We start from the raw sequence: 57,671 nt of genomic DNA on the forward strand, positions 1-57,671 counted from the left end.
CGATCGTCGAGATAAACGTGGAGGCCCAGGCCAGCAGGGTGGCGGCAAAGGCGGCGATCGCAATGTTCATATAGTGGTTGGAGCCCGACTCGTTGAGCACGGCTCGCAGGCGGAAGCCGAGAATGGCAGCAATCGAGGCGTAGAAGAAGGCGGGCCAGTCGCAGCCGAACTGGATGCAGAAGCCGCCGCAGGCAAAACCGGCTCCCACGGCTACCTGCCAGGGGGTGTAATTTCGTTTGCGGGTCCGGATATTCTCGAGTTCCTCTTCGTAGCGTTCGAGCGAATAGTCTTCGCGGATGGCTCGCCAGGAGAGTTTGCTGACGGCCGATATGGCGGTCATGTTGATGCCGTGCTTTTCGCAGCGCTGGATTTTGCAGTAGGAGTGCTCCTCGTCGCCGAGATTCACCATCAACATGTTATAGGTGATGTAGATGTGCAGGTTCTCTTCGGGCAGCCCCAGATAGGCAGCCGTGCGTTTCATGTTGCGCATGACGCGACTGGTGTCTGCGGCGCTCTCCATCAGCAGTTTCCCGGTACGGAGCAACAGGTCGAGCTTCCGGTGCAGCAATTTTTCGGATTGAAGTTGATTGACGGCCTCCATGGTATTCGTGTAATTATTATGTATCCGGCACACGGAACCGATGGTCGGGCGGCTCGTGCGACGGTTTGTTGCAATGTCGGGGGGAGGCGGCTCTGCCCGGAAGAGGGGTTGTCTTCCAAGAAGTCGTTTGACTTCGCGGCTCGCCGGAGTCTTCCCTTGAGGGTGGTTTGGGGTAGTATGGGGCCTGTTGCCCGGCTAATCCACGAGCCGGAGGGGCATGTCGGAAACGGCAGGTCTTCTGACTCACTCCGCTCCCCGAGGCCTTCCCGCCCGTGACGGGCAGTGGCTGCATGTTGTTTCGGAGAGTTGCTGGAGTTTCACAGCAGCGGGACTGTCCGGGATTTGCACCCGATTCCCTTTTCATCCGTCGGGGCGGATGGGCCACGCCGGAACCGAATCGGCGGCAAAGGTAACAATTAATCCGTATTTGCAATCGGACTTCGACCGTGATTTTGGCTCTGCCGGACGAAAGCAGTGCGGGCCTATTGCAACTCGCCGTCCGGGACTAAATCTCGCGGGGAAGTGTGAAAAAAAACGTCGCCGACACACCGTGTGCCGGCGACGTATAAACGCCAGTCATGCAACGCTCCGCCGGGCTCGTCTTGCCTGGACATGCGTGCAAAGGATGCTGACTATTTGATGTCGGTATAGCTGAGTACCTGCTCGTTGTTAAAACGTTGGAATTCGCTGAATTCGTCGGGAGTCAGCGCCCGCGGATAACTCATGATCATCAGCCGGTGGGGCTGTGTCGTGGGACGGAACGACGGGTGGATGTGGTCGTATTCGTAGTTGGTAATCATCCCATTGCGCATGTAGAAGTGCTCTCTGCGGCGGGAAATGTCATCGATCGGCGGGTCGATCTCCAGCAGAACGAGGTGTTGCCCGTCGCCTTGCAGGAACTTCAGGGCTTGTGATCCGTAGCCTCCGCCCCGCAGTTGGGGATCGATGGCAAAGTGCTCGCCAAAACGGAAGTTGGTGCCCGTTGCGGAGGTCCATTCCCACCACGACAGCAAACCGATCAGCCGTCCCTCATCCAGCAGGAGATTGTAGTGGAAGGCGGGATTGCTCAGCGCCCGGATGTGCTCGGCAGCGGGTCGCTGTTCGCACAGGGGGAAACTCTGCTCGTAAATTCTCCACGCAGGCTCGGCCAGCGGGTGTGTCGTGTCTTGAATACGAATCAGTTCCATAGTATCTGGGGGTATAAAAAGCGGATTCCGCATGTTGAAAGATGCGGAATCCGTTAGTCAATTCAATTGTCGGCCAGGATTATTCCGCCTTGGGGGTGAGGATGAGATTTGCCTGTCGGTCGGTCAGTTTGAAACCGTCGGCCGTTTTGGTGACCAGGTAAGCTTGCGTGGTATTCATACTGTCAGAGATGAACACACTGTCGGCCTTGGCACTCCAGGTACCTTGTACCGATTGTGATTCACCGCCCATCTCCATACTCATAATGATCGTACCGTCGTCGTTGAAGCTCACATCCATTTTCATTTGTGAGATCATCGCGGCAACCATTTGAGCGCCCATGTCAGTCGAGTCAACTTCCATTTCAACGCGACCGGAGTAGTGGCCGACCATCTCTTTCTCGAGGCCGCTTTTCCCGGAACAGGCAACCAATGCCGATACGGCCGCAACGGCCAGCAACATCTTTTTCATAATACTATCGTGTGTGTTGAGTTTGCGTGGTGACAATGCAAAGGTAAGGAAATTTTCTCCCCGACCTCAATATCTATAAAGCCGAGAGGATCTGCAGCGCAGCACGATTCCAAGGAACGGCGCATCCCAACTCGTCGGCAATCCGACAGAGCGTGCCGGCAAAGATGTCGATCTCCGTGGGGCGCCCGGCTTCGACATCCTGCTGCATGGAGCTTTTTCCTTCCGGATTCATCGATCGGATGACTTCGACCGCCCGTACGACCATCTGATCGGCTTCGGCGATTTGCAGTTCACGAGCCACGTCGGCCGCCTCCTCCATCATCCGAAGGGCCAGTGTCATGGCTGCTTCGTTCTGTTGCAGGTGTCCATAAGGGCGACGGAGCAGAGCGGTGGTCTGGTTGCATCCGATGTTGATGATGAATTTCTGCCACAGGGCCGAAATCATATCCTGAGGTATTTCATAGGGAATGCCAGCCTGTTCAAACAAGCGGACGACCCGTGTGACTGCCTCTGAGTGCTGTCGATTGTCGGCTTCGCCGAAGTAGATGCAAAACTGCCCATCGTGCGAGATGTTGTTTCCCTCGCGCATGCTGGGATGGCCGAGAAAATAGGAGTAGAGCAGGTGGCCGCGTTTCAGACGCCGGGCTATGGTTTGCTCGCTGTCAATGCCGTTCAGCAGCGAAAGTATCACCGTGTCGGGTCCGACATGTGGGGCGACAGCCCGAATGGCTTCGTCCAGTGCGGTGGCCTTGGTGGCAATCAGCACCATATCCTGAACCGTGTCCAAGGGGGTAAAAGCGAAATCGTAACGTTTCCCGTTGAGACAAATGCCGTCTCGACGTAATTTTTGTTGCCGCTCCTCGTCGGCAATTACCGTAAAACCGTCGGGCAGGCTTTGTTGCAATCGAGCGGCAAGTACGGTGCCGACCGCTCCCAGTCCGATCAGGGTTACGTGTTGAATCTCTTTCATCGCTTATGGAACATGAATGACAAAGATGGGTGATTTTACCGAAATATCCCAGCGTTTTGTTCGACTGTGGAAAGGTGTCGGTCTGCTGTAGTGATGGGGCAGAGATACACGTAGGACCTCAAAAAAAACGAGCCGGACGAATCCGCAAGGATCGTTCGGCTCGTTTGTGTCAAGGTCGGAGGGCAGCCTATCCGCTGCGAAACAGACTAACTGTTCTGAGCGTCGAGCGGTTTGCCCTGATATTCCCCCGTGAGGGTTTTCAGGAAGGCGACAATGTCGTCGCGGTCAGCCGGCGAAAGCGTCGTTCCGACTTCGTATTTGGCCATCGCATCGACCGCTTCGTCCAAAGTCTTGGCCGTACCGTCGTGCAGGTAAGGTGCCGTCAGGGCAACGTTCCGCAGACCGGGAGTTTTGAACCGGTGACGGTCACGTTCCTGTTTGGTCTCCTTGTAGCGGCCGTTGTCTTCGACGGTCAGCTCCAGTCCGCGGTCGCCAAAGTAGTCGGCTTTGAGACCCATCAACTCATACGACTGTCCGCCGAGGTTGGCACCAACGTGGCAGGTGGCGCAGTCGTTGGCTTTGAAAAGTTCGTACCCTTTGATCTCCTGTGCGGTCAGCGCGGTCGAGTCTCCTTTCAGATAGCGGTCGAAACGCGAATTGGGGGTCAGAAGCGTCTTTTCGAATTCGGCAATCGCATCGGTCAGGTTTTCGCCCGAATATCCGTCGGGATATACGGCCGTGAATTCGGCGGTCAGCTCCTTGTCTTGCGCCAGTTTGGCGATAATCTCATCCCAGGATTTGCAGGCCATTTCGACAGGGTTCATGGGCGGGCCACCGGCCTGATCAGCCAACGTGCCGGCACGTCCGTCCCAGAATTGTACGAAGTTCAGCGCGGCATTGTACACGGTCGGAGCGTTCACCCCTCCCAGCTGGCCGCCTACCCCTTCGGAGTATTGCTTGTTATCGACGCCACCGGTGGCGAGGCTGTGGCACGAGGCACAGGAGATGGTGTTGTCAGCTGAGAAACGGGTGTCGTGGAACAGTTTGCGACCCAATTCGACTTTTGCCGGGTTGACGGGCAGTGAGTCCATGATGGGTTGCACGGGTTCGAAGGCAAAAGCTGCATGAGCCAGGCGGGTAGAGTAGTTGGCGTCGCGATGCTCCTGAACCCAGGCTTTCACCATGTCGGCTTTCTTGGCGGTGATGGCCGAACCCCAGTGCATCAGCGAGAAGCGTGCCAGCGGCATGCTCTTTTTCTCAACGACGCGTTCAATCTTCGCCAGATTCACTTCGTCCACTTTGCCTCCGTTGCGGAGTGCTTCGTAGACGCCACTCAGGTCGGCATGCTTGTAACCGAGCGCAATGTCTTCGGCAATCATTCCTTTTGCAATGGGAAGTGAGGCATAGAAGGGAAGATCGGGATTTTCGCTGTGGCACATCAGACACTGGCCATCCTCAAGAATGGCGAGCACCTGCTGGTCGCGCGAAAGATCAGCCGAAGGGGCGGTATTCGAGAGGTGATAGGCCGCGCCGGCAACTACTACCACGGCACCTACGCCGATAAGAACTTTGTAAACCTTTTTCATAAGCAGTGGTCAGATAAGGGGAAAAGGTACTGTACGCCACAGAGACGTACAGTACCCGATGAGCGCTGTTTTCGATTAGTAGTTGTTCTTTTTGGGTTCGAAGAAGGCTTGCGGGTGTGCGCAGGCGGGGCAGGCCATCGGGGCTTCCTTGCCAACGTACACGTAACCGCAGTTGCGGCACTGCCATTCGATTTCGGTTTCGCGTTTGAATACCGAGCAGTCTTTTACGCGGGCCAGCAGGGTACGGTAGCGTTTTTCGTGTTCGGCTTCCACTTTGGAGATTTCGCGGAATACTTTGGCGATGGCCGGGAATCCTTCCTGGTCGGCTACGTCGGCAAAGTGGGGGTAGAGTTCAACCCACTCTTCATTTTCACCGGCGGCAGCGGCTTCGAGGTTCTGCTCGGTGGTGCCGATCACACCTGCCGGATAGGCTGCGGTGATTTCGACCATGCCGCCTTCGAGGAATTTGAAGAAGCGTTTGGCGTGCTCTTTTTCCTGTTCGGCCGTTTCCATGAAGACGCCGGCGATCTGTTCGTAGCCCTCTTTTTTAGCTACGCTTGCAAAGAAGGTGTAGCGGCTGCGAGCCTGCGATTCGCCTGCAAACGATTTGAGCAGGTTTTGTTCGGTCTGGGTTCCTTTGACGCTTTTCATCGTGTTGTGTTTTATGGGTGGTTAATTTTGTTTGAAATTTCCAATGATCTGGATGCGGATGTCGTTCACTTCAAATTTTGGGCCAGAATGTGGGTGGGTCGCGAAATAGTTGCGTACCAGTTCGGTGAGTTCCGCATCGCCGAAGTCAACAATCTCGCCGGTCTCCTCACACAGCAGGTGGTGGTGGTCGTGGACGTTGATGTCGAAATACATTTTATTGTCGCTCGTGTTAAGCTTCGAGATGACTCCCGTGCTCGAGAGCCGATCCAGTGTATTATATATGGTACCGACCGTGACGGTGGGAAACTGATCGTGCACTTTGACCGAAATCTGTTCGGCATTGGCATGTCCCAGTTCCTCGAGGGCGGTGTACACTGCAATTCGTTGCGGCGTTACCTTGATGCCGTGCGAGGTGAGTATCTCTCTGATTTCCTGATTCGATTTCCGTTGCATAACCCTTCCTTCGATTCCTTACGTGGACAAAGATAGGTATTATTATTTGATTGTAAAAATTCTAAACTAAAATTTTTCTCTTTCCCGGTTACATGTGCGTGAGAGTCTTGATTTTCTGGCCTAAAAAATCTACTTTTGTGCCGTCCGCGGGCGGAGCGTCTCCGTCGCAGCGCCTGACACAATTCGACTACAATGCAGAAAATCAAAAACATTGCGATCATCGCACACGTCGACCACGGGAAAACGACTCTGGTCGACAAAATGATTCTTCAGGCCAAGCTGGTCCGCAACCAGGAACAGTCCGACACGCTGGTGCTGGACAACAACGACCTGGAGCGTGAACGGGGAATCACCATCCTGGCCAAAAACGTATCGGTACACTATAAGGATTACAAGATCAATATTATCGACACCCCGGGCCACGCCGACTTCGGCGGTGAGGTGGAACGTGTGCTGAACATGGCCGACGGCGTGCTGTTGCTGGTGGACGCATTCGAAGGTACTATGCCCCAGACCCGTTTCGTGCTCGAAAAGGCCCTGCACATGGGGCTTAAACCGATCGTCGTAATCAATAAAGTCGACAAACAGAACTGTCGTCCCGAAGAGGTCAACGAACAGGTGTTCGACCTGATGTTCAGCCTCGACGCTACGGAAGAGCAGCTCGACTTCAAAACCATTTACGGCAGCGCCAAGAACGGTTGGATGTCGACCGACTGGAAAACGCCGACCAACGACATCATCCCCCTGCTGGACTGCATCATCGACGAGATTCCCACCGCCAAGGTTGTCGAAGGCACCCCGCAGTTGCTGGTTACCTCGCTGGAATACTCGCCCTACGTAGGCCGTATCGCCGTGGGACGCCTCAGCCGCGGCACACTGAAAGCCGGGCAGAACGTTTCGCTGGTAAAACGCGACGGTACGATCGAAAAGTCGAAAATCCGCGAATTGATGACCTTCGAAGGACTGGGCAAACAGAAAGTCGAAGAGGTTCAGTGCGGTGATATTTGCGCCATCGTCGGTATCGACGGATTCGAAATCGGGGATACGATTGCCGACTATGAAAACCCCGAACAGCTCACCCCGATCGCCATCGACGAGCCGACCATGAGCATGCTCTTCACGATCAACGACTCGCCCTTCTTCGGCCGCGACGGTAAGTACGTTACCTCGCGTCATATTAAGGAACGTCTGGATCGGGAACTCGAAAAGAACCTCGCGCTGAAGGTGAAACCCGGCGCTACGGCCGACTCGTTCCGCGTCTTCGGCCGCGGGGTGCTGCACATCAGCGTCTTGATCGAAACCATGCGTCGCGAAGGGTATGAGTTGCAGGTAGGGCAGCCCAAAGTGGTCGATAAGGTCATCAACGGCCAACGTTGCGAACCGATCGAACATTTGACGGTCGACCTGCCCGAAGAGATGGCCGGTAAGGCCATCGAAATGGCCACCCGTCGTAAAGGTGTGCTGCTGCACATCGACCACCGTGGCGACCGTGCCCACCTGGACTTCGACATTCCGGCCCGAGGTATCATCGGTCTGCGCAGTAACCTGCTCACGGCGACGGCCGGTGAAGCTGTCGTTGCCCACCGTTTCAAAGACTTCGAACCCTACCGTGGTGAAATCGAAGGCCGTTCGAACGGCTCGCTGATCGCCGCCGAAAGCGGAACCGCCTACGCCTATGCCATCAGCAAACTGCAGGACCGCGGCCGCTTCTTCATCTCGCCCGGCGACGAAGTGTATGCCGGACAGGTAATCGGCGAAAGCACCCGGTCGGAAGATATTTGCGTCAACGTCTGCAAGTCCAAGAAACTGACCAATATGCGTGCATCGGGTTCCGACGAAAAATCGGTTGTGTCGCCTCCCGTCATCTTCTCGCTCGAGGAGACGCTGGAGTACATCCAGGAGGACGAATATGCCGAAATTACGCCGCATGCCATCCGCATGCGTAAAATCCTGCTGAGCGAAACCGACCGCAAGCGGGCCGGAAAAGCCTAGTCCCGCCACACTGTTCGCGGGGGGAAGGGAGACAGCCAGAGACAGATCGATCGAATGGTCTCTCATTACGCCTGGGTACGAACAGTTGGAACCACTCATTTATTTCGAAAAAGTTTGGCGCGCCATCGACACGATGGCGCGTTTTTTGTATTATCTTCGAGTTGGAAATTATCAATCAAAACCCACCCAAGTATGGAAAAGAACATTTCAAAGAGCAACAATAGTCTTTTTTCGGGCATTGTGGCCATCGTGATCGGTATTATTCTTGTTATCTGGCCCCACAACATCCTCCAGTGGGCACTCCGATTGATCGGGATTGTCTCCATCGTGATCGGAGTCGTGCAATTTCTGGGCTTTCTGGTGCGGACACGCGGTGTCGAGAATCGTTGGAAATATCTCCCGCTGTCGGCACCCATTGCTGCCGTTTGGGGTATTCTGCTGCTGTTGAGCCCCGACCTGTGGACCAGCCTGTTTATGATCCTGTTCGGGATCCTGCTGATTTTCCTCGGCCTGACGCAGTTGATCTCCATGGTCAAGGTTCGAAAAGGTGGTATCGCCGTAAACTGGCTCTACTTCGTATTCCCCATATTGCTGATCATTGCCGGCTTTGTTACCTTCGCTCAACCCATCTATACCGCAACCTGGTTCATGATCTTTATCGGCGGTTGGATCCTGGCATACGGTATCGTCGAAGTGTTCAGCTACTTCAGCCTGCGCGGCCCCATTCATCAGTTGCAGGAATCTGAAAAACAGGACGGAAAGAAAATCGAGCAATAATGATTGTTTTACACGATTTGAAGAAGAGAAGCGCTGCTTCTCTTCTTTTTTATTTTTTTTCAAATTGACAAATTCGTACCTTGCGACAGAATTCATACACCCCAAAAACGTTACTTTAACCACCATGAAAAGACCCCTACTATTGGCAGCCGCCTTCCTGTTGCCCGCAATGGCTTCGGCGCAGCTGCACGGCACGGTTTACAACGATGCCAACCGGAACGGAGTACGCGACGCCGCGGAAAAGGGCATGGCCAACATCTCGGTCAGCGACGGCAAAACAGTCGTAAAAACCGCTGCCGACGGTTCGTTCGAGTTGCCTGCCAATCCCAAGGCACGCTTTGTGACCGTCACAACCCCTTCAGGCTTCAAACCCGGTGACGCCCACTACCTGCCCATCGAGCCCGGCACCTCGGCCTACGATTTCGGACTCGTTGCCAGCAACAACAGCGGAAGCTTTGACTTTATCCATATCACCGATACCGAGACCGCTGTTCCGAAAGAGTGGATTGACAATCTGAAAGCCTACGTTGCCGCCAATCCTACGGCTTTCATTGTACACACCGGTGACATTTGCTACACGCCCGGTCTGGAATTTCACGGCGTGAACGTCCGCACCAAACAGATGGGCGTGCCGATGTACTACACCATCGGGAACCACGACCTGGTCAAAGGCGATTACGGTGAACAATATTTCGAAAGTTTCTTCGGCCCCACCTGGTACTCCTTCGAAGTGGGGAACGTGCACTTCCTGGCTCTGCCCATGCTCGGTGGCGACTATGCCCCCTCGTACAGCAAGAAACAGGTGATGGAGTGGATCAAGAATGACTTGGCTCAGACCGATCCCGACAAGAAAGTCATCATGTTCAACCACGACCTGTGGTTCCAGGGTGATGACGTCGTACTGCGCGCCGATGGCGACAGCATCGACATGAAAAAGCACAATCTTGTTGCTTTCATTTATGGCCACTGGCACAGCCAGTTCACCAAAGAGGTGGACGGCGTGAAGACCTTCTGCGGCTCGACCCCCGACAAAGGCGGTATCGACCACTCGCCGGCCTGCTTCCGTGTTTTCAGCGTTGACGCCGAAGGAAATATTTCGGACAAGACGCTGGCCCGTTACTCCAACATTCCGGGGCTGCTCACCATGACCTTCCCGGCTCAGCATGACACGCTGTCGACTGTAAACGGTTCGCTTCCGATTCGCGTCAACGCCTACCGGACCACCTCGCCCGCTACCGCGGTCCGTGTGTCTTGGATCGACAACGGTAAAAAGGGACGTGCCGTTACGCTCGAACCGCAAACCGACTGGAGCTGGAGCGGTACGCTGGCTGTCGGCAACCGCAAGGGAGTGCAGCAGGTCATTACCGAAGCTGACTTTGCCGATGGCAGCCGCCTGATCGAACATCGTAATTTCTACCTGACCGAAACGCCTGCCACCGTCACGCTGGGCGGCGACTGGGCCAATCTGGGCGGTAATGCTCAACACAGCGGTATCGCTCAGGGTGAAGTGGCCTGGGCCCCCCGCTGCGTATGGTCGCAGAATGCCGGCGGCAACATCTTCATGGCTTCGCCCGTGGTAGGCGATGGCAAACTCTTCATTGCCACCATCGACGACGATAACCTCAAGAAATGCTGGGTGATTGCATACGATGCCGCTACCGGTAACGAACTCTGGCGCTTCAAAACCGGCAACTCGGTTAAAAACAGCCTTGTATATAACGACGGTCTGGTATATGTCTGCGATGCAGCCATGCAGGTCTATGCACTCGATGCCGCTACCGGCAAACAGCAGTGGACCCGAACGCTGAATCCCTATGTGCTGCCCGAAAACCTGCACGGTCTGGCCATCGAAAACGGCGTGCTTTATGCCGGTCAGGGTGGCTACTTCACTGCATTGAACGCCAAGGACGGCTCCGTGATCTGGAAAAACGAAGCGTGGGGCGGGGGAGAAGGTACTCAATCGACGACCACGGTTGGTGAAGACGTGGTGTTGGTTTCGGCCCACTGGAACGGACTCTTTGCCCACGATCTTCGCGACGGGAAACTGCTTTGGAAAAAACAGGATTCCAAGATTCGTTTCCGCGACGGCTCGCCGACGATCTACGACGGTATGATCTATCTGGCCAGCAGCGACGAACTGTTCCTGATCAACCCCCGATCGGGCGACGTACTGAAGAGCGTATCGCAACCCGGCGTATCGTTCAACAGTGCCTGCGCTCCGGTCGTGACCGATAAGATGGTGTACGTGGCAACGGCAGACAAAGGCGTGATTGCCTATGACCGTTTGACCTTCAAACAGGTATGGAACTACGGTACCCGTCCGGCCATTTTCTACTCCGTACCTTACTTCCAGGACTTCCAGTGCTCGGTCGAAACTTCGCCCGTGCTGATTGGCGGTACGCTGGTATTCGGAGCCTCGGACGGCTACCTGTACGGCGTCAATGCCGAAACCGGTCGTTTCCAGTGGAAACGCAACCTCGGTGCACCGATCTTCTCCTCTCCGGCCGTGAGCGGCAATGCCCTCTACGTGTCGGATTTCTCTGGCAACATCTACTGCTTTAAAATCAACTAATAAACTACGCTGATGAACAAATCCCTGTTGTTGGTTCCGATGGGCCTCACGGCCCTCGGAGCTCAGGCCAAGGCGAAACCAGCCGCCGGCTGTGACAAACCGCTGAACATTATCTACATCATGACCGACGACCACTCGTTCCAGACGATCAGTTGCTACGACGGTCGCTACAACAACACACCCAATCTGGATCGCCTGGCCCGCGAAGGGGTTCGGTTCGATAACAGCTTTGTTGCCAACTCAATTTCCGGTCCCAGCCGTGCCGTGCTCATGACCGGCAAACACAGCCACAAAAACGGTTTCATGCGCAACGACGGCAAACCGTTCGATGGATCGCAGCAAACCTTCCCGAAACTGTTCCAACAGGGCGGCTACCAAACCGCTATGATCGGGAAGTGGCACCTGATGAGTACTCCGACCGGTTTCGACCACTGGGAGATCCTGCCCGGGCAGGGATCGTACTACAATCCCGACTTCATCACCCCCGAAGGCACTCACCGCGAACACGGTTATGTTACGAATCTGATTACGGACAAGGGTATCGATTATCTGGAACACCGCGACAAATCGAAACCGTTCTGTCTGTTGCTGCACCACAAGGCCGTTCACCGGATTTGGATGTCCGACACATGCGACCTGACCGCATACGAAGACAAAACCTTCCCCGTTCCCGAAACCTTCTGGGACGACTATGCCGGTCGGCCCGCTGCCGCAGCTCAGGAGATGAGTATCGACAAGGACATGGACCTGGCCTACGACCTGAAGATGATCGACAGCTCGATCAACACCCGCCTCAAAAACGGTATCGTCAACGGCGAGCTGAAACGAATGACCTCCGAACAGCGTGCTCAATGGGATGCCGTTTACCAGCCGCTGATCGATGATTTCCTGTCGAAGAACCTCTCCGGCAAGGAACTGGCCGAATGGAAATATCAGCGTTACATGCGCGACTACCTCAAGAGTGTTAAATCGCTGGACGACAACATCGGTCGACTGATGGATTACCTCGAAAAAGAGGGGCTGCTCGAAAATACGCTGATCGTCTACACCTCGGACCAGGGCTTCTACATGGGTGAACACGGGTGGTTCGACAAACGCTTCATGTACGAAGAGTCGTTCCGCACGCCGCTGCTGATGCGTCTGCCCGACTGCTGGACGAACGTCAAACGCGACCGTGCCATCGAAGAGATGGTGCAGAATATCGACTATGCACCGACTTTCCTGGATCTGGCCGGACTGCCCATCCCGGAAGACATCCAGGGTGTGTCGCTGCTGCCGCTGCTCAAGGGCGAAAAGGTTAAGAAATGGCGCGACGCCCTCTACTATCACTATTACGAGTACCCGGGCGAACATGCCGTGCGCAAACACTATGGTATCCGGACCGATCGTTACAAACTGATCCACTTCTACGGCAATGATATTGATTCGTGGGAACTGTACGACATGAAGAACGATCCTTCCGAACTGCACAACCTCTACAACGATCCGAAGATGGCCAAAGTACAGGCCATGATGCACAAGAAACTGGACGAAGCGCGTGAATACTACGACGATCACGAAGAGTAATCATCTGTACACGCTACTATGTAAAAGCAGGGAGTTCCTTTCGGGACTCCCTGCTTTTGTTTGGTATCGCGAGAAATAAAGAATCAACTTGTTACGGAATGGTCACAATGTCCTTAATTCATGCACTGATAAAAACAGTTCGCTTTACATAAACATTATTATCTCGGTAAATCATGAAAAGACGGAGAATCGTGTGATTCAAGGATAGACAGGAAGAGATAATCAGAACGCTATTCCCACCATATCCAAGGCAGGGTAGTCTGTCTGAATACGGAAATGCAGTACACGACACCCTCTCTGCTTAGCAAAATTCGGGTGAAATCTGCGCTAAAAGCAGAATTCCCAGAAGCCGACATCGAGCCACTTGCCGAACTTGTTGCCCACTTCCGAAAAGTGCGCCACCTTGCGAAATCCGAATTTTTCATGCAGTGCCACGCTATGGGTGTTAGGCAGCGTGATGCTGGCAACAGCCACGTGGAAACCGGCGTTTCGCAGTAATCCGAGCAGTTCCTGATACAGTTGATATCCGATGCCGCGTCCCGTCCACTCCTTGTCCAGATAGATGGTCATTTCGACCGTATAGTTATATGCCGCGCGGTTTCTCCATGTGGCGGCGTAGCAGTACCCCAGCACTTTCCCGTTTTGTTCGTAGACCAGATAGGGGAAGCGTGACGAGATGCGCTCGATCCGCTGTTGCATGGTGAACAGGTCGATCGGGTTGTTTTCGAACGTGATGACGGTCTCTTTGATGTAATAGTTGTAAATCTCGCAAATGGCACCCGCATCTTCGGCGGGACGAACACGACGGATCATGACTCTGGAATGACTTACAGATTAATATGGGGTATACAATACGGCCAGGACGCGTGCCGGTGCTTCGGTTTCATTGGCAAGGAAGTGGGGCACGACCGAGTCGTAGTAGATGCTGTCGCCAGGACCGAGGCGATATACTTCGCCCCCGTAGTAGAGCGTGGCTTCGCCTTCGAGCACGAAGACAAACTCCTCGCCCGAGTGTTCCGAACGGAGTTCAGGAACGGCGGCGCCGCCACTGGGGGTGATCTCCACAACCATCGGTTCCATATGGCGGTCGGCTTTATCGGTTGCCATGGCATAGAAACTCAGGTGACCGTTTCGTCCCTCTTCGTTACCGGCAAAGGTCAGGTTCCCGGTCACATCCGAACGACGGGTCACAACCGCCGTATGATCCTGTTCCCGGCCGGCAAACAGGGCACCTACTTTGGCTCCCAGTGCCCGCGAGATACGGATCAGTACGCCCAGTGATGCATTCGTCTCGTTTTTTTCGATTTTATCCAGTTTTTCCGTGCTGATTCCCGCCCGCGCAGAGAGTTCCTCCAGCGAGATCCCGTTTTCTTCACGGAGTTGACGGATGATGCGACCGATGATTGCTAACATACGTTCTGTTTTGCTTGAACAAAGTTGGCGAAATAAAACGGGATTTACAACAGAAACGGTCTTTATCCTGCGTCGGATAAAGACCGTTTCTGTTATCGGGATCGGGAGGGAATGGGTGTTAGTGCTGCGGTTGAACGACTTTGAGCCGTTCGCCGGCAGCCTCTTTCACCATCTCTTTCCACTCTTCGCTGTAGCCCGGGAAGTCAGGCGAGGCCGGGATACCACGACCGTTGCCGTTGTCCATGAACACCCCTTCGGATACCTCTTTCTTCACGTTCCCGTCGATGTATTTCACCAGCAGGTAACGATCCAGCTCAACCCAGGTTTGGAAGAGCCGCTGGGCGGTGTTGACCGAATAGTCGGTCAGGAAGTTGACTGCCAGTTCGGGATTCTGTTTGTAGAGCATCTCGGCAGCGGCATCAACAGCAGCCTGCTCGGCAAAACAGCGGTCTTCGAAGCGGTTCATGGCCCGTTCAACGTCGGGGTGAATGATGTTGTAGCGGCTGTATGCGAAGTTGGTCACACGGTTCACCACCCAGAACATCGACGTTTCGGAATAGGTGGTCATGTTGCCGTTCCCCGATTCGTAAGCGTGCGGAATGCGGTTCGTGCAGCAGTAGATCGGAGTCAGCGGCGAACTGTCGGTATCGTCCACACCGAACCAGAGCACACCGCCTACCGGATCGGGCAGCCAACTGCGGCATTCGCCGACGTACCACCAGCCGGTCTGCTGGGTGGCAATGGCACGTTCGTTGGTAAACTCTTCATCGCCGACCTTGAAGGTCATCGGACGCCAGCGATAGGGCACTTTGAAGGGACCGGCCCCCGGATCGCAGGTCATGTCCAGTTCAGTGCCTTCGAAGTGGTTGCGCATGAATTCGGCCACATCCTTTACGGTCAGTTTCCGATTCGGGGTAACCCACAGCGGCAGACGGTTCTTGGGATTCTTACCCGTAACATGGTCCAGATATTTGTCCATCCCCTCGGTCACCTGACGGAACACGCTCCACACACGGGCTTCGCATCCGCGCATCGAACTGTAATCCATCGGATTGTACACGGCTGCAAAGTCAAAATCCTTATCGCTGCCGTTATAGAGACCCTGTTCGCGGGCAAACGAGATTACGTCCGGCGAATAGATGCAATTTTCGGGATCGTCGAGCGGGAAGGTGGTGATACGGGCCTGGTTGGCGTGAGCCGAGATAGCTCCGTCCGGAATACGGCGAGCCACCCATACGGCACCTTTGTTCGCATTTTTGCCATCGACCATTTTCACCCCTTTGCCAATGATTTCGAGCACCCACACTTCGTTCGGGTCGGCAATCGAGATCGATTCGCCCGACGAGGCATAGCCGTATTCCGCAACCAGCTCGGTCATCACTTTCAGCGCTTCACGTGCGGTTTTAGCGCGTTGCAGAGCGATGTACATCAGCGAACCGTAGTCGATAATGCCATGCGGATCGACCAGCTGCGATAGCCCGCCCCAGGTGCTTTCGCCGATGAGCAGCTGGTGCTCGTTCATATTGCCCACCACGGAGTAGGTGTGGGGTGCCTGGGGAATCTCGCCGAGCAGTTTTCCGGTGTCCCATTCGTAGACCTTCATCATCGTTCCTGCCGGATAATCGCCGGCGGGGCGGTAGTAAAGCTCGCCATAAAGGGTGTGGGAATCGGCCGAATAGCTGATCATGGTCGAACCCGTTTTCGAGGCTCCTTTCGTGACGAGAATGTTGGTACAAGCCACTGCACTCTGCTGTACCAGCAGCGCTCCGGCCAGCAAGGCCGCTAAAAGTTTTGGTTTCTTCATTTGTATGGTGTAAATTTGTTTTGTTTCGGCTGTCACACAGCCCCGCCTGAAGCGGAGAACGACAAATATAAAAATTTTTCTGAACAGAATGGGAAAGATAGCAGACAATCTGACCCGCATCCGGGAATCTCTGCCGGAACAGGTAACTTTGGTGGCCGTATCGAAGTTCCATCCGGTCGAGGTACTGAGGGAGGCCTACCAGGCCGGACAACGTATCTTCGGCGAAAGCCGCCCGCAGGAGCTGACCGCCAAATATCAGGAGTTGCCCAAAGATATCGAGTGGCACATGATCGGTCACCTGCAGACCAACAAAGTCAAATACATCGCTCCGTTCGTTGCATTGATCCATTCGGTCGATTCGCTGAAACTGGCTCAGACGATCGACAAAGAGGCCGCTAAAGTCGGACGTACGATCGATGTGCTGTTGCAGTTGCACATTGCCCAGGAGGAGACCAAATTCGGATGGGACGCCGCTGAATTGGAACATTTTTTGCAGAATGGCGAATTGACCGCCCTGGAACACATCCGCATCCGCGGACTGATGGGGATGGCCTCACTGACCGACGATATGGAACAGGTGCGAAACGAGTTCCGAACCCTGCATAACGATTTTGTAACGTTTCGGGAAAAATATCTGCCCGCCATGGACGTTCTATCGATGGGCATGTCGGGCGACTACTCGCTGGCTATCGAAGAGGGTGCCACCATGGTGCGTATCGGCAGCAGCATTTTCGGAGCCCGCGAATATTGACGAACAACGAATTTTAAACCCCACAACAAACCAAAATAACCAACTATGGACAGAATCAAAACGAAATACCTCGGACTGGAACTGAAAAGCCCCGTCATCCTGAGCAGTTCGGGTCTCACCTCGACTCTGCAACGCATTCAGGAGGCCGAAGCGGCCGGTGTCGGCGCCGTCGTGCTGAAGTCGATCTTCGAGGAGCAGATCATGAGCGAAGTGGCCCACGTGGATAGCTACAGCGACTATCCCGAGGCGGCCGATTACGTTCGCGCATACGTCAAGGACAACAGCCTCACGCAATATCTGGACCTGATTCGCGAAGCCAAACAGAAGTGCGAAATTCCGATCATCGCCAGCATCAACTGTCACCAGGCCGGCGAATGGGTCAACTACGCCCGAGTCATCGAATCGGCCGGTGCCGACGCCCTCGAGTTGAACATCTTTCTGCTGCCGACTGACAAGGAAACCTCGTCGGAAGCGATTGAACGCAAGTATTTGGAGATTATCACGCAGGTCAAAGAGGCTATTACCATTCCGCTGTCGGTCAAACTCGGAGCCGGATTCACCAATCCGCTGGCCATCGTTCGTGAAATCTACTACCGCAATGTTCCGGGCGTGGTACTCTTCAACCGCTTCTATCCGACAGACATCGATATAGAAAAACTGACGGTTCGCGCCGGCGACATCTTCAGCCAACCGTCCGAACTCTCGAACGTACTGCGCTGGACCGCACTCGTCAACGGTTCGCTGCCCCTGATCGACATTGCCGTATCGACCGGCGTACACTCCGGGGCGGATGCGGTGAAAGCTATGCTGGCCGGAGCCTCGGCCGTTGAAATCGCCAGCGTCGTGTACGAAAAAGGGTTGCCCGTGGTGGGCGAAATCAACGCCTTTGTATGCGACTGGATGCGTCGCCACGATTTCCAGACCACTTCCGACTTCATCGGGCGCATGAATGCCAAGAACATTCCCAACCCAGAACTGTACGAGCGTACTCAATTCATGAAATACTTCTCGAATCACGAGTAACTCACCACTTCTTAACATGCGTAACGCGGGATGCTGAAAACAGCACCCCGCGTTTGTTTTATGTCTGGAGAGATACACCTCTTCTTGTGTAAAGCGCTTTTGACAGGAAGTCGTGTGAGTTTTGATCCGAAAAAATTCCCATTGACCAGCATTTACTCCAAAGAGGGCATAATTTTTGTTCTTAGAAAATGACAAGTTTCAAAAGAAAATCCCATCTTTGTTAATGTCTAATACCAACCCAAGCATGCAGCAGACAAAAGATGTAGTCATCCGATTCTCAGGCGATTCGGGTGACGGAATGCAACTGACCGGGACGCTGTTCAGCGATACCTCGGCCCTGGGCGGAAACAGCATCGCCACCTTCCCCGACTATCCGGCCGAAATTCGCGCTCCACAGGGAACGCTGGCCGGAGTTTCCGGATTCCAGGTACATATTGGCAGTGAAAAAGTGCTCACTTCGGGCGACTACTGCGACCTGCTCGTCGCCATGAACCCCGTGGCACTTCGTGCCAACCGCAAATGGCTCAAAAAGGGAGCCACCATCATTGTCGACGCCGACAGTTTCACCGAAGCGGCAGTCGTGAAAGCCGGGTACGAAACCCTCGATCCCTTCGCCGAACTCGGTATCGCCGACTACAACATTATCCGCGCGCCGATTACCTCCATGACCAAAGATGCGCTGGCCGAAACGGGACTCGATGCCAAAGCGGCGCACAAATGTAAAAACATGTTCGCACTGGGCGTCTGCTTCTGCCTTTACGATATGCCCCTCGAACATACCGAAAACTATCTGCGACGGAAATTCGCCAAGAAACCGGCCGTTGCCGAAGCAAACGTCCTCGCTCTTAAGGCCGGCTTTAACTACGCATCCAATACTCATATCTTCGCGACCACCTATCAGGTGCCCGCGGCCAAGCTTCCCAAAGGGATCTACCGGACCATTTCGGGCAACGTGGCGACCGCATGGGGTCTGATGGCCGCTTCAGAAAAATCGGGACGCCCCCTCTTCTGCGGTTCCTATCCCATCACACCCGCCACTGCCATTCTGGAAGAACTGGCCAAACGAAAAGACCTCGGCGTGAAGACCTTGCAGGTCGAAGACGAAATCGCCGGTATCTGTACCGCCATCGGTGCGTCGTTTGCCGGTAATCTGGGGGTAACGACCACCTCCGGTCCCGGCCTCTCGTTGAAAAGCGAAGCCCTCGGGTTGGCCGTCATGACCGAACTGCCGCTGGTACTGGTCGATGTGCAGCGTGGCGGTCCCTCGACCGGTCTGCCCACCAAGACGGAACAGGCCGATCTCTACCAAGCCCTCTGGGGACGAAACGGGGAGTGCCCGCTGGTAGTGATGGCTGCCAGCACCCCGTCCGGATGCTTCGATGCAGCATTCACAGCAGCCAAAATCGCCATGGAACACATGACACCCGTGATTCTGCTCTCCGACGGCTACATCGCCAACGGCTCCGAAGCTTGGAAAATCCCCTCCATGAGCCAGTACCCCGAGATCCATCCTCCTGTGGTGACCGAAGCACCCGAAGGTGGCTTCATGCCCTACAAACGCGATCCGGAGAAACTCTCGCGCAGTTGGGCGCTCCCCGGGTCCCCCGGATGCGAACACCGTTTGGGTGGTCTGGAGAAACTGGACGTCAAGGGCAGTCTCTCGCACGATCCGCTCAACCACCAGAAGATGGTCAACCTGCGTGCCGAAAAGGTGGCCCGCGTTGCCAACTACATCCCCGAGCAGGAGGTATATGGCGATAAAACGGGTGACCTGCTGGTCGTAGGGTGGGGCGGCACATTCGGCCCGCTTCGCACCGCCGTCGACATCATGCGTGCCGAAGGCAAACGCGTCTCGCACTGCCACTTCAACTATATCAACCCGCTGCCGCGCGGCGTCGAAAAGATCTTCTCGAAGTTCAAGAAGATCGTAGTCTGCGAACTGAACATGGGACAATTCGCCGACTACCTGCGTACCCGTTTCCAGCAATTCACCTATCTCCAACACAATAAAGTCCAGGGGCTGCCCTTTACCGTGGTCGAACTGACCGAACACTTCCGCGCCCTTGTAGACGACAATAAATAGCCGACCGCCATGATACGATACACACCGAAAGATTTCAAGAGCGACCAGGAGGTCAAATGGTGCCCCGGATGCGGCAACCACTTTATCCTGAACGCCGTGACCAAAGCGCTGCCCGAAGTGGCCGAAGCGCTCAACTACCAGCACCAGCGATTCACCTTCGTGTCGGGGATCGGCTGTTCGTCGCGTTTCCCGTATTACGTCCACACCTACGGCTTCCACGGCATTCACGGACGTGCCGCCGCCATCGCCACGGGCGTCAAGGTGGCCAACCCGACCCTCTCCGTGTGGGAGGTGACCGGCGACGGCGATGCGCTGGCCATTGGCGGGAACCACTTTATCCATGCCATCCGCCGCAACATCGACATCAATATCATGCTCTTCAACAACCAGATTTACGGTCTGACGAAAGGGCAGTATTCACCCACCTCGCCGCTTGGCAAAGTGACCAAAACATCGCCCTACGGCACAGTCGAACACCCCTTCTCGCCGGGTGAGATCGTGCTCGGTGCACGCGGCACCTTCTTTGCCCGCACGATCGATGTGGATGTGAATCTGACCAAGGACTGTCTGGTGGCAGCCGCCAAAAACGACGGCGCCTCGGTTGTCGAAATACTTCAGAACTGCGTTATCTTCAACGACAAGGCGTACGACTATTTCCTGAACAAGGAGGTGCGCGACGACATGACCATCGTGCTGAAACACGGCGAGCCGATGATTTTCGGCAAGAACCGCGACAAGGGGCTGATTCTCGACGGCCTCAAATTGAAGGTGGTCAAGATCGGAGAAAACGGTATTACCCGTTCGGACATCCTCGTGCACGATGCCCAGGAGCCCAACCCCGGGATCCACATGATGCTCGTGAACATGAAAGCTCCCGACATGCCGGTTGCACTAGGGGTAATCCGTGCCGTTAAAGACCACACCTACGACGACCAGGTGCGTGACCAGTTGATCGAAGTGCGCATGCGGGCCAAGATCTTCAACATGGATCAGCTGCTGCATAGCGGCGAAACCTGGGAGGTCAAATAGCGCACGTTGCTTTATCTTGCAAAGAAGGTCGGGCCCTCGTTTGAGGACCCGACCTTTTTATTGTGCCGCTCTCCATCAAAAAGATGGAACGGACTAATGTGATGATTGGTTAGCGTCTACCGCCGCGTTGCTGTTGCTGTTTGCGGAGGGCTTCCTGCTGACGCTGCATCTCTTCGAGACGCATCTGCCATTTCGACTTTTTCACCGGTTTTTTGGTGTTCTCCATCATCTGAGCATGGAGTTTCTTGTCGTCTACCATCGAGCGGAAGGCATAGGTCTGACCGATGGTGATGATATTGGCCAGCAGGTAGTAGTAGCACAAACCGGCAGAGTAGTTGTTGAACCACACGAGCAACAGAATCGGCATCAGGTAAAGCATCATGAACTTCATGCCGGGCATCTGCTGGTTGCTCATACCGGCCGACTGTGAGTAGTTGATTTTCGACACGATGTACAGCGACAGGGCCATCAACAGGGCAAACAGACTGATGTGGTCACCGTAGAACGGGATGCTGAATCCGTCGGGGAAGGTCCAGATGCTGTCGTAGGACGAAAGGTCATCGGCCCACAGGAACGACTTGCCGCGCAACTCGATCGAAGCGGGGAAGAAACGGAACATCGCGATCAGAATCGGGAACTGAATCAGCAGCGGCAGGCAGCCCCCCATGGGGTTCACGCCGGCAGCCTTGTAGAGCTGCATCATGGCCTGCTGTTTCTTCATAGCATCCTCCTTCTTGGGATACTTCTCGTTCAGTTTGTCGATGTCGGGCTTCAGGAGCCGCATTTTGGCCGTCGAGAGGTACGATTTGTAGGTGAGCGGGAAGATGATCAGTTTGATAAGCACCGTCAGGATCAGAATCACGATACCGAAGTTGGCAATATAGCTGCCCAGGAAGTCGAATACCGGGATGACGACATAACGGTTGATCCAGCCGATGATCCACCATCCGAGCGGTACGAGTTTCTGGAACTCCAGATCGTCGTATTTTTTCAGCACCGAGAATTTGTTGGGGCCAAAGTAGAACTGGAGGTTATACTCCGCAGTAGCGGGAGTGTAGGGAAGTACCAGTGACGCCGAGAAGTCCTTGATGTTGGAGTCGGTCGGTTTGAAGGTGTTGAATTTCAAGTCGGCCGAGGAGAAGTTGTCCTGGGCGACGACGATCGACGAGAAGAATTGCTGTTTGAAGGCTACCCACTGCACTTTGGTCGTAACGTCCTCTTCTTTGAGGCCCGTCGACATGCCGAGCTCTTCGATCGAGGTCTCGCCAGGATACTTATAGGCGATGGTGGTGTAGTTGTTCTCGTTGTCGAACCCTTTTTCCTGCTGCGGCGCTACGATGTTCCATCCGACTTGCACATCGGGCTGATTCGGTGCGATCTTTCCTTTGAAATGGGAGAGATCGACCTTCATGTCCATCATGTAGTTGTCGGGACGGATCGCGTAGCGATACTCCAGATATGAGGTCGAATCGGCATACAGGCGGTAGGCGATGGAAGTGTCGGAAACGGCCTGCTTCGCAAAGTAAAAATCTGCCGTATTGATCTGTTCGGGGGCAAAAAGATTCAGATTGAACCGCGAGCCGGTCTCGGTGAAGAGCATCAGCGGATCGCCGTTGTATTTCTTGTAATCTTTCAGTTCGACGGCTGCGATGCGGCCACCCTTGTTGGAAAAGGTGATCCGGAAGAGCTCATTTTCGAGCGTATGGAACTCTTCCGTGCCTTTGAGCTGAGCATCGTAAACGCTGCCGAGCAGTGAGGGTGCGGCAGCCTGGGCGGAAGAGTCTGCCGGAGTCAGGGCGCCGGACTGACCTGCCGCGAGGGTATCGACCGCTGAGGGGAGTGCCGGGGCATTGGCCAACGCAATTGAATCCTGTCGCTGTTGCTCCCGGAGCTTTTCGGTGTACTGTTTGTTGTTGTACCAGCTGAATCCGAAGAGGATCACGCCGATCACCAACAAACCGATGAGTGTGTTCTTGTTCATCTATGCGAGTCTATTTCTGCTTGTTTTCCTGATATTCAAGGGCCGCTTTCACGAAAGCCACGAAGAGCGGGTGGGGATTGACAACGGTACTTTTGTATTCGGGATGGTACTGTACGCCGACGAACCAGGGGTGATCCTGCACTTCGACAACTTCCACCAGATTGGTCTCAGGATTGATCCCGGTGGCAATCATGCCGGCCTCTTCGAGTGCTGCCTTGTACTTGTTGTTGAATTCATACCGATGGCGGTGGCGTTCGCTGATGTTGGCTTTACCGTATGCCTGGTAGGCGTGCGATCCCTCCATCAGGGTACACGGGTAGGCTCCCAGACGCATCGTGCCGCCTTTTTCGGTGATGCCTTTCTGTTCTTCCATCAGGTCGATCACGGGATCGGGCGTTGCACCGGTTTCGGTCGAGTTAGCCTCCGTAAGACCAAGCACGTTGCGGGCGTATTCGATCACGCTGCACTGCATCCCGAGGCAGATACCCAAGAAGGGAACCCGATTTTCGCGGGCGTATTTTACTGCCGTGATTTTGCCTTCGAGTCCACGGTGGCCGAAGCCCGGGGCGACCAGAATACCGCATTTGTCACCCAGCATTTCACCGACGTTTTCGGGCGTGATCTTTTCTGCGTTCACGTACTGGAGTTTCACTTTCACATGGTTCGTGGCACCGGCATGAACAAAGGCTTCGCTGATCGATTTGTAGGCGTCGGGGAGTTCGGTGTATTTACCGACGAGGGCAATCTTAACTTCGCCTTTATCGGGGTGTTTGACGCGATTGACAAAGTCACGCCATTTTTCGAGGTCGATGGGTCGTTCGCTGTCGAGCCCGAGTTTGCGCAGCGCTACGGTGTCGAACTGCTGCTCGAGCATCATCAGCGGCACTTCGTAGATGGTCGGTACGTCGAGCGAAGCAACCACCGCATCGGGATCGACGTTACAGAACAGTGCTACTTTGCGTTTCACCTCCTCGGTGATGGGCATTTCGGAGCGGAGCACCAGGATATCAGGCTGCAACCCGTTTTCCTGCAGGGCCTTGACCGAATGCTGAGTCGGTTTGGTTTTGAGTTCGCCGCTGGCCCGCATATAGGGGATCAAAGTCAGGTGAACGACGAGCGTGTTTCGGAAGCCCAATTCGTAGCGCAACTGACGCACCGATTCGATGTAGGGCAGCGATTCGATATCGCCGACCGTACCTCCGATTTCGGTGATTACCACGTCGTACTGATTCTTAGTCCCAAGCAACTGGATGCGACGTTTGATTTCGTCTGTGATGTGGGGAATGACCTGTACGGTCTTGCCGAGGAACTCGCCGCGACGCTCTTTGTTGATGACGCTCTGGTAGATACGTCCGGTAGTCACGTTGTTGGCCTGCGAGGTGGGACGTCCCAGGAAACGTTCGTAGTGTCCCAGGTCAAGGTCAGTCTCTGCACCGTCTTCCGTAACGTAGCATTCGCCGTGTTCGTAAGGGTTGAGCGTACCGGGGTCGACATTGATATACGGGTCGAGTTTCTGAATCGTAACCGAATAGCCTCTGGCTTGCAACAGTTTGGCCAATGAGGCGGCGATAATACCCTTGCCAAGCGAGGAGGCGACGCCGCCGGTTACGAAAATGTATTTGGTGTGTGATTTCATAGGGCTATGATTACTCCTGTTCCGTCGTTTGAGTGGTAGTTTGTTCTTCGGATGCAATGGCTTCGCTGCTTTCTGCAGCGGGGGCATTTTCAGCCGGGGTCTGAGTCTCTTCGGTTGCCGGTTTTGCGGCGGGTTCAGCCGCAGTTGCGGTCTCGGGATTGTCGATCAACCGGATCTTTTCGAGCATCATGTTGATCTGTTCTTTGGCCCGCGCAATCTTGCTCTGCACCTCTTTCATGAGTGCTTCGGCATTTTTCGAATGGGCGAAGAAACCGATGTTGTTTTCCCAAATCTGGATATCGCTTTCGATCTGGCGAATCTTGTTATAGATGCGTTCGCGTTCCTGATTGAGTTTGCGGCTGCCGCCTTCCTGAATCTTGGACACCTTATCGCGGAAGTTGCGGATGTGACGTTCACGTTCTTCGCCACGCAACAGGTCGAACAGACCGTCCACAACCTTGCGGTACTCGGCCTGAATGGCCTCTTTCTTCTTGATCGGCACAAACCCGATCTCAGCCCAGCGACGCTGATACTCCTTGATTACGTCGAACGTAAGGTCGGCTTTATCCTGCAGCCGTTGGCGCATTTCGTCGAGCAGCGACTGTTTTTGGGCCAGGTTTTCGGCATATTGGTTATCCTGATTACCGAAGTGTTCGGCCTTCCGGGCAAAGAATTTGTCACTTGCCGCGCGGAAACGTTTCCAAACCTGTTCGGAGTGTTTGCGCGAGGTAGCGCCGATCTCTTTCCACTTTTTCTGAAGGGCGATCAACGCATCGGTAGCGGCTTTCCAGTCTTCGCTATCCTGCAAAGCCTCAGCCTGAACACAGAGGTCGATTTTGGCCTGAAGATTATCGGCGATTTCGCTCTTCATGTTCTGGTAGAAGGCACGTTTGGCCTCGAAGAACTTGTCGCAGGCGCTGCGGAAACGTTCGTAGATTTTGGTATTGTCTTTCTTGGGGGCAAAGCCGATCGTTTTCCAGACTTTCTGAATTTCGATGATCTGTTCCGATGCGGCATTCCACTCCTTGTGGGAGGTAAAGGCTGACTCGGCAAGCTCTTCGACTTTCTGGCAGAGTTCGGTTTTCAGAGCCAGATTCTGTTTCTGTTCGGCTTTGATACCTTCGAAATACTCCTGATGGCGTTTGTTGATTTGGGTGCTGGCCGCTTTAAACCGTTCCCAAAGGGCATCCTTGAATTCGGGAGCCACGGGACCGATCTCGCGCCACTGGTCGTGGAGTTTCTGGAGTTTATGGAAGGCGTTGGTGGCCGACGGATCGAGCATTAGTGCTTCGGCCTCTTCGGCGAGTTCGGTTTTAGCCTCGTAGTTCTTCTTGAGATCGAGGTCACGCAGCTCTTTGTTGATTTTGATGTAGTTGTAGAAGTTTTCCACGTGATGGTGGTAGGTCTCCCACAGGTCTTTGCTCTTGTCCTGCGGCACAAGACCGGCATCTTTCCAGCGTTGCTGCAGTTCGCGGAAGGTATTGAATGTCTGGCCGAGGGTTTCGTTACCGTTGACCAGTTCTTTCAGCTCTTCGATAATCTGGAGTTTGGCTGCGTAGGCACGTTCCTTCTCCTGTTCGGATTGGTTGATAAAGGCGTCCCGTTTTTCGCGATAACGGGTCAGGAGGGCTTTGAAACGGGCTTCGTTGTCGTTTTCGGCGGGTTTGAACGCTTCGGGATCACCGCCTGCGGCAAGAAATTCGGCCCGTTGTGCTTCGATGTCGGCGCGTCCGGCTTTGTAGAAGGCGATTTTGACGGCTTCGACGTCGCTACGCAGGTTTTGGATCGGCCGTTCTTCGAGCATTTTCGAGAGCAGGTCGATCAGTTCCGCCTGGGTCTTGCCCGCATAGGGGTTGACCGGCGCTACGGTTTCCGCCTCTTCGCCGGTGGTTTCCGGAGTTTCGGCAGACGGGGTAGTCTCCTGGGTAGTTTCGACAGCCTCTTCTTCGGCCGCAGGGGCGACTTCGACGGTCTCTTCCTGGGGTTGAGCGGCAGCGGCTTCGAACTGCTCGTCCCGGGTCTCGGGAGCCTGAGCTGAGATAGAACCTTGACTTTCCATAGTGTTCAGGTTGTTAGGGGGTTGCACAATCAAAATGCCCGCTTCTCCGAAGAATCCTGCTCATAAGCCCTCCGGAAAATGCGGGCATCGAAAAACGTTTTTACAAAATTAGGAAGTTTTTTCCCTTTTCTCAAATTTTTTCGTCGTCTGGCTGCGGTGTTTGGCCCGTTCGGCCTCGACTTTGTCGAGAATGGGTTTCAGGTAGCGACCCGTGTAGCTGTCGGCGCACTCGGCAATCTGCCGCGGCGTACCCTGAGCCAGCAGACGACCGCCGCCTTCGCCCCCTTCGGGACCGATGTCGATCAGGTGATCGGCCACCTTGATGACGTCGAGGTTGTGTTCGATAACAATCACCGTATTGCCTTTGTCCACCAGTTTGTTCAACACGCCGAGCAGCACGCGAATGTCTTCGAAGTGGAGCCCGGTGGTGGGTTCGTCGAGGATGTAGAGGGTGCTGCCGGTATCCTTGCGCGAGAGTTCGGCCGAGAGTTTGATGCGCTGACTTTCGCCGCCGCTGAGGGTCGTGCAGGGCTGTCCGAGCCGCAGGTATCCGAGCCCAACATCCTGTATCGCCTTGAGCTTTTGATGGATGGTCGGTACGTGTTCGAAAAACTCGACGGCCTGATTGACGGTCATGTTCAGCACCTCGTCGATATTCTTTCCCTTGTATTTCACCTGAAGCGTTTCGCGGTTGTAACGGTGGCCGTTGCAGGCCTTGCAGGTGACGTAAACGTCGGGCAGGAAGTTCATCTCGATGGTCTGCACGCCGGCGCCGCGGCACTCTTCGCACCGGCCGCCCTTCACGTTGAACGAGAACCGTCCGGCCTTGTAGCCGCGAATCTGCGCATCGGGCGTAGCCTCGAAAAGCTTGCGGATGTCGCCGAAGACGTTGGAGTAGGTGGCCGGATTGCTGCGCGGGCTGCGGCCGATGGGCGACTGGTCGACAATCACCAGTTTGTCGATATTTTCAATCCCCTCGATGCGGTCGTAGGGCAGAGGTTGGTCGAACGACCGGTAGAGTTCGCGGCTGAGCGCCGGACGCAGGGTCTGGTTGATGAGGGTCGATTTGCCGCTGCCGCTCACGCCGGTCACCACGATGAATTTACCGAGCGGAAACTGTACGGTGATATTTTTGAGGTTGTTCCCCCGGGCACCGATGACGGTCAGGAATTTGCCGTTCCCGGGGCGGAGGGTTTCGGGTACGTCAATCGACCGCCGACCGGTGAGGTAGTCGGTCGTAAAGGTGTGCGTTTTGAGCACCTGGTCGAGCGTGCCGACGGCCGAGATTTCGCCCCCCTTGCGTCCTGCGGCGGGACCCACATCGACAATCCAGTCGGCCGATTCGATCATCTCCTGATCGTGCTCCACCACGATGACGCTGTTCCCGGCATCCCGCAGCTGACGCAGCGAATTGATCAGTTTGATGTTGTCGCGCTGATGCAGTCCGATGCTGGGTTCGTCGAGAATATAAAGCACATTGACCAGTTTGGAACCGATCTGCGTGGCCAGCCGGATACGCTGGCTTTCGCCGCCGCTGAGCGTGCGCGACGAGCGGGAGAGCGACAGGTATCCCAGCCCGACATCCATCAAAAAACGGAGCCGTTCGCGGATCTCCTTGAGGATATCCCGCGCGATGGCCTGTTGTTTCTTGTTGAGCCGCGTTTCGATGCCGTCGAACCAGGCGGTCAGCTCTTCGATGCTCATGGCCGACAACTCGGCGATATTTTTACCGTCGATTTTGAAGTAGAGCGAATCCTCCTTCAGACGGGTCCCGTGACACACGGAGCAGGGGCGACGCTCCACATACTGTTCCTTCCACTTGGCCCCCTTTTCGCCTTCTTCGGCCTGTGCCTCGAGGTAGGCGATCACCCCCTCCCATGCGGTCATGTAGCTGCTGCCGGCTCCGGACTGTGCCTTGATGCGCAACGGCGTGGCATCGCCATAGAGCAGGGCATTCATGGCCTCTTCGTCCAGTTCGTCGAGCGGCGTGTCGAAGGTAAAGTCATAGCGCTGGGCCAACGCGGAGATCTTGTTGAAAATCATATTGGTTTTCGGTTTGCCGAGCGGTTGGATACCGCCGCGGTTGATCGATTTGCTGCTGTCGGGGATGATGCGCGAAATGTCGAAAACAGTCTCTTCGCCGAGCCCGTTGCAATGGGGACAGGCTCCCTGCGGCGAGTTGAACGAGAAGGTGTGCGGCGCCGGTTCGTTGTACGAAATGCCGGTCGTGGGGCACATCAGGTTACGGCTGTAGAACCGCGCCTCGCCGGTTTCGTAATCGGCCACCATCATGGTGCCTTTCCCTTGCTGCATCGCCTCTTCGAGGCTCTTCTTGATGCGGGTCTGCGCTTCGGGCTCGGCCACCATCCGGTCGATCACCAACTCGATGTGGTGGATTTTGTAGCGGTCGAGGTGCATTCCGCTGTGCAGTTCCACAATCTCACCATCGATGCGGGCATAGAGGTAACCCTTTTTAATCATCGTGGCGAAAAGTTCGCGGTAGTGTCCCTTGCGTCCTTTGACTACGGGGGCGAGCAGGGCGATGCGCCGTCCGCGGAACCGTTCTACGATCAGTTCCGTAATCTTCTGATCGCTGTAATGGACCATCTCTTCGCCGGTGGCTTTGGAGTAGGCGATCGAAGCGCGGGCAAAGAGCAGACGCAGAAAGTCGTTGATTTCGGTGACGGTGCCGACGGTCGAGCGGGGGTTGCGTCCGGTAGTCTTCTGTTCGATCGAGATGACGGGACTCAGCCCCGTGATCTTATCGACATCGGGGCGCTCCAGGGTGCCGAAAAATTGCCGGGCGTAGGCGCTCAGCGTTTCGAGGTAGCGGCGCTGCCCCTCGGCGTATATCGTGTCGAAGGCGAGCGACGACTTTCCCGAGCCGGACAGACCGGTGATGACGGTCAGTTTGTTGCGGGGTATGACGACATCCACGTTTTTAAGGTTGTGGACGCGCGCTCCTTCGACGATGATCTGATCGTTGTTATTTTCCATTTTCTCTGAATCCTTCGGTCGGCACCATCACGGTGTAGGTCGCACCGCCCTTGTTGGCATACTCGTAGCTCCGAATCCACGGGTTGAGTATCCGCAACACTTTGTAGTTGGTGCCGTGTTTGGCGGCGAAGGCCGACCAGTCGATGTTCTGTTCGCTGATGGTCACTTCCTTGTAGTTTTCGAACGGCGGAAGGTAATCTTTCTTGCGAAGCTGGAAACCGTATTTGCCGGGATTTTCGACCAACAGTTTGAACGACAGGATGCGGTAAACGTAGCGCATCGTTTCGTCGGGCAGGAAGAGGTCGTAATAGGATTTCACTCCCTGGATATTCATCCGTCGGCTGACACCGGCCTGTCCGGCGTTGTACGACGCGGCGGCGAGGGTCCAATTACCATAACGTTCGTAGGCGTCCCGCAGGTATTTGCAAGCGGCTTCGGTCGAACGTACCACGTGGAAACGCAGGTCGACGTTGCTGCCGGTCTCGACGCCATAGTCCTTGGCGGCCGAGGACATCAACTGCCAAAGTCCAGAGGCCCCGGCCGGAGATACCGTATTGGGGTCGAGGCCGCTCTCGGCCATGCAGAGGTATTTGAAGTCCTCCGGAATGCCGTATTTCTTCATGATCGGTTCGATCACGGGAAAGTAGCGGGTGGTCATGCGCAGGGTGCGGAGCGTGCGCGAGTGCATGAACATCGTGACCGTCATTTCGCGTTCGAGTGCTTCGCGAACTTCGGCATATTCGAGCGGCACCTTTTCGCCGGCAAAGGTCAGATTGGCGGGCAGATCGGGAACAAAAACAGGCGATGCCGCATCGGGCACGTCCGACACGGTGGCCGGAAGGGGTTGGCCGCCGGTTCCCTGCTGGGCGCAGGCTGTGGTGACACCACCGGTCAGCAGTGCGGCGGAGAGCAGTAGGGTAATGGTTTTCATTTCGTCTCTAAAGTATATTATCCAACGCATTTTTGATGCTGATTATTTTGAGGAGGTCGAGTACGGTCAGTGCAATGAAGACGATCAGCATCCAACGCAGGAACTGGGTATTGATCCGCGTGGCGTACTTCGAGGCCACGTAAGCTCCGATTACGTTGCCGATGGCGTGTACGAAACCATAACCGTAGGCCACCTGTCCGTGGTACATGAAGACGGCCAGCGTGCACGGGATGTAGATCATCACGATAAAACTTTTGAGGGCGTTGGCCCGAATCACGTCGTAACCCATCCCCATGATGGTCAGCCCCATGATAACGTATCCCATCCCGATCTGAAAGGCGCCTCCGTAGAGCCCGACCAGAAAGAACCAGAAACAGTCGAGTTTTTTCACATCGCGGGGCGGTTTGCCATTCCCCTTCAGGATCCGGTTGGGGCTGAAAAGCAGTAGGGCCAGCAACAGAATCAGGATGGTCGAAAGAAGCATCACAAAGAGCGAGGGGTTGACCTGTGCAGCAAATTCAGCTCCGATCAGGGCTCCGAGGGCGGTCGGGATTCCGAGTTTCAATCCGACGGAAAAGTCCAGCAGGTGCTGTTTTCGGAAGTTGAACGCGGCAGCACCGACCTGAAACAGCACGGGCAGGCGGTTGGTACCGTTCGCGATACCGATAGGGAGCCCCAGGGCCGTATAAACCGAGATCGATACGGCGGCGGCAGCTCCGGCGAAGGTGTTGACCACCCCTACGAAAATGCCCGAACAGATCAGCAGTATAATGACCGAAAGGCTCACGACGATCTACTCCTCCGTCAAAGCATAGCTGTCGGCATCGAGGTGGGCCGGGAAACCTTTTCGGAAGGTCTCCAAAGCCTCCAGCGAGAGGGTGGCACTGGCCATACACTCGACCGAAGGCGTCGCTTCGGCAAGCGGCTGGCCCAGGTAGTCCAGGATGGCCGAATCGCCCGAATAGATGTTTTTCGGCTCCGTGCCACAACGGTTGACACCGATCACATAGGCCTGATTTTCGATGGCACGCGCCCGCAGCAGAGTGCTCCAGGCATAGCGACGCGATTCGGGCCAGCAGGCCACGTAAACCAGGACGTCGTAGTCCTGACGGTTGCGCGAGAAGACGGGGAAGCGCAGATCGTAGCAGATCAGCGGACAGATGCGGAATCCCTTGTAGTGGATGATCTGTCGCGAGTTGCCGCCCACATATTTTTCGTGCTCGCCGCCCATGCGGAACAGGTGACGTTTATTATAGGTAAGCCACACGCCGTCGGGCGCGAAGAAGAACAAACGGTTGAAATACCCCATCTCCGGCTCCGTCCGGCGAATGTGGTCGTGGATGGCGATGCTGGTGATGATGGCCTTTCCGCTGCTCACCGCCAGGTCGCGTATGGCGGTGACGATCTGTCCGTCCATCTCCTGAGCAATGGAGGCCGGATTCATGCTGAATCCCGTGGCGAACATCTCGGGCAGCACCACCAGGTCGGCATCACCCGCCTCGCGTTCGATCCACTCGGCCACTTTCCGACAATTTTCGGTCGGATTTTCCCATACAATATCCATCTGGAAGATGGCAACTTTCAGTTGTTTGTCCATGTCTGTCGAACTTCAAATTGAACGTATCGCGCAAAGTTACGCTTCCCGTGCCATTCCTGCAACGTCCGACAAGATTAATTTCATACGCAAACTTCGACGGAAAATTTTATCTTTGTCGCTGTAACCATACCGAGATAGATCTCCGAACTGATTTGATACGAGTAGCGAATTACAACCGGTTGACCATCGCGCGCGCGACTGACAACGGTCTTTACCTGGCTGACGACGAAGGAAAGGAAGTGCTGCTTCCGAACCGATACATCCCCAAAACATACAAGATCGGCGACCCGATCGAAGTTTTCATCTACACCGACTCGGAAGACCGGCTGGTAGCCACCACCGAGACCCCGAAAATCACAGAAGGAGGCATCGCCGCTCTTCAGGCCGTCGGTTTCAACTACCACGGGACCTTTCTGGACTGGGGTCTGCCCAAAGACCTCTTCGTGCCCAAACGGAACCAGCAGGCACCGATGCTGGTAGGGGAGTGGTACGTCGTGACGGTATATGTCGACAACGTCACAGGACGCGCCGTCGCCACCTCCAAACTCAATAAAATCATCAACAACGACGAAATCACCGTCCGCCCCAAAGAGGAGGTCGACATTCTGATCGCCGTGCGCAAGCCGAAAGGCTACCGCGTGGTCATCAACGACCGTCACTGGGGCATGTTGTACGACAATCAGATATTCACGGACGTCAAGTTGGGCATGCGCATGAAAGCCTACGTGCGCAAGATTGCCGACGACCACCGCATCGACGTGTCGCTCCAGCAGGAGGGATTCGACCAGGTCAAGATCGCCGCGCAGGAGATTCTGAAGATGCTCGACGAGGCCAACGGCACCCTGCCCGTGGGCGACAAGTCCGACCCCGAAGAGGTGCGCCTGCTGACCGGGATGAGCAAAAAAATCTTCAAACGCGCCGTGGGATACCTGATGAGCCGCGGCGTAGTGGCCAACGGAGATACGACCACCAAACGGATCGAGATGAAAAATATTTAACAATCCCGTTCGCCGTTACACCGATTTTTGTACCTTTACACGCCGGAACCCTCCGGACCAGCACCTCTTCCGGGCCCCAGCGCTCGACGAAGGGGTTTTCCGTGTGTTGGCATATTACTTTTACAAAAGACAACCATAAATGAAAGTTGACGTAGTTCTCGGCCTGCAATGGGGCGACGAAGGAAAAGGAAAAGTCGTGGACGTTCTGACGCCCGATTATCAAGTCATCGCCCGCTTCCAAGGCGGTCCGAATGCCGGACACTCGCTGCACTTCGCAGACAAAGTCCACGTACTCCGCTCCATCCCCTCGGGCATTTTCCGCGATAACGCCATCAATATCATCGGCAACGGCGTGGTGCTTGACCCCGTGATGTTCGCCCAGGAGATCGGCGAACTCGAACAACTGGGCGTCGATGTGACCGCCAAAATCCGCATCGCCAAAAAAGCCCACCTGATTCTGCCCACCCACCGGATGCTCGACGCCGCCAGCGAAGCCGCCAAAGGCAAATCCAAAATCGGCTCCACCCTTCGCGGCATCGGCCCCACCTATATGGACAAGACCGGCCGAAACGGTCTGCGCGTAGGCGACATCCTCTCGCCCTCGTTCATGGAACGCTACGAGAGACTCAAACAGAAACACGTCGCCATGCTGGCGCAGTTCGACTTCGAATACGACATCACCGAATACGAAGCACAGTGGTTCGAAGGGATCGAAACCCTCAAACGCTTTCCCATCATCGAATGCGAACACGAGACCAACCGACTGCTCAACAACGGTCAGGCCATCCTGGCCGAAGGTGCACAGGGCTCGCTGCTCGACGTCGACTACGGGACCTATCCCTTCGTAACCTCCTCGAACACCATCTGCGCAGGTGCCTGCATCGGACTGGGCGTCGCTCCCAACCGCATCGGCGAAGTGTACGGGATCTTCAAAGCCTACTGCACCCGCGTCGGCAGCGGTCCCTTCCCGACCGAACTCTTCGACCAGACCGGTAAAGACCTCCAGCAAATCGGTCATGAATTCGGTGCCGTGACCGGTCGCGAACGCCGCTGCGGCTGGCTCGACATGGTTGCCCTCAAATACAGCACCACCATCAACGGCGTAACGCAGCTCATCATGATGAAATCGGACGTGCTCAACACCTTCCCGACCATCAAAGTAGCCGTTGCTTACCGTATCGGCGACAAAGAGGTTACCGAGTTCCCCTACGAAACCAACGAAGAGATCACTCCGATCTACAAAGAGTTCGAAGGGTGGCAGTGTGACATCAACAAGATTCGCCGCTACGAAGACTTCCCGCGCCAGTTCAAGGAATATGTCGAATTCATTGAAAAAGAGACCGGCGTGCCCGTGAAGATCATCTCCGTCGGCCCCGACCGCGAAGAAACCATCGTTCGATAAAACGACCGTCCCGGACGGTTCACAGATAACCCAGAAAGCTAAAAACAAACCCGATTTTGTTTTTAGCTTTTTATTTATTACTTTCACCTTGTTATGAAAATTGCACTCATAGGTTACGGAAAAATGGGACACGAGATCGAGAAGATTCTCGTCTCCCGCGGACACACCCTCCCGCTGATTATCGACCAGGACAATACCGACCAGCTTACGGCCGAAAACCTGAACATATGCGACGTGGCCATCGAATTCACCACGCCCGCAACCGCATTCGACAACATCGTCACCTGCCTGAAGGCCGGCATCCCCACCGTCTGCGGCACCACCGCATGGCTCGACCGTCTGCCCGAAGTGACCGACCTCTGCCAGCAGACCTCCGGCGCCTTCTTCTACGCCTCGAACTACAGCATCGGCGTCAATATCTTCTTCGCCATCAACCGTCAGCTGGCCCGGATGATGAACCAGTTCCCCGAATACGACGTTACACTCAACGAAGTGCACCACGTACAGAAAAAAGACGCTCCCAGCGGTACCGCCGTCACCCTGGCTGAAGACATCCTTGCCGGCATCGACCGCAAAACCAGTTGGCACCTTGGCACCACCACCGACCGAGACAAACTCGAAGTGACCGCTCAGCGTCGCGCCATGGTTCCCGGCATCCACACCATCGTCTGGGAGTCCGATGCCGATACCATCACCATCGACCATAACGCCAAAAACCGCAGCGGGTTCGCCATGGGAGCCGTGCTGGCCGCCGAATACCTCGCCGACAAACGCGGCACAGGCAAAGTCTACGGCATGAAAGACCTGCTGGGCTTCTAACCCAAACCCCGACCTTACATGAAAAAAGCAATCGAGAAACTGCGCGAAATCTGGGGAAACAAGTGGGTCAAATTCTCCGTCGTGAGCGTGATCTACGTCCTCTGGTTCGTCGTGTGGACCCGGAACCTCCTTTGGCTGCTCGGTGTTGCCGTCATTTACGACATCTACATCAGCAAATATATCAACCGCATCTGGCTCGACCGGTACCGCGCCTACAAAAAGGAACACAAGGCCTTCCGCAAAACCATGGAGTGGGTCGAAGCGCTGCTCTTCGCCGTCGTGGTCGTCGTTCCGCTCAAGATCTACTTCTTCGGAATGTACGTCATTCCCTCTTCCTCCATGGAGCAGACCCTGCTCACGGGCGACTACATCTTTGTCAGCAAGCTCAGCTACGGCCCCAAGATGCCCAATACGCCGCTCTCATTCCCCTTTGTGCAAAACACCCTGCCGCTGACCAAAACCACCCCCTCCTACCTGGAGTGGATCCACTGGCCCTACAAACGGCTCGCCGGAACGGACAGCGTACGACGCGACGACGTGGTGGTTTTCAACTTTCCGGAGGGGGACACCGTTGCCCTCGGCAGCATCACCATCCCCGACGAATTCGGACGCAGCATGACAACCGACGTATCGACCACCAGCTATTACGATCTGGTTCGGAACCTCGGCCGCGAAAAGGTGTATAGCGAACTCAAAGTACTTTACCGCCCTGTCGACAAGCGCGAGAACTACATCAAACGTTGTATCGCCCTGCCCGGTGACACCATTCAGGTCGTCGAAGGGAATGTACTGGTCAACGGCCAACCCCAAAAGGAGATTCCCGGCGTGCAGTACGTTTATATCGTAAGCGTCACTTCACCCATTGGCAATCAGGCCTTTGAACGCCTGGGCATTAACCCCGAAGAGATCGGTTACAACGCCGAAATCGGACGTTACACCATGCCCCTCACGGCCGAGAATGTCGAACGACTGAAGAGCCTGCCTGAAGTGACCGACATCACCCGCTACGTCAACCGCATTCCGAGCGAATCGATCTTCCCCCACGACCCCATGCAATATCCATGGACCGAAGACATGTTCGGTCCGCTGTGGGTGCCCCGGGCCGGGGCGACCGTGCCGCTGAACCTGACGACCCTCCCGCTTTACGAGCGAATCATCCGCAACTACGAAGGGAACGCATTGGATGTAAATCGGGCCGACAGTACGATTTACATCAACGGCTCGCTGGCAACCAGTTACACGTTCCAAATGGACTATTACTTCATGATGGGCGACAACCGACACAACTCGGCCGACTCACGATTCTGGGGTTTTGTACCCGTCGACCACATCGAAGGTAAAGCCTCCTTCGTATGGCTCTCCATCACTCCCGGTAAAAATGTTTTCAGCGGTATCCGCTGGAACCGCATGTTCCGCGGCATACACTAAGCTAAAGTACAAATAACGAAGTCAAACAAAAACGTACCCAAACACTTACAATTTATGAACGAAGCACTGAAGATAGTCGTTCTCGCCAAACAGGTTCCCGATACGCGGAACGTCGGCAAGGACGCTATGAAAGAGGACGGCACCGTCAACCGAGCAGCCCTGCCAGCCATCTTCAACCCCGAAGACCTGAATGCACTGGAACAAGCCCTGCGCATCAAGGACCGTTATCCGGAATCGACCATCACCATTCTCACCATGGGCCCGTTCCGTGCAGCAGAAGTGATCCGCGAAGCCATGTTCCGCGGAGCCGACGGCGGCGTACTTCTGACCGACCGCAAATTCGCCGGAGCCGATACCCTGGCCACCAGCTACACGCTGGCCTGCGCCATCCGTAAAATGAATCCCGATCTGATCATCGCCGGCCGTCAGGCCATCGACGGCGATACCGCCCAGGTAGGGCCTCAGGTAGCCGAAAAACTCGGTCTGCCGCAGGTAACCTACGCCGAAGCGATTGACGGCATCGACACACAGGCCGCTGAGATCACCATCCGCCGTCGTCTGGAACGCGGGGTCGAAACCGTCACCATGAAACTGCCCGGCGTCATCACCGTCAACGCCAGCGCTCCCGAATGCCGCCCGCGCAACGCCAAAATGGTGATGAAATACAAGCACGCCCGCACCGTCAGCGAAGTTCAGCAACAGCAGGAAGATTACTACATGGAGTTGCGTCAGGAACGCTCCTACCTCAGTATTCCGGAGTGGGGTGCCGCCGACGTGAATGCCGAAGAAGCATCGCTCGGTCTGAGCGGATCGCCGACCAAAGTGAAAAAAATCGAAAATATCGTCTTCCAGGCCAAAGAGGCCAAACACCTGACCGGAGAAGACGGCGATATCGAAGGACTTATCAAAGAACTCATCGCATCACATACAATCGGTTAATCTCACTCACCTAAACTCACACTTCAAAAGGAATTACCATGAACAACATATTCGTTTATTGCGAGATTGAAGACGGGAAAGTGGCCGACGTTTCGCTGGAACTGCTCACCAAAGCACGTGCCCTGGCCCAGACCCTCGGCTGCAAAGTCGAAGCACTCGCCATCGGACACAACCTCCAGGGAATCGAAACGCAGCTGGCCGCCTACGGCGCCGAAATCGTCCACGTAGCCGACGGCGAAGAGTTGGCACCCTTCCGCACGCTGCCTCACGCCTCGATCATCTGCGGCGTGTTCAAGGCCGAACAGCCCCAAATCGCCCTCTTCGGAGCCACCTGCGTCGGCCGTGACCTCGCCCCGCGCGTATCGTCGGCCCTGCACAGCGGCCTGACCGCCGACTGTACCTCGCTCGAAATCGGCGACCACACCGAAGCCCGCACCGGTAAAGAGTACAAAAACCTGCTCTATCAGATCCGTCCGGCCTTCGGCGGCAACATCATCGCAACCATCATCAACCCCGATCATCGTCCCCAGATGGCCACCGTACGCGAAGGTGTCATGAAGATGGAACCCGTTGCCAACCCCGCACCCGCCGAAGTTAAAACCGTCGACTACAAACAATACCTCAGCGACACCGACTTTGCCGTGAAGATCATCGCCCGCGAAATGGAAGAGCGCAAAATCAACATCAAAGGCGCCTCCATCATCGTTGCCGGCGGTTACGGCATGGGATCCAAAGAGGGATTCGGTCTGCTGTACCAACTGGCTGAAGTGCTCGGCGCCGAAGTCGGAGCATCGCGTGCAGCCGTCGACGCAGGCTTTGCCGAACACGAACGTCAGATTGGTCAAACCGGCGTTACCGTACGCCCGAAACTCTACATCGCCTGCGGTATTTCGGGCCAGATTCAGCACACCGCCGGTATGGACGGCAGCTCGATGGTCATCTCGATCAACACCGACCCCGATGCCCCCATCAACAAAATTGCCGACTACGCCATCGTGGGTGACGTCAATACCGTCATTCCCAAGATGATCAAATACTACAAACAGAACAGCAAGTAGTTCTCCATGCACCGCAAAATATTGTCCGCAATTGCAGCACTCGCCCTCGCCGGAGGAGTCGCATCGGCCCAACGCATCGAGCCGGTCGATCCCAACGTGCAGGATATTATCCGGACGCTCAATGCCAACGGATACGAGTTCTACAGCTTCGACCTCAGTACATTCAACGACAAGACCTATGAGATCGAAGTGTACATCCAGGAAGGCGACAGTACCGGTCTGCTCACAGACAATGAAATTCGCGGTGCGGGTTGGCAGAGCCGACGATTTTTGAAAGATATTCCCGAAGAGTATCGGCAGAAAGTAACACCCATCGATCCAGTGACCGGACTGATCGACCAAATCTCCCGAATCGGCATATCCATAGCTCCAGAAACCGATTCAACGGTAATCGCTCGCATCAGTCTCGGAAAATACGGAATATCACAGGTATTAAAACAACAGCCGATCATACGCTACAAGGAGGGTCAGCAGATCCTGTATCGCACGTACGGAGTTCGATCTTTCAAAATCGAAACATTTGAATCCGGGAAAGACATTCCGCTGGTAATGTATGCCTCCTATTGGTTTGATCCACAAGCCAATTCGTATCGTCTGTGCGGAGAGGAGGAGATCGACCCCGACCTGTCGACACCCATCCTGAAAAACATCCCGCATTACTACGTAATCGGGATTCGGCTGACCGAAAAACCCGAATAAACCATCCCAACAGGTTTAAACCCTTTAACTTACAAGCAATGGCCAACTTCTTTTTAGATAACAAAGACCTTCAATACCATCTGGGGCACCCCCTGATGAAAAAGATCGTGGACCTCAAAGAGCAGGGCTTCCGCGACAAAGACCAATACGACTACGCGCCGGTAGACTTCGAAGACGCCATCGACAGCTATAAGCGCGTCCTCGAAATCGTGGGCGACGTCACCGCCAACACCATCGCCCCCAACGCCGATTCCGTGGATAAAGAGGGCCCCCGTGTCGAAAACGACCGCGTGATCTATGCCCGCGGCACTCAGGAAAACCACGACATGCTGACCCAGGCCGGCGTTTACGGCATCTCGCTGCCGCGCCGCTTCGGCGGTCTCAACTTCCCGCTCGTTCCCTACGTCATGACCTGCGAACTGGTCAGCCGCGCCGATGCCGGTTTCGGAAATATCTGGGGATTGCAGGACTGTGCCGAAACCCTCCACGAATTCGCCAGCGAAGAGATCAATGCCGAATTCCTCCCGCAGATTAACAAAGGTGCCACGGCAGCCATGGACCTCACCGAGCCCGATGCCGGTTCGGACCTTCAAGCCGTGATGCTCAAAGCCACCCCGAATCCCGATAAACCCGGCGAATGGTTGCTTAACGGCGTGAAACGCTTCATCACCAACGGTGACGGCGATATCTCGCTCGTATTGGCACGCTCCGAAGAGGGTACCACCGACGCCCGCGGTCTCTCGCTGTTCGTCTATGACAAGAAGAACATGGCGGTCAAAGTGCGTCGCATCGAGCACAAACTCGGGATCATCGGTTCGCCGACCTGCGAACTGGTCTTCACCAACGCTCCCGCAAAACTCGTCGGTGACCGCAAAATGGGGCTTATCAAATACGTTATGGCCCTGATGAACTCGGCCCGTCTGGGTATCGGCGCCCAATCGGTCGGCATCATGGAAGCCGCCTATCGCGAAGCCCTCAAATACGCCCATGAACGCGAACAGTTCGGCAAACCGATCATCCAGTTCCCGGCCGTGTACGAACTGCTGACCAACATGAAAGCCCGTCTGCAGGCCAGCCGCGCACTGCTGTATGAAACCGCCCGCTTCGTAGACGTCTACAAGAACTACTTCCACATCGAAAAAGAGCGCAAACTCACCAAAGAGGAACGCGACGAGATGAAGAAGTACCAGAAACTGGCAGACGCATACACCCCGCTGCTGAAACTCTTCTCGTCGGAGTACAGCAACAGCGTGGCATACGATGCACTGCAAATTCACGGCGGTTCGGGCTTCATGAAAGATTACGCCATCGAACGCATCTACCGCGACGCCCGTATCACCACCATCTACGAAGGGACCTCGCAACTGCAGGTAGTGGCAGCCATCCGCGGCGTCACCACCGGCGTGCTGCTCGGCCAGATGCAGGGGTATGAGGCCATCAAACCCGTCGCAGAGATGGAAAACCAGTACCGTACGCTCGTTGCCATGCGCCAACAGTACGAAGAGGCCGTGAAGAACGTACACGAACTTTCGAGCCAGGATTCCGAACTGCTCGACTTCCACGCACGCCGACTGGTTGAAATGGGCGGTTACATCATCATGGGCCACCTGATGCTGCAACAGGCCAGCGATCCCGAAGTAGGGGAGAACTACCGCATTTCCGCCATTGCCTTCATCAAAGAGGGTGAGGCCAAATGCAATGCTCACCTCACCTATATCAAAGGCTCTGACCCTGACAGCCTCGGGTACTTCAAGATGGTACTCGACGAAAACGTCGAAGCATAAGGTTTCGGGATGCACCGCATCCCACTAAAGTTTTTCTGGTTCTCTTTGTTCACAAAGAGAACGCCCGCGCGGCGAGCGCACAAATTGAGTGAGCTGTTGATTTTACATGATCAACAGCTCACTCAATTTTAAATACCCCTCAGGGTTATGCTCCTTCTAAATACCTTAAAGATTTATCCAAAGAAAACACCTCAGCCTATCCCATTTCCCAAAAAGAACGCCGTCCGGACATTGAACTTCCGTCCGTTAGCACCTATCCATAACGAACCTCATTTCTCCCCCAATAACACACTCATCCACGTATAATAACTTTCGCCATTAATATCCCACCCCCAAGATACTACTGATAAGGAATAATCTGAGGCTGCCTCGGAGCAAAATTGCCCTCCTCAAAATTCTGTTCGTTCGAGATTGAAAAATAGCTGTATCCCACCTCGGGCGGTCGATTGAAGGCATATCCGAGACGAATCTCGATATTATTGAAAATCAGACGTTCATTCTTGATTCGTACCCCGGCCCCAATGGCCCCGGTAAAACGATTACGAAAAATATTGTTATTGTAACCCAGCCACCCGGCGTCACCAAACAGGAAAAATGCAAACCGAAACTGATACAGATATAACGGTGTGAACAGTACCGTTTCAGTGCTGAGCGTCATCCGATTATAACCCGTCATCCAGCTGTTCGCCGAGAGTCCGCGGATACCCAACCCCTGTTGCTTTTCATACCTCAAAGCCTCGCGTTCCCCCTCCAGTCGATTGAATCCCATTGTGGTAGAAAGTTGCAGGAATTGGCGGATATAGTTGGTCCGCAAGCGTACCAGCGGAGAGAAATACTTCAACTGCCCCTTGATGACAGACTGCTGAGGGGTATAGTCCGACGTGAAATAGGAACCGAGTGCAACCCCTCCTTCCAAATAATGATTTCCCAATAAATTACCCCAATAAAACCGAAGGCCCCAATAGTCACGTGCACCGAGCCATACGTCCCACTGCCGACCTCCAATCAACTCGGCACGAAAACCATAGGGCAAGTCTTCGGTACGACCGTAGCCGTAAATCATGTTCCCCTGGAAGTAGTTGCGCCGTGCCACGCCGACACTGACCAGAAACTGAATATCGTTATGATAGTAGGGGTTCAACGTCTCGCTTAGCGGCGGTGCATTCATAAACTGCTCTTTGGTCAGCGAGACAGCCGTATAGATACTCGTTCCGTTCCTCCAGTTCAGACACCAAGATTTGCCGCCCCATCCGCCCAACTGCAGTTTGTTGATATAGTAGGACGTGTCGCTAAGGGTCATGTCCTCACGGGCATAGGTGCGCCCGACGTTGATCCCATAGCCCCAGTCGGAGGGCAGTATAAAAGGATGATCGACCGAAAATTGACCGCTGTTGCAATTAGCCCCGACCCCCATCTGCAAAGCAACGTCGGTAAAAGAACCGAGCAAATTGCGGGCCGTATAATTGATCTGCGTACCAATGTTACTGAGACCCTGTTCGCTCGAAAAGGTCAGTTTGAGTTCATCGCCCAGGCCCAGAAAGTTTCGATCGAACACAGCCAGACGTTTGTCGATGCTTCCGACCTTGACGTCGGCACTGATTGACCAGTTGTCACGGGCAAAAATGCTGACGGTCACGGCTGTCGAATCATTCGGGTCCTCCATGACCACGAAATAGGCCGTCGCAAGATTAGGTAGATTACGCAGCAACTCTTCGTTGATCCCCATGGCATAGGGATTGACCGTATCGCCGACTTCAAACAGCAGATTCTGCATCAGCTGCTTCTTTCGGGTGGGAATATGGATTTTGTCCATCAATCGCGGCAGCCAGCCGATCTCGACCGATGAGTCGCGCGGCGAGAAGACGTTGGCATGGGTCAGGTGGATCGCCGAGATGCGTTTGCCGGAAAACTGTTCGAAATAGCGCCGGTTCTGCTTGAAGTCGAGTGAGGGCATCCCTTCGTCGCTGCTGTTGCCGGCGCGTATCAGTGAACGAAAGAGAAAACGGGTCAACGGATTTTTGTATTCACGCATCCGAAGCGTGTCGTAGAATGCGTCGGCTTTTTCGCTCTGCTCGCGATAGTTGAAGGGAACGATCGCATTCTCGCTATGTATCTGTTCGTCGTAATTTCGGGAGGACCTGGCTCGGCCCGTTGAAGGTGGAGTCTGGCCGTTGGCAATGGCGGCCAGACTAAATAGAAAGAGAGTAAAGGCAATATGTCTGCATCTACACATCGTCTGAGCGGAACTGATACCCCAACCGTTTCCCGGTTTGGAGTTTCGAGTTCTCGATTTTCGTATTCATCTGGTCGACGGTGACCAGTTTGATGGTGTCGTAGGGCGGGACGAGCAGGTCGAAATCCAGCGTATAGGCCATGGTGTTTTCGATAATCTCGGTCAGCGCCTCGGGCGTAATGGCTCCCTGGCCAAAGCGGTCGTGACGGAAGGTCACCTGCCGTTTGCCTTCGACCATGTATTGGAAGTCACGGTTGATGAAGATACGGGCCACGAGATACCCCTCGTCGGCCGAACGGTTGTATTTGAACGAGTCGGACAGGAAGTTGTAGATATTGATAATGCCGCAATAGGCGTTCTGCTTGTCCTGTTTGACGTAGGAGTTCTGCCAGATGATATTCTCGCGTTCGAACTGGAATACGTTGGTGTGCATGCTGAAAATCAGGATATCGCCGGCCATCTGGAGCTGGGCTTCGAATTTACCGCGATCGCGATACTCCATCTTCACACGTTTGTCGGTCGTTCCTTCCAGCTGTTCGTTCACCTCCACGGCGTACTCCTGCAGGATCTCTTTCAACTGGCCGAAAACCTGCTGGGTGTTGTCGAAAATATGTTGCAACAGGGCTGATTTGGTTCTCAGCGTTTCGATAATCTGTTCGCGTTTGCTGTCAACGGCGGATGTCGTCGTAGTCTCTTCCATCTTGGGGTTTAAAATGTATGGTATCGGGGTTGGGTTAGAATGTCAGAATGGTTTTCCGAATGGCCACGAGTTTCTCCAACATGGCTTCCATGCGGTCGAGGTGCAGCATGTTGGCTCCGTCGGAGAGGGCGCAGGCCGGATTGGGGTGGGTCTCGACGAACAGCCCGTCGGCACCAACGGCAATGGCAGCCCGGGCAATGGTTTCGATCATTTCGGGATGACCGCCGGTCACACCGCTGCTCTGGTTAGGCTGCTGGAGTGAGTGGGTGATGTCCACCACCACCGGGAAACCGGTTTTCTGCATGGTCGGAATACCGCGAAAGTCGACAATCAGATCCTGGTAGCCGAACATGGTTCCACGGTCGGTCAGCATGATGTTGTGGTTCCCGCATTCCGTAATCTTTTCGGCTGCAAAAACCATCGATTCGGGAGCCAGAAACTGTCCCTTCTTGATATTGATCCACTTGCCGGTTTCGGCGGCTGCGGTCAGCAGGTCGGTTTGACGGCAGAGGAAAGCCGGAATCTGAAGCACATCGACATACTCGGCAGCCATGGCGGCCTCTTCGGGGTTGTGAATATCAGTCACGACCGGGACTCCGAACTCGCGTCGCACTTTAGCCAGCAGGTTCAGCGCCTGCACATCACCGATTCCGGTAAACGAGTCGGCACGGCTTCGGTTAGCTTTGCGATAGGAGGCCTTGAAAATATAGGGAATGCCCAGACGCGAGGTAATCTCGACCATCCGGGCGGCAGTGTTCATCACAACCTCTTCGTTTTCGACCACGCAGGGGCCGGCCATCAGGAAGAAGGGTCCTTTTTTGTTGTCATCGGTAAATCCGGGAATCTCGACACGAATATCTTTGCTCTTGGAGCCCGAATGGCTGTATTTCATCGTCATAGTGAAGGATAGTATTTTCTGTAAATCTAATCATTTTCCGGATAATGCCAAGCACGCTTTAGTATTTTCCGCGCCAAAGTTCGTCCATACGCGCCTTGAGACGCTCCTCGGCAGGATTGTCGGCCGGTTCCCAAAAGCGGGTGCCGCTCATTCCCTCGGGCATGAACTCCAGATCGACAAAATGGCCGGGGTAGTCGTGGGCATATTTGTAGCCGGTGGCATAGCCGGCCTTCGCCATCAGCTGGGTGGGGGCGTTGCGCAGGTGGAGCGGTACGGGACGGTACCCTTCGCTTTCGACCTGAGCCAGCGCCTTGTTGATGGCCATGTAAGCCGAATTGCTTTTGGGCGACGTGGCCAGATAGATGGTCGTTTCGGCCAGCGTGATACGCGCTTCGGGCATGCCGATGTTGTGCACCGTATTAAAGCAGGCTTCGGCCAACAACAGGGCGTTGGGATTGGCCAGCCCAATGTCTTCGGAGGCAGAAATGCAGAGACGACGTGCAATGAATCGCGGTTCCTCGCCACCGGCCAGCATCCGGGCCAGGTAGTAGATGGCGGCATTGGGATCGCTCCCGCGGATACTTTTGATGAAAGCCGAGATGACGTCGTAATGTTCCTCGCCGTTCTTGTCGTACCGGGCCACGTTCTGTTGCAGGGAGTTACGGACGGTTTCGTTGTCGATCAGGACTTCACCACCTTCGGCTGTGCTGCATATCATATCGACGATATTCAGCAGTTTCCGGGCGTCTCCGCCGCTGAAACTCAGCAGGGCATCGGTCTCCCTGACGTCGATCTTCATCTCTTTGAGCACCGTATCTTCGGTCACGGCACGGTGCAGAAGGGTGAGCAGATCCTCGTCGGAGAGGGGCTTCAGAATATAAACCTGACAGCGCGAGAGCAGCGGCCGAATGACCTCGAACGAAGGGTTTTCGGTCGTCGCCCCGATCAGCGTCACGACGCCTTGTTCGACGGCCCCGAGCAGCGAATCCTGCTGCGCCTTGTTGAAACGGTGGATTTCGTCGATAAAGAGAATCGGCGGTGCCGAATCGAAAAAGCGGCTCGACCGGGCCTTCTCCAACACGTCGCGCACCTCCTTGACGCCGGCATTGATGGCGCTCAGCGTAAAGAACTGGCGCTCCAGCGAACGGGCCATGATCTGTGCCAAGGTGGTTTTCCCCACGCCGGGAGGCCCCCAAAGGATGAACGACGAGAGGTTTCGGGTCGCCACGAACCTGCGCAGCACCCCTTCGGGTCCGACCAGGTGGGTCTGACCGATATATTGGTCGAGCGTCCGGGGACGCATCCGCTCTGCCAAGGGAATATTACTCATCATAGAACAAAGGTAATCTTTTCCGCGGGGATTATCCAGCGGATTTCGCCGAGATCGTGGGCGGCCGGCGAAACAGGTTCCCACGGGACAACAGGATGGAGCAGGAGATATGCCGCAGAGTTGGTTTCGCAAAAAACGTCACGGTTCCGACGTCTAATTTTTATACCTTTGGTGCGACATTGACCCCACTGTACACCCCATGATACGAATAGGTTTGATCTCCGACACGCACGGCACGTTCGACGACCCGGTGATGCGGTTTCTCGACCCCGTCGAGCAGATCTGGCACGCCGGAGACATCGGTTCGCTCGAACTGGCCGACCGGATCGCCGCGTTCCGGCCGCTGACGGCCGTCTACGGCAACATCGACGACCATCGGGTGCGCACGGTCTATCCCAAATTCAAACACCTGATCTGCGAAAATCTGAGCGTCGTGATCACCCACATCGGCGGCTATCCGGGCCACTACCAGCCCGAAGCCCGCATGTGGATCGAACAGGTCCATCCACGCCTGTTCATCAGCGGCCACTCGCACATCCTCAAAGTTATGAACGACCGCCGATACAACCTGCTGCACATGAATCCCGGAGCCGCCGGCCATGGGTACCAGGGCATCCGCACCGCACTGCGCTTCGTTGTGGACGACGACCGCATCACCGAAGTGGAGGTCGGTGAATTCTAAGCCATGAGACGACTTTTTCTTATTTTATTTACTTTCTGTTTTTCAGCATCATTTGCATCGGCATCCGAAGCGGCAGTTTCGGCATCGAGCACCAAATCCGAACAGTTCTCCATTCTGAAGAAACTGGGCAAACGTCCTGACTTTTTCAAACCGTGGCGCAGCGAATCGCTGCGAAGCGTCGTACTGGAAAAGGTGCTGTTGAGCTCCGACCGCAAGACGGTGCGCCTCTACTGCAATGTCGGCCTGGCGCAAATCTCCATCCGCCAGGAGTTGCTCGACCAGTGGGCCGACTCCGTACGTGCCCGGTTGGGCGAAAAGTATGCCGATTGCAACGTGCGTTTCTACGCCTACAATATCCCGGCCGAGCGTTTCATTCCGAACTACTACCGTTCGTCGGCCGATCGCGACCCCAAACGTACCGGTACACCGGCCAACACCCGACCGTTGGTGCGGCGTACCGACCGATCGCTGTACGGCCGCGGACTGGGCGGTCGCCACATCGCGCTTTGGGGCGGCCACGGCAAATACTACCACGAAGAGGAGGACTCCGCCTGGAAATGGCAGCGTCCGGCCCTGTTCTGTACGATCGAAGACCTGAATACACAAGAGTTCACAAGTCGGTATCTGGCTCCGATGCTCGAAAATGCCGGTGCCGTGGTGGTCATGGCACGCGAACGCGACCCGCAGCCGATCGAAATCATCGCAGATAACGACCGATCGTCGGCCGGAGCAGGCATCGAGCACTCGGGCAGTTGGATCAAGCGCCCCGAGGGTTTTGCCCCGCAGGACACCCTGCACACGCAAAATCCTTTTCGGCAAGGAACTGTTCTTGAAGCTAAAACAGGTCCCGGTCTGAATCCGAAGATCACCTATCTGCCCGGCGTGCAGACACCCGCTGAGTACGGCGTATATGTCAGCTGGAAAGCGCAGCCTACCAACCTGACACAGGTGAAATACACCGTTTATCATGCGGGTGGGACGGCCGAATTTGAGATCAACCAGCGTATCGGAGGCGGCATGTGGGTCTGGCTGGGGACCTTCCCACTCAACGGTGATTCAAAGATCATACTGAGCGCTCCGGACAACGCCCCCGAAGGAACCATAACGGCCGATGCCGTCAAAATCGGCGGCGGCATGGGTCATGTGGAGCGAGCCGGGCTGTTAAGCGGCGTGTCGCGCTATCAGGAGGCCGCCCGCTACTGGATGCAGTACTGCGGCGTTCCGGACTCGATCTATGCACAGGAGACCATCTCGCCCGACAACAAGGAGCACCGGATGCTCGACTATACCGACAACTTCAAGGGTAACGGCGACTGGTGCAACTATATCCGCCGACAGAAACAAATCCCGCTCGACCTGGCGCTGGGGCTTCACAGCGACGCCGGCATCTGCGACTCGATCGTCGGCACACTGAGCATCCACTACACCAACCGCTGCCGATCGACCTACACCAACGGCAAGAGCAAACTGGCCGGTCGTGATCTGGCCGATCTGGTTCAGACCCAAATTGTTCATGACATCCGCGCCAAGTACGACTCCACATGGACACGCCGTTCGATGTACGACAAAAGTTACGCCGAAATCTCGCGTCCCGACATGCCGGCCATTCTGGTCGAGATGTTTTCGCACCAGAATGCCAACGACATGGCCATCGCCCTCGACCCGGCCTTCCGATTCGACATGGCCCGGGCCATATACAAAGGAGTGCTGCGTTTCCTGGCCGACCGCTACGGCGTGAACTACACCGTCCAGCCGCTGCCCGTACAGTCGTTGCGTGCCGAACTGACCGGAGGCGACTCCGTACTGCTGAGGTGGGAGGCTGCCGTCGATCCGCTCGAACCCACGGCCACCCCGACCCGCTACCGCATATCACGCCGCGCGGGACGCACCGGGGCTTTTGACAACGGGACCGAAACACGCTTCACCGAAATCAAACTTCCCGTTCCCCGCGACGGCCGGATTTACAGCTACCGCGTGACGGCCATCAACGAAGGGGGCGAGAGCTTCCCGAGCGAAATCGTCTGCGCCGGGCTGGCCACAGAAGAGCGGGGCAGGGCACTGGTTGTCAACGGTTTCACGCGAGTAAGCCCGCCGGCGCTGAAGAGAAACGAGACGGGCAGGGTTGTCGGATTCGACACCGATGCCGACCCGGGCGTTCCCTACCGACAGGATCGCGCACTGGTCGGCCCGCAAACCGACTTCGAGCCACTCTCGGCCTTCGTGGACAACGACACGCCCGGCTGGGGAGCCTCCGCAACGACATGGGTCGGGCAGGGGAGAGTCGGAAACTCGTTCGACTACATCGCACAACACGGCGAAGCCCTGCTGCAGGCCGGATTCTCGGTTGCCAGCGCTTCGCGCGAGACCTTCGAACAGATGCCGATCCGCCCGTCGCAGTACCAGGTTGTCGACCTGTTCGTCGGAGCGCAACGCAACTATCCAAACCGGTACCACATTTTCAGCCAGCAGATATTTGACCAGTTCAATCGGTTAAGCCAGGCAAAAATTCCGGTCATCGTTTCCGGCAGTTACCTCGGCTGTGATCCGGATGTCCCGGCTGAAATGAAACAGTTGCTCGGCTACGCTGGGGGCGAGACCCTGCCGAACCCATTCGGCGAGAGTGACAGCTGCTACCGAACGCCAACCATCGACCGTCTGCAACCGACCGGCGAGGCAAACCTCGTGCAATCCGACCTGCTGTCGGTTTCGGGCGTACGCAGCGGTGAGTTCCGAACCTTCGGCTTCCCGCTGGAGATGCTCGGGCAGGATGCACTGCGCAAACTCTTCCTGCAACTGTTCCCGCTTCCAGTCGCCGAGCCGAAGCCCGCAACACAGCCGAAAGTTCTGCCGGAAACGCCCAAAACCGTTCAGACACCCACCGAGAACCGTCCCCGAGCCCGACATATCCGGAAAAAACGCTAAATTTACACCCGCTTAGCCTCCAACCAATCCATGGGAATCAAGAATAAAATCCGGCTGGGATTCATTACAATTGGGATCCTGCTTTTTCTGTCCGGAATTATATCATCGCTTGAGTTAACCCGTTTCAACCGAGCGACACACAACCTGTTATCGAAAAGCCAGGGCAGTATCGAAATATCCAAGCAGATGCTTGATGCCGTACAGGAACAAAACACAGCCCTGCTGCTTTGGATCACCGACAGCGCCCACCATCCGCTCTATGATTCGCTCATCGTAAAGGGCAATCAGGATTTCGACCGTGCCTTCCAAACCGCACAGGCCTCGACGCTCAACGAACCGGAACAACTCGCAACCATCGATCGGGCCTTCAAAGATTACGTACAGGTGGTATCGCAAGTCACCGACAGCACACAGCTCAGCTGGTTTACTGACGTATACAAAACATCGTACTACAACCTAACCCACACTATCAAGGAGTTTATGGTCCAGATCCAGCAGCGGACCATAAACTATACGGCTCAACTCGAACGAAATGCCTACCGGGCCTCGATGGTCGGGATCATCGCCCTCGGAGCAGGCATCCTGCTGATTATGGTGTTCTACTTCATGCTGAACAACTACTTTGTCGGCCCGATCCTCCAGATCACCAAATCGCTCAAAGGATACGTCAATAGCCGCATCCCATTCGAAGTGTCGGTCCGCACCCGCGACGAAATCAATACCCTAAAAGAGTATATCGCAACCCTGGTGGCGGCCAATAAGAAATCAAGGTAACGCGAAACAAGCATGAACCTCGGACTGGTCATACGATACGTCGGATTCGTGATGCTGCTCAACGCAGCATTCATGCTGATCTCGGCCATTATCTCGCTGTTCAACGGTTTCGACACCGGTTTTTACCCCCTTCTGCTCAGTTTTCTGATCACCGCCATCGTCGGAGCCTTCCCGCTGATTTTCGTACCCAACGACACCAACCTCTCCAACAAAGAGAGTTACGTGATCGTGATCATGGCCTGGGTGATGTCCTGCCTGCTCGGGATGCTTCCCTACCTGATTTGGGGCGGCGAATTCAACTTCACCAACGCCTGGTTCGAAAGTACGTCGGGATTCACCACCACCGGGTCGACCATCCTGAATGATGTCGAGGCGCTGCCCAAAGGGCTCCTGTTCTGGCGAGCCGCCACACACTGGATCGGCGGGGTAGGGGTCGTACTCTTCGCCATCGTGATCCTACCCTCGATGGGCCGCATGAAAATGAGCCTCACCAGCGCCGAGATGTCCATGATGGCCAAGGACAACTTCCGGTACACCACCAAGAAAATACTTCAAATCATCATTGTCGTTTACGTAGGCCTGACCCTCTGCGAGACCATCGTCCTGATGGTCGTCGGCATGGACTGGTTCGACGCGCTGACCAACTCGTTTTCTACCGTCGCAACCGGTGGATTCAGCACCAAGAACCTCAGCATCATGTACTACGACAGTGTAGTTATCGAGATGGTCATCACCTTTTTCATGATTATCTCCGGGTTCCACATGGGGCTTGTGTATGCTACGCTGCGCGGCAAACGTAACAACCTGTTTCGCTCCGAGGTAACCCGATTCTACCTGCTGTCACTGGCCGTCAGCACCATTCTCGTTTCGGGGAGCCTGCTGATGAACCACAACTATACGAGCTTCGGCGAAGCACTTCGCTACGGGCTGTTTCAAGTGGTATCATACACTACGACCACCGGTTTCGCCTCCACCGACAATGCCTTCTGGCCACCGCTGGCCATGATCGTTCTGATCTATTGCACCATCCAGTGTGCCATGGCCGGATCGTCGGCCGGGGGTGTAAAAGCCGACCGAGTACTGCTCGTCTTCAAGGCCATCAAAGCCCGCGTACTCAAGCTACAGCATCCCAATGCCATCATCCGGATTAAACAAAACGGCGTCACACAGGACGATGGAGTCGTCAATGCCGCCATCCTGCTGGTGATGATCTACATGCTGAGCGCCCTGGTCGGCACCATTCTGATGACCGCCATGAACATCGACCTGCTGACCAGCTTCACGGCCACAATCGCCAGCCTGAGCAACGTGGGGCCTGGTTTCGGTCAAGTCAGCAACCTGGCTAACTTCGGAGGTCTACCCGACGCCGCCAAATGGCTGCTGTCCATACTGATGCTCTTCGGGCGCCTCGAATTCTTCGGATTCATTCACATTTTCATGCTTCGCAGTTGGAAATAAAATAGAGACTGATTATCTTCGTTAGTAAGAAAGCCATGCGAAAATTACCACGATACATACTTCCCCTGACCCTGTTCAGCGTTGCCACACTCTCGGCCCATGCCCAGAAAGCCCGGATCGCCGGTCTGGAACAGGATCAGAACTACATGCAACTGCTCGAGCAGCAGGAACAACTCAAAAACCGGGAAGACTCCACCGTCACACTGATAAACAATAGCCGAAAACAGTTCGAAAGCAGTTCGGACCGCGATAAACTCGGGCAAGAGATCGTACGCCTGGAGGGCGAATTGTTCGAAATACGCAGCCAGATCGGCAAAATCACAGCCCAAGTGGCTGCCATCGAACAGGAATACATCGTCAACCACATGGACGATCCGGCCGCGACCTCCACGCAGGGAACCGCAACTGCCGGAGGAGCCCGCACCCTTTTTGCCAACTCCTTTTTTGTTGACAACCTGACCAAAGAAGACCGCGCTCTGTTTGCCAAAGTTCCCCGCGTCGAACCGCAGGTCAAACAGCTCAACGAACAGATCGCCGGTCTCTACGAGCAACTGACCCTCGCGAAAGGTCAATACGACGCCGCGAACGATCAGGAAAGCATCGACAGCCTGTTTGCCCGTGCGGGCGAGCTGAAAGATCAGATCGAACAGGTCGACGCCCAAATGGAACGCCTCTGGCTGGAGATATACGACCACAAACTCGACGCATACCTCGTTTTGCTCGACAAAATCGGGACCGTCGATCGTCTGCAACTCGAGCGGCTCGACCAGGAGAGCCGTGCTGTGCGCCGCGCCGAAGGGCTTGCCGGCAAACAGCTCGCCCCGCTGATCGCCACCTACCCGCTGCAAAAACAGTTGACCCTCGACTACGAAGCGACCATGGCGCAGGCCCTCGGCCTCAAAGCCGCCGAAGATTCGCTCAAAACCGAGCTCGGCAAATTCTCGGCCGAGTCTGCAGCGCAGGAGATGACCTACGCCGATATTATCTTCGCTCCGCGGAATCTGGTTGTATACAGCGCCATCACCAAAACCGCCGACACCACCCAGCGCAACTACACCACCGTAGAGAACGTGCCCGTGCTGCACATTCCCAAGAAAGGCCTGTACTACACCGTGCAGATCGCTCTCTACACCAATCCCCCCAAAAGCATCGAAGCCTTTAAGGGGATGACCCCCGTGATGTACCAAAAGACGGCCAACGGTCAAACACGCTATACGGCAGGTGGTTTTGCAACCTATGCCGAAGCTCAGGAAGCGGCCACACAAATGGTACGCGCCGGATTCCGCGCCTCCGTAGTAGCTTTCTCGAACGGCGAAAACATTGCGGCAACCAAGGCCAAGGCTCTCGAAGCAGCCGCTCGCGAAGCCGCCGAAGAGGCTGCAACAAACGGCTTTACCGTCGAAATTACCCCGGCCGAGTTGCGTCTTTCGACCGCCATTCGCGAAGCTATCGCCGAGAAAGCCCCGGGTAAAACCATCATTCGCCGCTCATCCGGAGCCGAAGTCATTTATTCCGTCGGCAACTTCGCCACCCAGGCCGAAGCCGACCAACTGGCCGAAGCACTGCGTAGCCAGCCCAACGTCAAAATTAAAGTCTCAGCCCTATGATGCTCTGGATCTCACTGCTGATTCTGTTGGGACTGATCCTGTTCGTTGTCGAGCTGGTTCTGCTCCCGGGAATTACCATTGCCGCCATCGGAGCTTTTGCCAGCCTGGTGGGAGCCGTGGCATGGGCCTTCGTCGATGGAGGCGCCACGATGGGATTCATCGTTCTTGGAATCGTCGCTTTCCTATTGATCGTACTGACCATCCTCTGTCTCCGCCCCCGAACCTGGAACCGTTTTGCCCTCAAAACGAATATTGAATCTCAAGTACAACCCGATAAAATCGAGCGGCAGGTAGAAGTCGGTGCACAAGGCATCACCCTTACCCGACTGGCCCCGATGGGAAAAGTCCAGATCGAAGGCCAGATCTACGAAGCCAAATCACTCGACAGCTATATCGATCCCCGACAGAAGGTGGTCGTCATCGGATACGACAACGCCAACATTATCGTCCGGATCACCGATCCGGCCTAACCCCGCTAACCTCTTAACCTTCTCCCTATGCCTATGGAATTTTCGACCACTGCTATCATTATTTCGGTAGCCGCGTTGATCCTGCTTTGGATCATTCTCTACTTTATTCCCATCGGCCTTTGGTTTTCGGCCATGGTGTCCGGAGTTCGCATGAGTCTCCTGCAACTCGTTCTAATGCGCTGGCGCAAAGTACCGCCGGGAACCATCGTATCCGCCATGATCGAAGGGACGAAAGCAGGCCTGCACCTGAACCCCAATGAGCTCGAAGCACACTATCTGGCCGGCGGTCACGTGGCCAACGTAGTACATGCACTGGTATCGGCTCAAAAGGCCAATATTACGCTCGATTTCAAAATGGCTACAGCGATTGACTTGGCTGGTCGCGACGTATTCGAAGCCGTACAGATGTCCGTCAACCCGAAAGTCATCAATACTCCGCCCGTAACGGCTGTTGCCAAAGACGGCATCCAATTGATTGCCAAAGCGCGTGTCACTGTACGCGCAAACATCAAACAGTTGGTCGGCGGTGCCGGTGAAGAGACCGTGCTGGCCCGTGTAGGGGAAGGGATTGTCTCCTCGATCGGTTCTTCGGACTCACACAAAACCGTACTCGAAAATCCGGACTTCATTTCGCGTGTCGTACTGGAAAAAGGATTGGACGCCGGTACAGCGTTCGAAATTCTCTCGATCGATATCGCCGACATCGACATCGGACGGAACATCGGCGCCGTACTGCAGATGGACCAGGCCAACGCCGATAAAAATATCGCACAGGCTCGTGCCGAAGAGCGGCGTGCCATGGCTGTTGCTTTGGAACAGGAGATGAAAGCAAAGGCTCAGGAAGCCCGTGCCAAAGTTATCGAGGCTGAGGCTGAGATTCCGATGGCGATTGCAGAAGCATTCCGTAGCGGGAATCTCGGAATTATGGACTACTACAAGATCCGTAACATTCAGGCCGACACGACGATGCGCGAGAGTATCGGTAAACCTGGCGAATCGAGCCACTAATAATTTTGCATAAAAAGCGAAAAATGATTTGGAATTAACGGTTGAAAGCCGTACATTTGTACCGCTTTCAGCGCCCGGAGAGATGGGTGAGTGGCTGAAACCAGCAGTTTGCTAAACTGCCGTACGGAGTAATCTGTACCGGGGGTTCGAATCCCCCTCTCTCCGCAATAAATACTGAAACTTAACTACTTACAAAAAGTAGGGACTAAAAAAGGGACTATTCAGTCCCTTTTTTTTATTTGCATGACCATATACCCGCCAGGCTGTTTCTCATTTAAAACCTCCACAAGCTGTACTGCACGCCGATTCCGATATACGGGCCGGGCTTTCCTGCTCCAAAGTTATAGCCATACCCGGCCTGCACCCCGATGCCCCAGCGTTTTTTATCCGTTACCTTTCGTTCGACAGTGTTGGTGATGGTCTTGTAGATCGTTCGAGGATAAATCTCAAACTCGTCAATTTCAACGTTAAATCCGCTTACCTTTAGAGAATAGAGGCTATCACGGAAACTGTACTGGTAAATAGGGATTGGCACTTTCAAAAGCATAGAGCCACTATCCTCTGACGCGCTTACAGACTCTGTGCCTTCTTTTACCGGTAGCATCACCGTGTCCGTGCCGGTTTTTACCGGTTCGGATTGCACTTTAGAACCGCTTCCCCACGGTTGAATTGAAGTTACCTTGCCATTATTCACGGCCACCGATATGGTGTCAGTCCTTTTTTGCTGCACATCCACCGCAGTAGGTCGCTTTATTTTCAGTGTATCGATAAGGGTAACGGTCGAAGTATCTGTCGATGTCACTTCGATCACCTCTGTCCGGGAGCGCGAGCAGCCCCGGCCTAAGAAAAAGCCCGCCACGATGGCGAGCCCTGGAATTATCAAACTCTGCGCATTCATCCCTTCTTGTGCAAAACTTGATTGCGGTTCCCCGTTGCTTTGAAGGAGATATGCAGCCAGCTGTAACTGGTTTCGTCGATCAACTGGTCGAAAGCAATCTTTCCAGCCTTCTGGAGCTCGACAATCTTATCGAACAGCCGCTTGTTGTCTTCCACTGAGCCGACGGTAATATCCGCCGCCTCACCTTTCATGTGCTGAGAGTTCGATACGCCCCCCACCTTCTTATTAAGTTCTGGGGAGCGGTACCCGCTGGTCACCATGATTGGGCCGCCCCAGGCTGCCCGGATCGGGTCGAGCAACTGTTCAATCAACCGTTGCATACGCAGCCGGGCGTCAGCGTTCGGCGTGTTGTCAATTTTCTTTCGCTCCGCGATATCTGAGGCGCAGAGCTCCTCGATGGTAAAGTATTTCATGCGTGTGATGGATTCAAAAGGGTTCTACTTGTATTCGGGCAGGATGTACTGGATATTCACCGCAGCCTCGTGCAGCACGGCGTGCGTCACCTCCTGCGTGACGTTCATCGGGTGGGTAAACTCGCAGAAGATACTGCCCACCCAGTCGTGTTTGTTGTCGCTGAGCCGTTTGATCGCCACCTGAACGCAACCGCATGATGAAAGTAGCGCCTTGGCGTACTTGTCACTCACCTGTTCGTCGATATTGGTGATGTACATGAACAGGTTTTTACTCAGGTCGGCACTGAATCTGGCGACCTCCGACATCTTGAGGTCGTGGATCATCTCCTTCATGCCTTCAACCCCCTTACGCTTCACCTCGTAATAGATCGAGAGCATGCACTCGTCGCCCAGCGGATGTGGCTGTACGATATAGACCCGGTCGGCTTTCAGCTGGTAGAGGACGTTCCACAGTTCGCCGAATACGGTTGCCGAGCTGTCGTTCCGCCGTCGGTTTCTGGCCTCCTCGTCCTGCTTGAACTTCTCGATCTTGAGGTCGGTCAGCTTGTCTTTCGACTTCTGGTTGTACTTGAAATAGAGGCCGAGTACGCCCGTAATGATGGTTCCGATTGCACTGATGATGACTGCGATGTATTCCATGCTTTTAGGATTGTGTGATTCTATCCGTTCGCACCGACTTGGGCCGGTCCTTTCTGGCGAGACGGGCATGTCCCGCCGGCGACTACCTGTTTCTCAACCAGCACTCGGCGGAGGAAAGCAGCCTGAGCGCCGGTGAGGGTATTGGCTGCGGTCAACTGCCGGAACTCTTCGCGCGTCAGCGGCTCGACGCTCATCGTCACCTCTTTGTCGTTCAGTACCCGGACCGGATCGGCCATTGCTTTTTCCCATGCGGATCGTTGCTCTGACGTCGCTTCCTCCCACGATGCGGTTCCTTCCGGTTTCGTCTGATCCCGGATGATACCGAACTTCTTCATGGCTTGCTCATACGCTTCCTGCACCTCGCAGGTCAGATCGATCAGTTTG

48 protein-coding genes, 1 tRNA gene and 1 riboswitch (2 of these 50 cut by a window edge) are annotated in these 57,671 nt (G+C 55.2%); of the genes, 24 read left to right on the forward strand and 25 right to left on the reverse strand.

What is annotated here, in order from left to right; translation table 11 throughout:
- From BQ5379_RS01435 to BQ5379_RS01465, 7 genes are all read right to left on the reverse strand, one after another.
- Nucleotides 1-601 carry the beginning of a threonine/serine exporter family protein gene (locus tag BQ5379_RS01435; protein ID WP_071133788.1) on the reverse strand. 800 nt of this gene lie to the left of the window's left edge, so only the first 601 of its 1,401 coding nucleotides appear in the window; the start codon lies at nucleotides 599-601; its stop codon lies off the left edge, out of view.
- Between the two features lie 211 nt (nucleotides 602-812).
- A riboswitch (cobalamin riboswitch) is annotated at nucleotides 813-1,013 on the reverse strand.
- A 220-nt stretch (nucleotides 1,014-1,233) separates the two neighbouring features.
- Complete coding sequence (locus BQ5379_RS01440) at nucleotides 1,234-1,788, reverse strand: GNAT family N-acetyltransferase (protein ID WP_071133789.1); 555 nt, start codon at nucleotides 1,786-1,788, stop codon at nucleotides 1,234-1,236.
- A 79-nt stretch (nucleotides 1,789-1,867) separates the two neighbouring features.
- A complete protein-coding gene (locus BQ5379_RS01445) occupies nucleotides 1,868-2,257 on the reverse strand; it encodes a hypothetical protein (RefSeq protein ID WP_071133790.1) in 390 nt (129 codons plus the stop codon).
- A gap of 73 nt (nucleotides 2,258-2,330) precedes the next feature.
- Nucleotides 2,331-3,227 (reverse strand): ketopantoate reductase family protein, encoded by an 897-nt coding sequence (locus BQ5379_RS01450; RefSeq protein ID WP_071133791.1) that lies wholly within the window; start codon nucleotides 3,225-3,227, stop codon nucleotides 2,331-2,333.
- A 206-nt stretch (nucleotides 3,228-3,433) separates the two neighbouring features.
- Nucleotides 3,434-4,813 carry a cytochrome c peroxidase gene (locus tag BQ5379_RS01455; protein WP_071133792.1) on the reverse strand — a complete coding sequence of 460 codons (1,380 nt, stop codon included), beginning with the start codon at nucleotides 4,811-4,813 and terminating at the stop codon, nucleotides 3,434-3,436.
- 75 nt (nucleotides 4,814-4,888) lie between these two features.
- Nucleotides 4,889-5,464 carry a rubrerythrin gene (gene rbr, locus BQ5379_RS01460; RefSeq protein WP_071133793.1) on the reverse strand — a complete coding sequence of 192 codons (576 nt, stop codon included), beginning with the start codon at nucleotides 5,462-5,464 and terminating at the stop codon, nucleotides 4,889-4,891.
- 21 nt (nucleotides 5,465-5,485) lie between these two features.
- The gene (locus BQ5379_RS01465; protein WP_071133794.1) at nucleotides 5,486-5,917 is read right to left on the reverse strand and encodes a Fur family transcriptional regulator; all 432 of its coding nucleotides are present in this window, start codon (nucleotides 5,915-5,917) and stop codon (nucleotides 5,486-5,488) included.
- A gap of 192 nt (nucleotides 5,918-6,109) precedes the next feature.
- Here BQ5379_RS01465 and typA point away from each other — a divergent pair, with 192 nt between their 5' ends.
- From typA to BQ5379_RS01485, 4 genes are all read left to right on the forward strand, one after another.
- Nucleotides 6,110-7,909 (forward strand): translational GTPase TypA, encoded by a 1,800-nt coding sequence (typA, locus tag BQ5379_RS01470; protein ID WP_071133795.1) that lies wholly within the window; start codon nucleotides 6,110-6,112, stop codon nucleotides 7,907-7,909.
- Between the two features lie 192 nt (nucleotides 7,910-8,101).
- A complete protein-coding gene (locus tag BQ5379_RS01475; protein ID WP_071133796.1) occupies nucleotides 8,102-8,686 on the forward strand; it encodes an HdeD family acid-resistance protein in 585 nt (194 codons plus the stop codon).
- 124 nt (nucleotides 8,687-8,810) lie between these two features.
- Nucleotides 8,811-11,258 (forward strand): outer membrane protein assembly factor BamB family protein, encoded by a 2,448-nt coding sequence (locus BQ5379_RS01480; protein WP_071133797.1) that lies wholly within the window; start codon nucleotides 8,811-8,813, stop codon nucleotides 11,256-11,258.
- Nucleotides 11,259-11,270: 12 nt separating this feature from the next.
- On the forward strand, nucleotides 11,271-12,824 hold the full coding sequence (locus BQ5379_RS01485) for a sulfatase family protein (RefSeq protein WP_071133798.1): 1,554 nt from the start codon (nucleotides 11,271-11,273) through the stop codon (nucleotides 12,822-12,824).
- Between the two features lie 327 nt (nucleotides 12,825-13,151).
- Here BQ5379_RS01485 and BQ5379_RS01490 read toward each other — a convergent pair whose 3' ends face one another.
- The 3 genes from BQ5379_RS01490 to BQ5379_RS01500 all read right to left on the reverse strand — a co-directional run bounded on the left by BQ5379_RS01490 (nucleotide 13,152) and on the right by BQ5379_RS01500 (nucleotide 16,041).
- The gene (locus tag BQ5379_RS01490) at nucleotides 13,152-13,637 is read right to left on the reverse strand and encodes a GNAT family N-acetyltransferase (protein ID WP_071133799.1); all 486 of its coding nucleotides are present in this window, start codon (nucleotides 13,635-13,637) and stop codon (nucleotides 13,152-13,154) included.
- A 21-nt stretch (nucleotides 13,638-13,658) separates the two neighbouring features.
- The gene (locus BQ5379_RS01495; RefSeq protein ID WP_071133800.1) at nucleotides 13,659-14,237 is read right to left on the reverse strand and encodes a helix-turn-helix domain-containing protein; all 579 of its coding nucleotides are present in this window, start codon (nucleotides 14,235-14,237) and stop codon (nucleotides 13,659-13,661) included.
- A gap of 118 nt (nucleotides 14,238-14,355) precedes the next feature.
- Nucleotides 14,356-16,041, reverse strand: a complete 1,686-nt coding sequence (locus BQ5379_RS01500) for a dipeptidase (protein WP_071133801.1) — start codon at nucleotides 16,039-16,041, stop codon at nucleotides 14,356-14,358.
- Nucleotides 16,042-16,129: 88 nt separating this feature from the next.
- On the opposite strand from BQ5379_RS01500, the gene BQ5379_RS01505 reads away from it, so the two are divergent.
- The 4 genes from BQ5379_RS01505 (at nucleotide 16,130) to BQ5379_RS01520 (ending at nucleotide 20,927) form a co-directional block, all read left to right on the forward strand.
- A complete protein-coding gene (locus tag BQ5379_RS01505) occupies nucleotides 16,130-16,792 on the forward strand; it encodes a YggS family pyridoxal phosphate-dependent enzyme (RefSeq protein WP_071133802.1) in 663 nt (220 codons plus the stop codon).
- Between the two features lie 45 nt (nucleotides 16,793-16,837).
- Complete coding sequence (locus BQ5379_RS01510; RefSeq protein ID WP_071133803.1) at nucleotides 16,838-17,815, forward strand: dihydroorotate dehydrogenase-like protein; 978 nt, start codon at nucleotides 16,838-16,840, stop codon at nucleotides 17,813-17,815.
- A 244-nt stretch (nucleotides 17,816-18,059) separates the two neighbouring features.
- Complete coding sequence (locus BQ5379_RS01515) at nucleotides 18,060-19,898, forward strand: 2-oxoacid:acceptor oxidoreductase subunit alpha (protein ID WP_394332049.1); 1,839 nt, start codon at nucleotides 18,060-18,062, stop codon at nucleotides 19,896-19,898.
- Between the two features lie 9 nt (nucleotides 19,899-19,907).
- Nucleotides 19,908-20,927 (forward strand): 2-oxoacid:ferredoxin oxidoreductase subunit beta, encoded by a 1,020-nt coding sequence (locus BQ5379_RS01520; RefSeq protein ID WP_071133805.1) that lies wholly within the window; start codon nucleotides 19,908-19,910, stop codon nucleotides 20,925-20,927.
- Between the two features lie 109 nt (nucleotides 20,928-21,036).
- Here the strand turns inward: BQ5379_RS01520 and yidC are convergent, their stop codons facing one another.
- The 7 genes from yidC to BQ5379_RS01555 all read right to left on the reverse strand — a co-directional run bounded on the left by yidC (nucleotide 21,037) and on the right by BQ5379_RS01555 (nucleotide 32,128).
- Entirely contained in the window at nucleotides 21,037-22,908 is a 1,872-nt protein-coding gene (gene yidC, locus BQ5379_RS01525; protein WP_071133806.1) for a membrane protein insertase YidC, read from the reverse strand.
- 10 nt (nucleotides 22,909-22,918) lie between these two features.
- Nucleotides 22,919-24,544 (reverse strand): CTP synthase, encoded by a 1,626-nt coding sequence (locus BQ5379_RS01530; RefSeq protein WP_071133807.1) that lies wholly within the window; start codon nucleotides 24,542-24,544, stop codon nucleotides 22,919-22,921.
- Between the two features lie 10 nt (nucleotides 24,545-24,554).
- A complete protein-coding gene (locus tag BQ5379_RS01535) occupies nucleotides 24,555-26,603 on the reverse strand; it encodes a DUF349 domain-containing protein (protein WP_071133808.1) in 2,049 nt (682 codons plus the stop codon).
- 108 nt (nucleotides 26,604-26,711) lie between these two features.
- A complete protein-coding gene (uvrA, locus tag BQ5379_RS01540; RefSeq protein ID WP_083377518.1) occupies nucleotides 26,712-29,600 on the reverse strand; it encodes an excinuclease ABC subunit UvrA in 2,889 nt (962 codons plus the stop codon).
- A complete protein-coding gene (locus BQ5379_RS01545) occupies nucleotides 29,590-30,531 on the reverse strand; it encodes a lytic transglycosylase domain-containing protein (protein ID WP_071133809.1) in 942 nt (313 codons plus the stop codon). The genes uvrA and BQ5379_RS01545 overlap by 11 nt, the downstream gene beginning before the upstream one ends.
- A gap of 7 nt (nucleotides 30,532-30,538) precedes the next feature.
- On the reverse strand, nucleotides 30,539-31,318 hold the full coding sequence (locus tag BQ5379_RS01550) for a sulfite exporter TauE/SafE family protein (protein ID WP_071133810.1): 780 nt from the start codon (nucleotides 31,316-31,318) through the stop codon (nucleotides 30,539-30,541).
- A 6-nt stretch (nucleotides 31,319-31,324) separates the two neighbouring features.
- Complete coding sequence (locus BQ5379_RS01555; protein ID WP_071133811.1) at nucleotides 31,325-32,128, reverse strand: amidohydrolase; 804 nt, start codon at nucleotides 32,126-32,128, stop codon at nucleotides 31,325-31,327.
- 152 nt (nucleotides 32,129-32,280) lie between these two features.
- Between BQ5379_RS01555 and BQ5379_RS01560 the strand changes: the two genes are divergently transcribed.
- From BQ5379_RS01560 to BQ5379_RS01595, 8 genes are all read left to right on the forward strand, one after another.
- Nucleotides 32,281-33,126, forward strand: coding sequence for a CvfB family protein (locus BQ5379_RS01560; protein WP_071133812.1), 846 nt, complete (start codon nucleotides 32,281-32,283; stop codon nucleotides 33,124-33,126).
- A gap of 139 nt (nucleotides 33,127-33,265) precedes the next feature.
- A complete protein-coding gene (locus BQ5379_RS01565; RefSeq protein ID WP_071133813.1) occupies nucleotides 33,266-34,528 on the forward strand; it encodes an adenylosuccinate synthase in 1,263 nt (420 codons plus the stop codon).
- Nucleotides 34,529-34,621: 93 nt separating this feature from the next.
- The gene (gene dapB / locus BQ5379_RS01570) at nucleotides 34,622-35,347 is read left to right on the forward strand and encodes a 4-hydroxy-tetrahydrodipicolinate reductase (RefSeq protein ID WP_071133814.1); all 726 of its coding nucleotides are present in this window, start codon (nucleotides 34,622-34,624) and stop codon (nucleotides 35,345-35,347) included.
- Nucleotides 35,348-35,365: 18 nt separating this feature from the next.
- Nucleotides 35,366-36,775, forward strand: a complete 1,410-nt coding sequence (lepB, locus tag BQ5379_RS01575; RefSeq protein ID WP_235846015.1) for a signal peptidase I — start codon at nucleotides 35,366-35,368, stop codon at nucleotides 36,773-36,775.
- 54 nt (nucleotides 36,776-36,829) lie between these two features.
- Nucleotides 36,830-37,714, forward strand: coding sequence for an electron transfer flavoprotein subunit beta/FixA family protein (locus BQ5379_RS01580; protein ID WP_071133815.1), 885 nt, complete (start codon nucleotides 36,830-36,832; stop codon nucleotides 37,712-37,714).
- Between the two features lie 38 nt (nucleotides 37,715-37,752).
- Nucleotides 37,753-38,772, forward strand: coding sequence for an electron transfer flavoprotein subunit alpha/FixB family protein (locus BQ5379_RS01585; RefSeq protein WP_071133816.1), 1,020 nt, complete (start codon nucleotides 37,753-37,755; stop codon nucleotides 38,770-38,772).
- Nucleotides 38,773-38,778: 6 nt separating this feature from the next.
- Complete coding sequence (locus BQ5379_RS01590) at nucleotides 38,779-39,471, forward strand: DUF5041 domain-containing protein (protein WP_071133817.1); 693 nt, start codon at nucleotides 38,779-38,781, stop codon at nucleotides 39,469-39,471.
- A gap of 38 nt (nucleotides 39,472-39,509) precedes the next feature.
- Entirely contained in the window at nucleotides 39,510-41,255 is a 1,746-nt protein-coding gene (locus tag BQ5379_RS01595) for an acyl-CoA dehydrogenase family protein (RefSeq protein WP_071133818.1), read from the forward strand.
- A gap of 340 nt (nucleotides 41,256-41,595) precedes the next feature.
- Here BQ5379_RS01595 and BQ5379_RS01600 read toward each other — a convergent pair whose 3' ends face one another.
- The 4 genes from BQ5379_RS01600 to BQ5379_RS01615 are packed head-to-tail and all read right to left on the reverse strand — an operon-like array spanning nucleotide 41,596 to nucleotide 46,419.
- Nucleotides 41,596-43,488 carry a BamA/TamA family outer membrane protein gene (locus tag BQ5379_RS01600; RefSeq protein ID WP_143039361.1) on the reverse strand — a complete coding sequence of 631 codons (1,893 nt, stop codon included), beginning with the start codon at nucleotides 43,486-43,488 and terminating at the stop codon, nucleotides 41,596-41,598.
- A complete protein-coding gene (locus tag BQ5379_RS01605) occupies nucleotides 43,481-44,188 on the reverse strand; it encodes a hypothetical protein (protein WP_071133820.1) in 708 nt (235 codons plus the stop codon). The genes BQ5379_RS01600 and BQ5379_RS01605 overlap by 8 nt, the downstream gene beginning before the upstream one ends.
- Before the next feature lie 34 nt (nucleotides 44,189-44,222).
- Nucleotides 44,223-45,086 (reverse strand): 3-deoxy-8-phosphooctulonate synthase, encoded by an 864-nt coding sequence (kdsA, locus tag BQ5379_RS01610; protein ID WP_262493649.1) that lies wholly within the window; start codon nucleotides 45,084-45,086, stop codon nucleotides 44,223-44,225.
- A gap of 58 nt (nucleotides 45,087-45,144) precedes the next feature.
- Entirely contained in the window at nucleotides 45,145-46,419 is a 1,275-nt protein-coding gene (locus BQ5379_RS01615) for a replication-associated recombination protein A (RefSeq protein ID WP_083377520.1), read from the reverse strand.
- Nucleotides 46,420-46,615: 196 nt separating this feature from the next.
- On the opposite strand from BQ5379_RS01615, the gene BQ5379_RS01620 reads away from it, so the two are divergent.
- The 8 genes from BQ5379_RS01620 to BQ5379_RS01655 all read left to right on the forward strand — a co-directional run bounded on the left by BQ5379_RS01620 (nucleotide 46,616) and on the right by BQ5379_RS01655 (nucleotide 55,502).
- Nucleotides 46,616-47,098 carry a metallophosphoesterase family protein gene (locus BQ5379_RS01620; protein ID WP_071133821.1) on the forward strand — a complete coding sequence of 161 codons (483 nt, stop codon included), beginning with the start codon at nucleotides 46,616-46,618 and terminating at the stop codon, nucleotides 47,096-47,098.
- Nucleotides 47,099-47,101: 3 nt separating this feature from the next.
- Nucleotides 47,102-50,020, forward strand: a complete 2,919-nt coding sequence (locus tag BQ5379_RS01625; protein WP_083377521.1) for a golvesin C-terminal-like domain-containing protein — start codon at nucleotides 47,102-47,104, stop codon at nucleotides 50,018-50,020.
- 186 nt (nucleotides 50,021-50,206) lie between these two features.
- Complete coding sequence (locus tag BQ5379_RS01630; RefSeq protein WP_083377522.1) at nucleotides 50,207-50,794, forward strand: hypothetical protein; 588 nt, start codon at nucleotides 50,207-50,209, stop codon at nucleotides 50,792-50,794.
- Between the two features lie 12 nt (nucleotides 50,795-50,806).
- Nucleotides 50,807-52,252 carry a TrkH family potassium uptake protein gene (locus BQ5379_RS01635; protein WP_205408185.1) on the forward strand — a complete coding sequence of 482 codons (1,446 nt, stop codon included), beginning with the start codon at nucleotides 50,807-50,809 and terminating at the stop codon, nucleotides 52,250-52,252.
- A gap of 35 nt (nucleotides 52,253-52,287) precedes the next feature.
- Nucleotides 52,288-53,859 (forward strand): hypothetical protein, encoded by a 1,572-nt coding sequence (locus BQ5379_RS01640; RefSeq protein ID WP_071133824.1) that lies wholly within the window; start codon nucleotides 52,288-52,290, stop codon nucleotides 53,857-53,859.
- Nucleotides 53,856-54,329, forward strand: a complete 474-nt coding sequence (locus BQ5379_RS01645; protein ID WP_235846016.1) for an NfeD family protein — start codon at nucleotides 53,856-53,858, stop codon at nucleotides 54,327-54,329. The genes BQ5379_RS01640 and BQ5379_RS01645 overlap by 4 nt, the downstream gene beginning before the upstream one ends.
- Before the next feature lie 33 nt (nucleotides 54,330-54,362).
- Nucleotides 54,363-55,337: a flotillin-like protein FloA gene (floA, locus tag BQ5379_RS01650; protein WP_071133825.1), complete on the forward strand. Its 975-nt coding sequence runs from the start codon at nucleotides 54,363-54,365 to the stop codon at nucleotides 55,335-55,337.
- Nucleotides 55,338-55,413: 76 nt separating this feature from the next.
- Nucleotides 55,414-55,502 (forward strand) — tRNA-Ser (locus tag BQ5379_RS01655).
- Nucleotides 55,503-55,611: 109 nt separating this feature from the next.
- Here the strand turns inward: BQ5379_RS01655 and BQ5379_RS01660 are convergent.
- The 4 genes in view from BQ5379_RS01660 to BQ5379_RS01675 are tightly spaced (at most 24 nt apart) and all read right to left on the reverse strand, a layout consistent with a single transcriptional unit that may run on beyond the window.
- A complete protein-coding gene (locus BQ5379_RS01660) occupies nucleotides 55,612-56,235 on the reverse strand; it encodes a DUF6808 domain-containing protein (protein ID WP_071133826.1) in 624 nt (207 codons plus the stop codon).
- Nucleotides 56,232-56,648, reverse strand: a complete 417-nt coding sequence (locus tag BQ5379_RS01665) for a D-Ala-D-Ala carboxypeptidase family metallohydrolase (RefSeq protein ID WP_071133827.1) — start codon at nucleotides 56,646-56,648, stop codon at nucleotides 56,232-56,234. Before BQ5379_RS01665 ends, BQ5379_RS01660 begins: the two co-directional genes overlap by 4 nt.
- Before the next feature lie 24 nt (nucleotides 56,649-56,672).
- The gene (locus BQ5379_RS01670) at nucleotides 56,673-57,287 is read right to left on the reverse strand and encodes an RNA-binding protein (RefSeq protein WP_071133828.1); all 615 of its coding nucleotides are present in this window, start codon (nucleotides 57,285-57,287) and stop codon (nucleotides 56,673-56,675) included.
- A 20-nt stretch (nucleotides 57,288-57,307) separates the two neighbouring features.
- A protein-coding gene (locus BQ5379_RS01675) for a BAR domain-containing protein (RefSeq protein ID WP_071133829.1) crosses the window boundary here: on the reverse strand, nucleotides 57,308-57,671 show its 3' portion. The gene runs 95 nt beyond the window's last position; only the last 364 of its 459 coding nucleotides appear in the window; the start codon falls outside the window, past its right edge — the gene reads right to left on this strand; it ends in the stop codon at nucleotides 57,308-57,310.

The sequence above is a fragment of the Millionella massiliensis genome (genome assembly GCF_900104655.1).
GTDB classification, from domain to species: domain Bacteria; phylum Bacteroidota; class Bacteroidia; order Bacteroidales; family Rikenellaceae; genus Rikenella; species Rikenella massiliensis.

Coding starts and splice junctions, on each gene's coding strand:
- lepB (WP_235846015.1), top strand. CDS start 35,366: ATGAAAAAAGCAATCGAGAAACTGCGCGAAATCTGGGGAAACAAGTGG.
- BQ5379_RS01580 (WP_071133815.1), top strand. CDS start 36,830: ATGAACGAAGCACTGAAGATAGTCGTTCTCGCCAAACAGGTTCCCGAT.
- BQ5379_RS01565 (WP_071133813.1), top strand. CDS start 33,266: ATGAAAGTTGACGTAGTTCTCGGCCTGCAATGGGGCGACGAAGGAAAA.
- BQ5379_RS01475 (WP_071133796.1), top strand. CDS start 8,102: ATGGAAAAGAACATTTCAAAGAGCAACAATAGTCTTTTTTCGGGCATT.
- BQ5379_RS01445 (WP_071133790.1), bottom strand. CDS start 2,257: ATGAAAAAGATGTTGCTGGCCGTTGCGGCCGTATCGGCATTGGTTGCC.
- BQ5379_RS01505 (WP_071133802.1), top strand. CDS start 16,130: ATGGGAAAGATAGCAGACAATCTGACCCGCATCCGGGAATCTCTGCCG.
- floA (WP_071133825.1), top strand. CDS start 54,363: ATGGAATTTTCGACCACTGCTATCATTATTTCGGTAGCCGCGTTGATC.
- BQ5379_RS01490 (WP_071133799.1), bottom strand. CDS start 13,637: ATGATCCGTCGTGTTCGTCCCGCCGAAGATGCGGGTGCCATTTGCGAG.
- BQ5379_RS01615 (WP_083377520.1), bottom strand. CDS start 46,419: ATGATGAGTAATATTCCCTTGGCAGAGCGGATGCGTCCCCGGACGCTC.
- BQ5379_RS01600 (WP_143039361.1), bottom strand. CDS start 43,488: ATGTGTAGATGCAGACATATTGCCTTTACTCTCTTTCTATTTAGTCTG.
- BQ5379_RS01630 (WP_083377522.1), top strand. CDS start 50,207: ATGCTTGATGCCGTACAGGAACAAAACACAGCCCTGCTGCTTTGGATC.
- BQ5379_RS01605 (WP_071133820.1), bottom strand. CDS start 44,188: ATGGAAGAGACTACGACGACATCCGCCGTTGACAGCAAACGCGAACAG.
- BQ5379_RS01585 (WP_071133816.1), top strand. CDS start 37,753: ATGAACAACATATTCGTTTATTGCGAGATTGAAGACGGGAAAGTGGCC.
- BQ5379_RS01465 (WP_071133794.1), bottom strand. CDS start 5,917: ATGCAACGGAAATCGAATCAGGAAATCAGAGAGATACTCACCTCGCAC.
- BQ5379_RS01455 (WP_071133792.1), bottom strand. CDS start 4,813: ATGAAAAAGGTTTACAAAGTTCTTATCGGCGTAGGTGCCGTGGTAGTA.
- BQ5379_RS01625 (WP_083377521.1), top strand. CDS start 47,102: ATGAGACGACTTTTTCTTATTTTATTTACTTTCTGTTTTTCAGCATCA.
- BQ5379_RS01485 (WP_071133798.1), top strand. CDS start 11,271: ATGAACAAATCCCTGTTGTTGGTTCCGATGGGCCTCACGGCCCTCGGA.
- dapB (WP_071133814.1), top strand. CDS start 34,622: ATGAAAATTGCACTCATAGGTTACGGAAAAATGGGACACGAGATCGAG.
- BQ5379_RS01500 (WP_071133801.1), bottom strand. CDS start 16,041: ATGAAGAAACCAAAACTTTTAGCGGCCTTGCTGGCCGGAGCGCTGCTG.
- BQ5379_RS01555 (WP_071133811.1), bottom strand. CDS start 32,128: ATGGACAAACAACTGAAAGTTGCCATCTTCCAGATGGATATTGTATGG.
- uvrA (WP_083377518.1), bottom strand. CDS start 29,600: ATGGAAAATAACAACGATCAGATCATCGTCGAAGGAGCGCGCGTCCAC.
- BQ5379_RS01595 (WP_071133818.1), top strand. CDS start 39,510: ATGGCCAACTTCTTTTTAGATAACAAAGACCTTCAATACCATCTGGGG.
- BQ5379_RS01620 (WP_071133821.1), top strand. CDS start 46,616: ATGATACGAATAGGTTTGATCTCCGACACGCACGGCACGTTCGACGAC.
- BQ5379_RS01635 (WP_205408185.1), top strand. CDS start 50,807: ATGAACCTCGGACTGGTCATACGATACGTCGGATTCGTGATGCTGCTC.
- BQ5379_RS01520 (WP_071133805.1), top strand. CDS start 19,908: ATGATACGATACACACCGAAAGATTTCAAGAGCGACCAGGAGGTCAAA.
- rbr (WP_071133793.1), bottom strand. CDS start 5,464: ATGAAAAGCGTCAAAGGAACCCAGACCGAACAAAACCTGCTCAAATCG.
- BQ5379_RS01590 (WP_071133817.1), top strand. CDS start 38,779: ATGCACCGCAAAATATTGTCCGCAATTGCAGCACTCGCCCTCGCCGGA.
- yidC (WP_071133806.1), bottom strand. CDS start 22,908: ATGAACAAGAACACACTCATCGGTTTGTTGGTGATCGGCGTGATCCTC.
- BQ5379_RS01440 (WP_071133789.1), bottom strand. CDS start 1,788: ATGGAACTGATTCGTATTCAAGACACGACACACCCGCTGGCCGAGCCT.
- BQ5379_RS01515 (WP_394332049.1), top strand. CDS start 18,060: ATGCAGCAGACAAAAGATGTAGTCATCCGATTCTCAGGCGATTCGGGT.
- BQ5379_RS01640 (WP_071133824.1), top strand. CDS start 52,288: ATGCGAAAATTACCACGATACATACTTCCCCTGACCCTGTTCAGCGTT.
- BQ5379_RS01480 (WP_071133797.1), top strand. CDS start 8,811: ATGAAAAGACCCCTACTATTGGCAGCCGCCTTCCTGTTGCCCGCAATG.
- BQ5379_RS01530 (WP_071133807.1), bottom strand. CDS start 24,544: ATGAAATCACACACCAAATACATTTTCGTAACCGGCGGCGTCGCCTCC.
- BQ5379_RS01510 (WP_071133803.1), top strand. CDS start 16,838: ATGGACAGAATCAAAACGAAATACCTCGGACTGGAACTGAAAAGCCCC.
- BQ5379_RS01495 (WP_071133800.1), bottom strand. CDS start 14,237: ATGTTAGCAATCATCGGTCGCATCATCCGTCAACTCCGTGAAGAAAAC.
- BQ5379_RS01660 (WP_071133826.1), bottom strand. CDS start 56,235: ATGAATGCGCAGAGTTTGATAATTCCAGGGCTCGCCATCGTGGCGGGC.
- kdsA (WP_262493649.1), bottom strand. CDS start 45,086: ATGACGATGAAATACAGCCATTCGGGCTCCAAGAGCAAAGATATTCGT.
- typA (WP_071133795.1), top strand. CDS start 6,110: ATGCAGAAAATCAAAAACATTGCGATCATCGCACACGTCGACCACGGG.
- BQ5379_RS01545 (WP_071133809.1), bottom strand. CDS start 30,531: ATGAAAACCATTACCCTACTGCTCTCCGCCGCACTGCTGACCGGTGGT.
- BQ5379_RS01665 (WP_071133827.1), bottom strand. CDS start 56,648: ATGAAATACTTTACCATCGAGGAGCTCTGCGCCTCAGATATCGCGGAG.
- BQ5379_RS01670 (WP_071133828.1), bottom strand. CDS start 57,287: ATGGAATACATCGCAGTCATCATCAGTGCAATCGGAACCATCATTACG.
- BQ5379_RS01645 (WP_235846016.1), top strand. CDS start 53,856: ATGATGCTCTGGATCTCACTGCTGATTCTGTTGGGACTGATCCTGTTC.
- BQ5379_RS01535 (WP_071133808.1), bottom strand. CDS start 26,603: ATGGAAAGTCAAGGTTCTATCTCAGCTCAGGCTCCCGAGACCCGGGAC.
- BQ5379_RS01450 (WP_071133791.1), bottom strand. CDS start 3,227: ATGAAAGAGATTCAACACGTAACCCTGATCGGACTGGGAGCGGTCGGC.